General features: G+C 62.5%; 53 protein-coding genes (1 of these 53 running past the window's edge). 28 read left to right on the top strand and 25 right to left on the bottom strand.

Translation table 11 applies throughout. The annotated features are described in order from the left end of the window. On the top strand, positions 1 to 266 hold the end of the coding sequence (locus GGR30_RS12645) for an FCD domain-containing protein (RefSeq protein ID WP_183486813.1). 427 nt of this gene lie to the left of the window's left edge; the window shows 266 of its 693 coding nt (coding positions 428–693); its start codon lies off the left edge, out of view; its stop codon occupies positions 264 to 266. A gap of 6 nt (positions 267 to 272) precedes the next feature. Here GGR30_RS12645 and GGR30_RS12640 read toward each other — a convergent pair whose 3' ends face one another. The 9 genes from GGR30_RS12640 to GGR30_RS12600 form a co-directional block, all read right to left on the bottom strand. Continuing rightward, on the bottom strand, positions 273 to 1,235 hold the full coding sequence (locus GGR30_RS12640; protein ID WP_183486811.1) for an aldo/keto reductase: 963 nt from the start codon (positions 1,233 to 1,235) through the stop codon (positions 273 to 275). Between the two features lie 218 nt (positions 1,236 to 1,453). Then, on the bottom strand, positions 1,454 to 1,906 hold the full coding sequence (locus tag GGR30_RS12635; protein ID WP_183486809.1) for a type II 3-dehydroquinate dehydratase: 453 nt from the start codon (positions 1,904 to 1,906) through the stop codon (positions 1,454 to 1,456). A 6-nt stretch (positions 1,907 to 1,912) separates the two neighbouring features. After that, positions 1,913 to 3,205, bottom strand: a complete 1,293-nt coding sequence (locus GGR30_RS12630) for a TRAP transporter large permease (protein ID WP_183487103.1) — start codon at positions 3,203 to 3,205, stop codon at positions 1,913 to 1,915. Further along, positions 3,205 to 3,714 carry a TRAP transporter small permease gene (locus GGR30_RS12625; RefSeq protein ID WP_183486807.1) on the bottom strand — a complete coding sequence of 170 codons (510 nt, stop codon included), beginning with the start codon at positions 3,712 to 3,714 and terminating at the stop codon, positions 3,205 to 3,207. The genes GGR30_RS12630 and GGR30_RS12625 overlap by 1 nt, the downstream gene beginning before the upstream one ends. Before the next feature lie 66 nt (positions 3,715 to 3,780). Further along, positions 3,781 to 4,767: a TRAP transporter substrate-binding protein DctP gene (gene dctP / locus GGR30_RS12620; protein ID WP_183486806.1), complete on the bottom strand. Its 987-nt coding sequence runs from the start codon at positions 4,765 to 4,767 to the stop codon at positions 3,781 to 3,783. Between the two features lie 109 nt (positions 4,768 to 4,876). Next, positions 4,877 to 5,863, bottom strand: a complete 987-nt coding sequence (locus GGR30_RS12615; protein WP_183486804.1) for a sialic acid TRAP transporter substrate-binding protein SiaP — start codon at positions 5,861 to 5,863, stop codon at positions 4,877 to 4,879. Positions 5,864 to 5,885: 22 nt separating this feature from the next. Further along, positions 5,886 to 6,767: an SMP-30/gluconolactonase/LRE family protein gene (locus GGR30_RS12610; protein WP_183486802.1), complete on the bottom strand. Its 882-nt coding sequence runs from the start codon at positions 6,765 to 6,767 to the stop codon at positions 5,886 to 5,888. Positions 6,768 to 6,781: 14 nt separating this feature from the next. Next, positions 6,782 to 8,674, bottom strand: coding sequence for a bifunctional sugar phosphate isomerase/epimerase/4-hydroxyphenylpyruvate dioxygenase family protein (locus GGR30_RS12605; RefSeq protein ID WP_183486800.1), 1,893 nt, complete (start codon positions 8,672 to 8,674; stop codon positions 6,782 to 6,784). A 22-nt stretch (positions 8,675 to 8,696) separates the two neighbouring features. Next, positions 8,697 to 9,575, bottom strand: coding sequence for a shikimate dehydrogenase (locus GGR30_RS12600; RefSeq protein WP_183486798.1), 879 nt, complete (start codon positions 9,573 to 9,575; stop codon positions 8,697 to 8,699). Between the two features lie 161 nt (positions 9,576 to 9,736). Between GGR30_RS12600 and GGR30_RS23675 the strand changes: the two genes are divergently transcribed. Next, positions 9,737 to 11,401, top strand: coding sequence for an alpha/beta hydrolase fold domain-containing protein (locus tag GGR30_RS23675; RefSeq protein ID WP_343066500.1), 1,665 nt, complete (start codon positions 9,737 to 9,739; stop codon positions 11,399 to 11,401). Positions 11,402 to 11,464: 63 nt separating this feature from the next. Continuing rightward, entirely contained in the window at positions 11,465 to 12,967 is a 1,503-nt protein-coding gene (locus GGR30_RS12590) for an FGGY-family carbohydrate kinase (RefSeq protein ID WP_183486796.1), read from the top strand. 9 nt (positions 12,968 to 12,976) lie between these two features. Here GGR30_RS12590 and GGR30_RS12585 read toward each other — a convergent pair whose 3' ends face one another. The 8 genes from GGR30_RS12585 to GGR30_RS12550 all read right to left on the bottom strand — a co-directional run bounded on the left by GGR30_RS12585 (position 12,977) and on the right by GGR30_RS12550 (position 21,395). Next, positions 12,977 to 13,798, bottom strand: a complete 822-nt coding sequence (locus GGR30_RS12585) for a GntR family transcriptional regulator (RefSeq protein WP_183486794.1) — start codon at positions 13,796 to 13,798, stop codon at positions 12,977 to 12,979. Between the two features lie 63 nt (positions 13,799 to 13,861). Next, positions 13,862 to 14,626 (bottom strand): creatininase family protein, encoded by a 765-nt coding sequence (locus tag GGR30_RS12580; RefSeq protein ID WP_183486792.1) that lies wholly within the window; start codon positions 14,624 to 14,626, stop codon positions 13,862 to 13,864. An 8-nt stretch (positions 14,627 to 14,634) separates the two neighbouring features. Beyond that, positions 14,635 to 15,609 (bottom strand): phosphotriesterase family protein, encoded by a 975-nt coding sequence (locus GGR30_RS12575; protein ID WP_183486790.1) that lies wholly within the window; start codon positions 15,607 to 15,609, stop codon positions 14,635 to 14,637. Positions 15,610 to 15,611: 2 nt separating this feature from the next. Beyond that, positions 15,612 to 16,565 (bottom strand): ABC transporter permease, encoded by a 954-nt coding sequence (locus GGR30_RS12570; protein WP_183486788.1) that lies wholly within the window; start codon positions 16,563 to 16,565, stop codon positions 15,612 to 15,614. Position 16,566: 1 nt separating this feature from the next. Next, complete coding sequence (locus GGR30_RS12565) at positions 16,567 to 17,505, bottom strand: ABC transporter permease (RefSeq protein WP_183486786.1); 939 nt, start codon at positions 17,503 to 17,505, stop codon at positions 16,567 to 16,569. Then, positions 17,498 to 19,060 carry an ATP-binding cassette domain-containing protein gene (locus GGR30_RS12560; protein WP_183486784.1) on the bottom strand — a complete coding sequence of 521 codons (1,563 nt, stop codon included), beginning with the start codon at positions 19,058 to 19,060 and terminating at the stop codon, positions 17,498 to 17,500. Before GGR30_RS12560 ends, GGR30_RS12565 begins: the two co-directional genes overlap by 8 nt. Before the next feature lie 26 nt (positions 19,061 to 19,086). Then, on the bottom strand, positions 19,087 to 20,082 hold the full coding sequence (locus tag GGR30_RS12555; protein WP_183486781.1) for an ABC transporter substrate-binding protein: 996 nt from the start codon (positions 20,080 to 20,082) through the stop codon (positions 19,087 to 19,089). Positions 20,083 to 20,204: 122 nt separating this feature from the next. Continuing rightward, the gene (locus tag GGR30_RS12550; RefSeq protein WP_183486779.1) at positions 20,205 to 21,395 is read right to left on the bottom strand and encodes a hypothetical protein; all 1,191 of its coding nucleotides are present in this window, start codon (positions 21,393 to 21,395) and stop codon (positions 20,205 to 20,207) included. A gap of 312 nt (positions 21,396 to 21,707) precedes the next feature. On the opposite strand from GGR30_RS12550, the gene GGR30_RS12545 reads away from it, so the two are divergent. Genes GGR30_RS12545 through GGR30_RS12510 form a run of 8 tightly spaced genes read left to right on the top strand, consistent with a single transcriptional unit; the run spans position 21,708 to position 30,094 of the window. After that, positions 21,708 to 22,745: an ABC transporter substrate-binding protein gene (locus GGR30_RS12545; protein ID WP_183486777.1), complete on the top strand. Its 1,038-nt coding sequence runs from the start codon at positions 21,708 to 21,710 to the stop codon at positions 22,743 to 22,745. An 11-nt stretch (positions 22,746 to 22,756) separates the two neighbouring features. Beyond that, a complete protein-coding gene (locus GGR30_RS12540) occupies positions 22,757 to 23,617 on the top strand; it encodes an ABC transporter permease (RefSeq protein WP_183486775.1) in 861 nt (286 codons plus the stop codon). After that, positions 23,614 to 24,405 (top strand): ABC transporter permease, encoded by a 792-nt coding sequence (locus GGR30_RS12535; RefSeq protein ID WP_183486773.1) that lies wholly within the window; start codon positions 23,614 to 23,616, stop codon positions 24,403 to 24,405. The genes GGR30_RS12540 and GGR30_RS12535 overlap by 4 nt, the downstream gene beginning before the upstream one ends. An 8-nt stretch (positions 24,406 to 24,413) precedes the next feature. Beyond that, positions 24,414 to 25,490, top strand: a complete 1,077-nt coding sequence (locus GGR30_RS12530) for an ABC transporter ATP-binding protein (RefSeq protein ID WP_183486771.1) — start codon at positions 24,414 to 24,416, stop codon at positions 25,488 to 25,490. Beyond that, positions 25,487 to 26,419, top strand: a complete 933-nt coding sequence (locus GGR30_RS12525; RefSeq protein ID WP_183486769.1) for an N-carbamoyl-D-amino-acid hydrolase — start codon at positions 25,487 to 25,489, stop codon at positions 26,417 to 26,419. Before GGR30_RS12530 ends, GGR30_RS12525 begins: the two co-directional genes overlap by 4 nt. Before the next feature lie 36 nt (positions 26,420 to 26,455). Next, the gene (locus GGR30_RS12520) at positions 26,456 to 27,088 is read left to right on the top strand and encodes a helix-turn-helix domain-containing protein (protein WP_246413818.1); all 633 of its coding nucleotides are present in this window, start codon (positions 26,456 to 26,458) and stop codon (positions 27,086 to 27,088) included. Positions 27,089 to 27,090: 2 nt separating this feature from the next. Continuing rightward, a complete protein-coding gene (locus tag GGR30_RS12515) occupies positions 27,091 to 28,932 on the top strand; it encodes an adenine deaminase (protein ID WP_183486767.1) in 1,842 nt (613 codons plus the stop codon). Between the two features lie 4 nt (positions 28,933 to 28,936). Continuing rightward, positions 28,937 to 30,094, top strand: coding sequence for an alanine racemase (locus GGR30_RS12510; protein WP_183486765.1), 1,158 nt, complete (start codon positions 28,937 to 28,939; stop codon positions 30,092 to 30,094). A gap of 45 nt (positions 30,095 to 30,139) precedes the next feature. On the opposite strand, the gene GGR30_RS12505 is transcribed toward GGR30_RS12510, so the two are convergent. The 7 genes from GGR30_RS12505 to GGR30_RS12475 form a co-directional block, all read right to left on the bottom strand. Then, a complete protein-coding gene (locus tag GGR30_RS12505; RefSeq protein ID WP_183486763.1) occupies positions 30,140 to 31,912 on the bottom strand; it encodes a formylglycine-generating enzyme family protein in 1,773 nt (590 codons plus the stop codon). 59 nt (positions 31,913 to 31,971) lie between these two features. Then, positions 31,972 to 32,364 (bottom strand): VOC family protein, encoded by a 393-nt coding sequence (locus GGR30_RS12500; RefSeq protein WP_183486755.1) that lies wholly within the window; start codon positions 32,362 to 32,364, stop codon positions 31,972 to 31,974. Positions 32,365 to 32,385: 21 nt separating this feature from the next. Next, positions 32,386 to 33,747: an ABC transporter substrate-binding protein gene (locus GGR30_RS12495; RefSeq protein WP_183486753.1), complete on the bottom strand. Its 1,362-nt coding sequence runs from the start codon at positions 33,745 to 33,747 to the stop codon at positions 32,386 to 32,388. Beyond that, positions 33,744 to 34,577, bottom strand: coding sequence for an ABC transporter permease (locus GGR30_RS12490; RefSeq protein ID WP_183486751.1), 834 nt, complete (start codon positions 34,575 to 34,577; stop codon positions 33,744 to 33,746). The genes GGR30_RS12495 and GGR30_RS12490 overlap by 4 nt, the downstream gene beginning before the upstream one ends. A 10-nt stretch (positions 34,578 to 34,587) precedes the next feature. Continuing rightward, a complete protein-coding gene (locus GGR30_RS12485) occupies positions 34,588 to 35,598 on the bottom strand; it encodes an ABC transporter permease (RefSeq protein ID WP_183486749.1) in 1,011 nt (336 codons plus the stop codon). Between the two features lie 171 nt (positions 35,599 to 35,769). After that, positions 35,770 to 37,368 (bottom strand): ABC transporter substrate-binding protein, encoded by a 1,599-nt coding sequence (locus GGR30_RS12480; protein WP_183486747.1) that lies wholly within the window; start codon positions 37,366 to 37,368, stop codon positions 35,770 to 35,772. 183 nt (positions 37,369 to 37,551) lie between these two features. Beyond that, positions 37,552 to 38,415 (bottom strand): sulfurtransferase, encoded by an 864-nt coding sequence (locus tag GGR30_RS12475; protein WP_210288035.1) that lies wholly within the window; start codon positions 38,413 to 38,415, stop codon positions 37,552 to 37,554. Positions 38,416 to 38,545: 130 nt separating this feature from the next. Here GGR30_RS12475 and GGR30_RS12470 point away from each other — a divergent pair, with 130 nt between their 5' ends. The 17 genes from GGR30_RS12470 to GGR30_RS12390 all read left to right on the top strand — a co-directional run bounded on the left by GGR30_RS12470 (position 38,546) and on the right by GGR30_RS12390 (position 57,135). Further along, a complete protein-coding gene (locus GGR30_RS12470; protein WP_183486744.1) occupies positions 38,546 to 40,339 on the top strand; it encodes an ABC transporter ATP-binding protein in 1,794 nt (597 codons plus the stop codon). A 30-nt stretch (positions 40,340 to 40,369) separates the two neighbouring features. Further along, on the top strand, positions 40,370 to 41,035 hold the full coding sequence (locus GGR30_RS12465; RefSeq protein ID WP_183486742.1) for an aspartate/glutamate racemase family protein: 666 nt from the start codon (positions 40,370 to 40,372) through the stop codon (positions 41,033 to 41,035). A gap of 4 nt (positions 41,036 to 41,039) precedes the next feature. Then, positions 41,040 to 42,407: a dihydroorotase gene (locus GGR30_RS12460; RefSeq protein WP_183486740.1), complete on the top strand. Its 1,368-nt coding sequence runs from the start codon at positions 41,040 to 41,042 to the stop codon at positions 42,405 to 42,407. Between the two features lie 10 nt (positions 42,408 to 42,417). Further along, a complete protein-coding gene (locus GGR30_RS12455) occupies positions 42,418 to 43,344 on the top strand; it encodes a dihydrodipicolinate synthase family protein (RefSeq protein WP_183486738.1) in 927 nt (308 codons plus the stop codon). After that, positions 43,344 to 44,114 (top strand): SDR family oxidoreductase, encoded by a 771-nt coding sequence (locus GGR30_RS12450; RefSeq protein WP_183486736.1) that lies wholly within the window; start codon positions 43,344 to 43,346, stop codon positions 44,112 to 44,114. Before GGR30_RS12455 ends, GGR30_RS12450 begins: the two co-directional genes overlap by 1 nt. After that, the gene (locus tag GGR30_RS12445) at positions 44,114 to 45,259 is read left to right on the top strand and encodes a MalY/PatB family protein (RefSeq protein ID WP_183486734.1); all 1,146 of its coding nucleotides are present in this window, start codon (positions 44,114 to 44,116) and stop codon (positions 45,257 to 45,259) included. Before GGR30_RS12450 ends, GGR30_RS12445 begins: the two co-directional genes overlap by 1 nt. A gap of 17 nt (positions 45,260 to 45,276) precedes the next feature. Beyond that, positions 45,277 to 45,999: a GntR family transcriptional regulator gene (locus tag GGR30_RS12440; protein ID WP_183486732.1), complete on the top strand. Its 723-nt coding sequence runs from the start codon at positions 45,277 to 45,279 to the stop codon at positions 45,997 to 45,999. A gap of 518 nt (positions 46,000 to 46,517) precedes the next feature. Continuing rightward, entirely contained in the window at positions 46,518 to 48,080 is a 1,563-nt protein-coding gene (locus GGR30_RS12435; RefSeq protein WP_183486730.1) for a sugar ABC transporter ATP-binding protein, read from the top strand. Next, positions 48,077 to 49,075: an ABC transporter permease gene (locus GGR30_RS12430; protein WP_183486728.1), complete on the top strand. Its 999-nt coding sequence runs from the start codon at positions 48,077 to 48,079 to the stop codon at positions 49,073 to 49,075. The genes GGR30_RS12435 and GGR30_RS12430 overlap by 4 nt, the downstream gene beginning before the upstream one ends. Continuing rightward, positions 49,072 to 50,097: an ABC transporter permease gene (locus GGR30_RS12425; RefSeq protein ID WP_183486726.1), complete on the top strand. Its 1,026-nt coding sequence runs from the start codon at positions 49,072 to 49,074 to the stop codon at positions 50,095 to 50,097. Before GGR30_RS12430 ends, GGR30_RS12425 begins: the two co-directional genes overlap by 4 nt. A gap of 45 nt (positions 50,098 to 50,142) precedes the next feature. Next, entirely contained in the window at positions 50,143 to 51,357 is a 1,215-nt protein-coding gene (locus GGR30_RS12420; RefSeq protein ID WP_183486724.1) for a sugar ABC transporter substrate-binding protein, read from the top strand. 168 nt (positions 51,358 to 51,525) lie between these two features. Further along, complete coding sequence (locus GGR30_RS12415) at positions 51,526 to 52,590, top strand: LacI family DNA-binding transcriptional regulator (RefSeq protein WP_183486722.1); 1,065 nt, start codon at positions 51,526 to 51,528, stop codon at positions 52,588 to 52,590. Continuing rightward, positions 52,577 to 53,125 (top strand): hypothetical protein, encoded by a 549-nt coding sequence (locus GGR30_RS12410; protein WP_183486720.1) that lies wholly within the window; start codon positions 52,577 to 52,579, stop codon positions 53,123 to 53,125. Before GGR30_RS12415 ends, GGR30_RS12410 begins: the two co-directional genes overlap by 14 nt. A 34-nt stretch (positions 53,126 to 53,159) precedes the next feature. Then, positions 53,160 to 54,050 (top strand): N-acyl homoserine lactonase family protein, encoded by an 891-nt coding sequence (locus GGR30_RS12405; protein WP_183486718.1) that lies wholly within the window; start codon positions 53,160 to 53,162, stop codon positions 54,048 to 54,050. Further along, positions 54,050 to 54,991 (top strand): 3-hydroxyacyl-CoA dehydrogenase, encoded by a 942-nt coding sequence (locus GGR30_RS12400; RefSeq protein ID WP_183486716.1) that lies wholly within the window; start codon positions 54,050 to 54,052, stop codon positions 54,989 to 54,991. The genes GGR30_RS12405 and GGR30_RS12400 overlap by 1 nt, the downstream gene beginning before the upstream one ends. 57 nt (positions 54,992 to 55,048) lie before the next feature. Further along, positions 55,049 to 56,377 carry a histidinol dehydrogenase gene (gene hisD, locus GGR30_RS12395; RefSeq protein WP_183486713.1) on the top strand — a complete coding sequence of 443 codons (1,329 nt, stop codon included), beginning with the start codon at positions 55,049 to 55,051 and terminating at the stop codon, positions 56,375 to 56,377. Then, positions 56,374 to 57,135, top strand: coding sequence for an SDR family NAD(P)-dependent oxidoreductase (locus GGR30_RS12390; RefSeq protein ID WP_183486711.1), 762 nt, complete (start codon positions 56,374 to 56,376; stop codon positions 57,133 to 57,135). The genes hisD and GGR30_RS12390 overlap by 4 nt, the downstream gene beginning before the upstream one ends. Before the next feature lie 287 nt (positions 57,136 to 57,422). Here the strand turns inward: GGR30_RS12390 and GGR30_RS12385 are convergent. Continuing rightward, a partial coding sequence (locus tag GGR30_RS12385) for a hypothetical protein (RefSeq protein WP_210288034.1) occupies positions 57,423 to 57,671 on the bottom strand: 249 nt, incomplete at its 5' end.

Genomic DNA, 57,671 nt, shown 5'->3' with positions numbered 1-57,671 from the left:
AGATCGAGCACCTCGAGGCGGCGCTGCACGATTCAATCATCGGCGCCCTGGACAACCCGCTGATCAATTCCAGCTACAAGCGCATGCATCACTATCTGCGGCTTGTGCGGCTCGACCGGAAGATGACGCCGCCGCTCGCCCAGCGCTCGCTGAACGAGCATATGGCGATCCTCAAGGCCTGTCGGGCGCGCGACGTCCAGGCCGCCGAAGACGCCGTTCGGGCGCATTTCGATGCGGCTCTGCGCCGTCATATGGGACTCTATTGACGAGAATCAGCGGATGGTGAAAGGTTTGATTTCGTTTAGCAATTCCTGAGGAAGCGCCCGCCCGAACTGTTTCAGGTTGCGCATCAGACTGCTGCGTTTGCCCGTCCCGATCAGGATGTGCGAGACGCATGGATGATCCGCCGGAAAGTTGATCGCCGCTTCCGGAAGGGCCAGACCGTACCTGCCGGCAATTTCGGCGATCGCGGCGACCTTCTCCTTGATCTCAGGCGTTGCCGGCTCATAGTTGAAGTGCGCGTCCGGCCCCGGCCCGGTCGCCAGAATGCCAGAATTGAACACGCCGCCGATGACAAGCCGGGTTCCTGCAGTCTGCGCGCGCGGTAGAAGCGCCGCCTCGGCCGAGCGATCGAGCAGCGTATAGCGCCCCGCGAGCAGGATCTCGTCGAAATGCGCGTGCTTCATCAGTTCGAGGCAGACCTCCGTTTCGTTGACGCCAAGGCCGAAGCCGTCAATCGCACCCTCGCTCTTCAACCTTTCAAGCGCCTTCAGGCCCGAACCGGTCAGGTCCTTCATGTGACGCGCATTCGCCTCGGGTCCGTGGGCAAACTCACCGATGTCGTGAACGTAGAGAATATCGATCCGGTCGAGACCGAGTCGGGCAAGGCTCTTCTCGTGGGAACGCAGGATTCCGTCATGGCTGTAGTCGTAGCGCACGCCGTTTCGCAAATGCCCAAGCGGCGGGTCCGGCACATCGCCTTTCAGCGGCTCCAGCAGCCGGCCGACCTTGCTCGAAAGGGTGAAATCGGCGCGCGGCCTGCTGCGGAGGAAATCGCCGACGCGGCGCTCCGAAAGGCCAAGGCCATAAAAGGGCGCCGTGTCGAAACGGCGGATCCCGGCATCCCATGCTGCCGCCAGCACATCATGAGCTTCATCGGCGGAAACCGGCGCGTAAAGACCAGCCAACGCCGCGCAGCCAAAGGCGATTTGCGCTCTTTGCCCAACCTCCGTCAAAGGCACCTCCTTAGATATCAATTATCATGATTGATATATCTGATGCCAGAAGATGACAAGGCCCGTTTCCGACGATGCCGCTTTCCGGGCCGCAGCGACAGGCCATTTTGGCAAGCGCGGTTCGGGCTGGAGGCCAGTCAGAGGCCAGGAAGGATCGCGCTTTTTTCCCAAAAAAAGGCGGCAAACTCCCGATGGCAAGGGGCCGTCCCCTGTTGCCGCTATTGATCCGACGGGAACGTCTCAGCTACCATTTCCCGCAGGATGCGCACCGCATGAGGATAGCCGCGTGCGCCGCAGCCAGCCATCACCGCCGTCGCCACGGGGGAGACCAGGGAATTGTGATAGATCGGCTCGCGCTTGTGGACATTGGAGATGTGGAATTCGATCATCGGACCGGGATACATCTTCAACGCGTCCATGATCGCCATCGAATAGAAGGTAAAGGCGGCCGGATTGATCAGAAGCGCGCTCGAAGCATCGATCGCCTCGTGGATCCATGCAATCATCTCTTCTTCGGAATTGGTCTGGCGGAACACCAATCCCTCCTCGCCGGCGGCCTCCATGCACATCGCCTCGACCTCGGCCAGCGTCGTCGCGCCATAGATCTCCGGCTCGCGCAGGCCGAGCCGATTCAGATTGGGCCCGTTCAGGACATAGATCGGTTTGTTCATCGCAACTTATCCCTTGTAGCCGAACTGCCTTGGCAGCCAGAGCGAAATGTCCGGAAACAGCGTGATCAGGAGCAGCGCGGCAAGGAGCGCCACCAGGAAGGGCAGGATCTCGCGAATGATCGCGTGCAGGGATTTTCCCGATATGCTGGACATGACGAAGAGCAGCAGCCCATAGGGCGGCGTGATCAGGCCCAGCATGATATTGACCACGCAGACGACGCCGAAATGCACGAGATCGATCCCGAGCGCGTTGGCGGTCGGGATGAACACCGGCACGATCACCAGAAGAACCGTCGTGCCCTCCAGCAGGCAGCCGAGCGCAAGCAGGATGACGTTCACGATCAGCAGGAACATCACCGGCGTCAGATCGAAGCCTGCCAGCCACTGGCTGAGCGCCGTCGGCACATTCTCGATCGTCACCACATAATTGAAGACCAGCGCGCCGGCGATCAGCATGCCGATCGAAGCGGTGGTGCGCGCGCTCGACAGCAGCGAGTGGTAGACTGCGTTCACGCTAACGCTGTTGTACAGCAATGCGGAGATAACCAGAGCATAGAGCGCCGCGATCGCCGCCGCCTCTGTCGGCGTCGTGGCGCCGCCGTAAATGCCGCTCAAAAGCACGACCGGCATCATCAGCACAGGGAAGGCCTTGATGACGATCCTGGGCAGCCTGCGCATCGGCACCGGATCCTCCACCGGAAAAGCCCGGCGCTTGGCGGTCGTGACGATGATCACGATCTGCACCAGCCCCATCAGAAGGCCCGGCACGACGCCGGCAAGAAAGAGGTAGCCGATCGAGGCATCCGACACGAGCGCATAGATAACCATCGGGATCGACGGCGGAATGATCGGCCCGATGACGGCGGTGGAGGCGGTGAGCGCGGCGGCGAAGGCGGGCGGATATTTGCCGCCATCCGTCATCATCTTCTGCATCATCTTGCCGGTGCCCGCCGCATCGGCAAGAGCGGAACCCGACATGCCCGCGAAAATGATGCTCTGGGCGACGTTGACGAGTGCAAGACCGCCCGGGAAGCGCCCGACAAAGGCATTGCAGAAGGCAAGAAGGCGCAGCGTCATGCTGCCGGAATTCATCAGTTCAGCAGCCAGAATGAAGAGCGGCACCGCCAGCAGGATATAGCTTGAAAACAGCCCGTTCAGAATCTGCTCGGCCGCGGTCCCCATGTCGAGGCCGGCAAGCATCAGATAGAGGATCGACGAGGCGATCATGGCGTGGCCGACCGGCAGCCCGAGAAGCGCCAGAAGAATGATCGAGATGACGCTGAGCGCGAAGGGGTCCATCATTCGTCGGGCTCCCCGAACTCGGAATGTTCGACATAGCGGTTGGTCAGAGCGCTCCAGAACAGCCAAGCATAGCGCACCAGAACGGCCACGGCGAAGATGATGTAGATCGAATAGACATAATCATAGCGGATATCGAGATAGGACGTGTCCTGGACCTTCATGAAGGTCACGTAATCCCACACCGCCGGCAGGGAATAACCGTAGAGAAACAGAAGCGCGCCGGCCGCCAGAAGCGACATGACGCGGCGCACGCGCCGGCTGGCGAGCGTGAGCACGAAATCAAAGCGGATTTCGTCGGATTCGCGAAGGACGAAGGCCGCGCCCCAGAGCACGAGCCAAAGCCACATCAGGATGGTGAGTTCCGACGCTCCGCCGATCGGCAGGTTCAGAAGATAGCGGAAGGCCACCTGGACGATGAAGGCGCAGAACATGATCGCCAGCATCAAAGCGGCGATGTTTTCAGCCCTGCGGTGCAGCCACGCGCCTATTTGCTTCAGTCTTTGCAAGGTTGTTCTGCCTCAGGCGGGACCGTATCCGGAAAAGCCGGATACGGTCGTTGATGTTGGAGCCGCTCAGAGCGCGTTGATGCGGTCGAGCATGCCTTCCGGCCAGTCCTTCGACAGGTCGGAATTCAGATACATCTCCTGCGCATGCGCGCGGAAGGCGTCGACATCGGGCGTGTAGATATCCAGCCCCTGCTCCTCGAAGAAGGAGGCAAGCTCCCCTTCGCGCTTCAGATGCTGCTCGGTGCTCCAGGCGATCGCCTTGTCGGCGGCGGCCTCGAACTCGGCCCTCTGCTCATCGGTAAAAGAATCCCACGCATCCTGCGAGATAACCAGCAGATCATACCCCACCAGATGCGAGGTCAGCGCGATCTGATCCATCACCTCGTAGAACTTCATGTTCTCGACGTTCGGCAGCGGATTGTCCTGTCCGTCGATCGCGCCGGTCTGAAGACCGGTATAGACCTCGGCATAGGCCATGGGCGTGGGATTGGCGCCGAGCGCGCGGCCAAGGAATTGCCATGCGTCGCCGCCCGGCATTCTGAGCTTCACCCCCGCCATGTCCTCCGGCGTGTTGATCTTCTTGTCGATGCGCAACCCGACCTGGCGGGTGCCGAAATAGGTCGGTCCGAGAATATGGATGCCGAGCTGATCTTCGGCCAGGGCCTTCATCTCGGCGCCGGCATCGCTCTTGAAGAATTCATTCAGATGCTCGGCATCGCGGAAAAGATAGGCCGAGGTCAGAATGGAAAAGGCCGGAACCTGCGTGGCGATATCCTGCGGCGAAACATTGCCCATTTCGAGATTGCCGCGCTGGATGGCGATGATCTCGGTTGTCTGCTTGAACAGGTTGCCGCCGTAGTAGAGCTCGAGGTCTGCCATGGCCGACACGTCTTCCTCAAGCTGTTTCATCATGTCCGCGCGAATGTCCTGCTCGGAGAACACGGCCGAGAAGCGTAGCTTCTGCGGAGCGTCCTGCGCCAGCGACGGGGCCGCGCTTGCAAACGCCATGCCGATGACGGCGACGGCGCCCAACAGAGTTCTGCGATTGATCATTTCTCTCTCCTCCTGTTTTCATCCCGGCGATCTCCCATCGCGGAATGTCCTCATTGACGCGCGAGGCATCGCACGTTCACTTGAATTGCGGGGGCTGGCCTTTCCCTCCTCAAAGGCCGTTGATCCTGTCCAGCATGCCTTCGGGCCAGTGCTCGGACATGTCCGAATCGAGATATTGCTTCTGCGCGTAGGCACGGAACGCCTCGACATCGGGGGTGTAGACATCGAGACCCTGGTCCTTGAAGAAGGATACCAACTCGTCTTCCTGCTTCAGGTACTGCGCGTTCGACCAGGTAAACGCCTTCTCGGCCGCGTCGCGCAGGGTCTGCTGCTGGGCTTCGCTCAGGCTGTCGAAGCGGTCCGCGCTCATGATCAGCATGCCGAAACCGACATTGTGCCCGGTCAGCACGATCTGGTCCGTCACCTCGTAGAACTTCATCGCCTTGTCATTGGGAAGCGGGTTGTCCTGGCCATCGATGACGCCGGTCTGCAGGGCGGTGTAGACCTCTGGATAGGGAATCGGCACAGGATTGGCGCCGATGGCCTTGCCGAGGAACTGCCAGCTATCGCCGCCGGGCATGCGTAGCTTGATGCCTGCCATGTCTTCGGGCGTCATGATCCTCTCGTCGCCGACGACATTGACCTGGCGGCGGCCGTAATAGGCGGGCGCAAGGATCTCGACCCCCATCTTCTCGCGCGCCATCTCGCGGAAGGAATCGCCGACATCGCTGTTGAAGATCCGCATCAGATGGTCTGCATCCCGTACGACGTAGGCCGCGCCGAGAATATCGAATGCCGGCGCCTGTTCGGCAAAATCCGACGGCGGCAGAATGGCCAGATCCAGATTGCCGCGCTGGACGGCGACCAGTTCCGCGCCCTGCTTGACCAGCGTGCCGTTGAAATGCGCCTTCAGGTCGAAGTCGTCGCTGATCTCATCGGCGAAGATACCGGTCATCGCCTCGGACCGCGGCACATCCGCCGAAGTCACGTCGGAATAGAGAAGTTCGATCCTGTCCTGCGCCTGCGCGCCGGCCGCCGTCATTACCGCGACGGCCGTTATTATTGCCAGCCTCCTGATTTTGCTGTGAAATGTCATATTATCCTCCTCCTCAGCATCCCTAGAAATCGAAACGGTGCTCGGCCACCCCCTGGCCCGCTCCGGTTATAGCGAAAACGCTGCCGGCGAGCGGCTCGTCTGCGCGTTGTTCCTCGCTCAAGAATTTGTACGCTGTGGTGACGAACAGCGTCTTGTAATCCGGGCCGCCGAAACAAAGGCAGGTCGGATTGGTCACCGGCAAACCAATCTTTCGGTCGATCCGGCCATCGGGCGTATAGCGCACGATCGCGCCGCCCGCGAAAAAGGCCTGCCAGAGGCAGCCATCGGCATCCACGCAGGCGCCGTCGGGACGTTCACCGCCGGCGCTGTAATCGGCGAAGACCGTGCGCGAGACCGGCCGCTCTCCGGCCTCGTCCAGCGTTATCTTCCATGTCAGATGCCTGCGCGTATCGGTGAAATACATATGACGCCCGCCGGGGTCGAAGGCGATGCCGTTTGCCACAATCACATCGTCGTAAAAGGGCGTGAACGCGCCATCGGCATCGACGCGATAAAGCCGCCCCAGCCCCTGGTTCAGCCCATTGTCCATCGTCCCGATCCAAAGCCGCCCGTTCCTGTCGACGCGCCCGTCATTCAGCCTTGTCGCGGGCAAAGCCTCGTCGGGAACGCGCCCGAAGGGCTCCGACCGGCCCGTCTCCGGATCTTCCATCACCAGTTCCAGATCGCGTGCGATCAGATGAAGTCCCGAGCGAGTCAGGGCGTGGCAGCCGAGATAGGTCGAGGCCTGCGTGCTGACGCTTGCCTTGCCGGTTGCCGGATCAAGCCGGAACAGGCGCGGTTCCTCGATGTCGATCCACACCAGCCTTTGCGTGCGCTCGCACCACAGCGGCGTTTCCCCGAGTCGCGCCTCGACGGTCTGAACGCATTCCACCCTGGGTTCCATCAGCCGCCTCCCCGTCATCGCCGCGGCACCGATGCCGGCCGCATCAGCCTGCGCTGCGCGGCGGTGCGGAAGGGCGCGTTGACCGCGCCATAGCCCGAATAGGCACCGCGTCTCTCCACGATCTCGAAGAAGATGCCGTCGCCGAACGGCCGGCTGTAAAGCTGGAAATAGGCTCCGTTCTTGTCTTCGTCATAGAGAATGTTGTGGCCCCGTAGGCGCTCGACCATCTCCGGCGCGACCGCAAGTCGCGCAACAAGGTCGTCATAGTAGTTGTCCGGCATTGGCAAGACCGCAAAGCCGTTTGCCGCAAGCGCCTCGGCCGTGGCGAAGATATCACCGGTCTCAAAGGCGACATGCTGCACCGACGAGCCGAAACTGTCGGCAACGAAGCGACCAGCAAAGGTGCGGTGCGTTTCCGCGCCGTTGAGGGTGACGCGCAGCGCGCCGTCCGGCGACTGGATGGCCTGGCTGCGCACCAGTCCGCCGGGATCCACGACATCGACGGTCGGCGATTTCTCGGTTTCAAACAGCGACAGGTAGAACAGCGACCATGTCAGCATCTCTTCATAATTCATCGTCTGGGCGATGTGGTCGATGCGCTTGAGCCCCGCAGCGCGCGCCGGCGTCTCATCGTCCACCGGGCGGAATTCCGTATCCCAGACATCCGCGAGGCCGCTGCTGTCATCAATGAAATGCATCAGCCCGGCGCCAACGCCGCGAATGGCCGGAATATCGAGTTCGCCCGCGCCGACCGGCTGGCGGAAGGGCACGATGCCAAGCGCCTCGGCCCGCGTGACCGTATCCTTCGCGCTTTCCACCGTAAGCCCGATATCGCAGATATTGAGGCCGTGCACGATATGGGCGCTGTGGGCAAAGCCTTCGCGCTCGGTATTGATGACCACACGGATATCGCCCTGCCGCCAGACCTCGACCTGCTTGGCGATGTGCCGGCCCGCCCGCCTGAAGCCGAGCGTCGACAGAATGCCGGCCACGTCGGCCGCTTCCGTCTCATCAGCCGCGAATTCGACAAAGGACACGCCGCGCGTAGAAATGCGCGGCGGCATGTCCGAAAGGCCGAAGGCATTGGCCGGTTCCAGCCGGCGGACCTGATCCATGAGGTAGACGAGCGAGCGATGCCCGTCGCGCGCGATCGCGCCCGGGCTGCCGCCGCGGAACTGATCGTTGAACACTTCAAGGCTAAGCGGCCCGCTATAACCTGTCGCCGCGACCGCGCGCATGAAGGAAACGACGTCGAGGTCCCCCTCGCCCGGCATGTTGCGGAAATGCCGCGACCAGTAGAGCAGGTCCATCTCGATGATCGGTGCATCGGCAAGCTGGACGAAGAAGATACGGTCACCGGGGATACGGCGGATCGAATCGGGGTCGATTCCACGCCCAAGCGTATGGAAACTGTCGAGGATGAGCCCGATATTGGGATGATCCGCGCGGCGGACGACCTCCCAGGCATCGCGATGATCGAAAACATGCCGGCCCCATGCCAGCGCCTCGAAGCCGACGCGCAGCCCGCGTTTCGCCGCCCGCTCTCCAAGTGCGGCGAAGTCGCCGGCCATGCGGTCAATGCCGCCGAGCGCTTCGGGATGGGTTGACGAACAGACCAGCACCAGATCGGTGCCCAGTTCCTGCATCAGGTCGAACTTGCGCTCCATGCGGTCGAAGGCGCGTGTCCGCAGCGGCTCAGGCAACCCCTCGAAATCGCGGAACGGCTGGAACAACGTGATGTCCAGCCCGTGATCGCGAACCATCTGCCCCACATCGCGCGGCGAAGCGTCGAAGGCGATGAAATCCTGTTCGAAGATTTCGATGCCGTCAAAGCCGGCCGCGGCGATCGCCCCCAGTTTTTCCTGCAGGTCCCCGGCAATGCAAACGGTGGCGATTGAGGTCTTCATCCCGTCACTCTTCCCTTCCCGCTCACGATGCCGCCATGAGGGCCGGCATCATTTCGGAGATATCGGGCTCTTCCCCGGTGAACAGTTCGAATGCGCGAACGGCCTGCCAGAGCGCCATGCCCGTGCCCGGCAACACCGCGCATCCCTTCGCTTCGGCGGCGACGATCAACTCCGTTCTGGGCGGAAAATAGACGATGTCTGCGACCCAGTGGCCGGGCGAGATCAGCCGTTCGGGAAGCGGGCAGCCCGGCAGTTTCTCCATGCCAACCGGTGAGGCGTTGACGATCCCGTCGACACTGGCGGCAACCTCCACGCCTGATGCGGCCTCGACCCTTTCAGCGCTGAAATGATGCGCAAGGCTATCGACAAGCGCGCCGGCGCGCGCCTCGTCGGGATCGAGGATCAGCAGCCGGCCGATGCCTTCGTCGAGCAGTGCATGCGCCACGGCCCCGCCAGCTCCGCCGGCGCCCAAAAGCAGCACACGACCGCGCGCGACATTTTCCGCCAGACCCTCGCGAAAGCTCCGGGCAAAGCCCCAGCAATCGGTATTGTGTCCAATGCGGCGGTCGCCTTCAAAAACAATGGTATTAACCGCGCCGACCAATTGCGCCTCTTCGGAAAGCGCGTCGAGATGCGGAATAACGGCCTGCTTGAAGGGATAGGTGACGTTTAGGCCGCGATAACTCTCGGCTTCAAGCACATCGAGGATCGCGCCGGCATCCTCCGGCAGGTCGCGTTCGAGCGCGTCGATGAAATCATAGCGATAGTCAATTCCGAGCGCCCTGGCCGCGGCCATATGCATGCCCGGCGTGCGCGAGCCGCCAATGCCCTTGCCCAGAAGACCGGCTCTGAAGCTATGACCGGAACCGGCGCGTGGCGAGCGTGCCCGTGTGACATCCATGCAGAAGCGTCCTCCCAAACAATCTCCTGTTTTTGATTTTGTTCAACTCGGTTAATTATGTCAAGGCAATGTTCGGATCGGTTAGTTTTGTTTTTTGAGGGTCGCGCAATCGCCTGCTTTGCAGTAGACCCGCAAGGGAAGGATCGAGGGGAGGAGAGAAATTGGCAAAGGGCCAGATCAATGAACAACCGGACATGACGTCACGGCGAAGCTGGAAGCAGAATCCCGAAGCCGTGCGCGAGAACATCCTTCAGACAGCCCGCGCCGTCTTCGTCGCTCACGGCCTGTCCGGCGCCAAGATGGATGAGATCGCCGCCCGGACCCGAACCTCGAAACGGATGATCTATTATTATTTCGGCGACAAGGAAGGCCTCTACCGCGCGGTTCTGGAGGACGCCTATGCACGCATGCGACGCGCCGAGGACGCGCTCGACCTCGGCCGCCTTCATCCCGTCGAAGCCCTGCGGCAGTTGACGGAGTTCACTTTCGACCACCACAGCCGCGAGCGCGATTTCGTGCGGCTGGTAATGGTCGAGAACATTCACGAAGGCCGTCACATGTCGAAGTCGGAGATGATCTCGGGACAGAACAGCTCGGCGATCCGGCTTCTGGAGGAGATCTACAGGCGCGGCTGCGATGATGGCCTGTTCCGGCCCGGCCTGACGGCGCTCGAACTGCACTGGCACATTTCCGCGCTGGCCGTCTTCAACGTCTCCAACCGCGCGACCTTCTCCAACATTTTCGGCCCCGACCTGTTCGAGCCCAAGGGCCAGGAAATGCTGAGGCGGCATACCGGCGACATGGTGCTGCGCTTCGTGATGAAGCCGGGGCTTTCGCCGGAGGATGTCGAAAAGCCGCCGCAGACGAAGCCGCGCATGATCGATCCCGGCATCTACCGTTTCCTCGAAGTGCTCGAGGCGCAGAAAAACAGCCTGCCGGAGGCAACGACGCTCGAGGCAAGGCGCGTGCTCTACAATTCGATCGCCCGCAATCTCCGGCTGCCGACGCCGCCCAATATCGAAACGGACCGGGAAGACTGGATCGACAGCGATGGCGGCCCCGTCCGCGTCCGCATCTTCAGACACCAGGGCAGCGGTCCACAGCCGGCGCTCGTCTATCTCCATGGCGGCGGTTTCTGGCGCGGCAGCCCCGAAAGCCACTGGGACACGACCGCGCGCCTCGCCTCATGGACCAGACAGACGGTGATCTCGGTGGACTATGCGCTCGCGCCCGAAAACCCGTATCCGGTAGCGCTGAAGCAAGCGCTCGCCGTCATCGCCTGGGCGCGCGAACAGGCCGAGCGCCTTGGCATCGACGCGGCGCGCATCGCGGTCGGCGGCGACGGGACCGGCGGGAACCTCGCGGCTGCCGCCGCGACCGCCTGTCGGGATGCAAAATTGCCGCTGCGCGCCGCGCTGCTGATCTATCCGATCCTCGATTTCGATCTCACGCGGCCCTCCTGCCGGCAGAACGCCGACGGGCCGCTGCTGCGCCTTGAAGACGTGGAAACGGCAGCCCGGCATTATTGTCCCGATACGGCCCTGCTTTCATCCGATCCAATGGCCGCGCCGCTTCGGGCGGAGCGACACGAAGGCCTGCCGCCGACCTTCCTCGCGCTTGCCGCCAACGACCCGATGCGCGATAGCGCAGCGCAATACGCCGAAGCGCTGCAAAGGGGGGGCGTCAGCGTGACCGTCGACGAAGGCGAAGGCCTCGTCCATGATTATCTGCGCGCCCAGAGCCACTGCACCGCAGCCGAGGACAAGCTCAGGATCATGAGCGACTGGCTCTACGAGGTCTTCCTCACGCCCGGCGCCCCGGGCTGAAAGCCTGCCTCAAGAAACGAGTTTTGACTTGACTACATATATAGACAAGTCATATTGGCTCGCATGTATCTTGGAATTGACATCGGCACCTCGGTCATCAAGGCAGCGCTCCTTGACCGGGACGGACATCAGCAGGCCGAGGCAAGCGAACGCATGTCTCTGCTCGAGGCACCCATCGGTTGGTCGGAGCTTGACGGCGAGGCGACCTGGGAGACCGCGACGCGGGTGATCCGCGGCCTTCTTCGACAGACAGGCTTCGACCCTGCCGCGATCAGGGGCATCGGCATTACCGGCGTCATGGTCGGCGTCTGGGCGCTGGATGAAAACGACCGGCTTCTGCGTCCGCCGATCCTCTGGAACGACGCGCGCGCGCAGGATCTCGTCGACAGGCTTCAGGCCGAAAATCCGGACCTGATCTCCGCCGTCTTCGCCCATTCCGGCTCGGTGATGCAGCTCGGCTGCACGTTGCCGGTGATGGCCTGGCTCGCAGAAAACGAGCCGGACGTGCTGGCAAGGGCCCGCCATATCCTGACGGCCAAGGATTTCATCCGCTACCGGCTGACCGGCGCGGTCGCCACCGATGAATCGGAAGCCGCCATGGCCCCGGGCTCGGCGACGACGCGCGATTTTCATCCCGGACAGGCCGCCCTTCTCGGCATCGAGGATCATGTCCATCTGCTTTCGCCGGTCGCCCGTGGGGAAACGCTGGCTGGCGCGGTCACCGAGGCTGCGGCCAGGGCAACCGGCCTGAAGGCTGGCACGCCCGTTGCCATCGGCACAGGCGACACCAGCGCCTGCGTGCTCGGCGCCGGCGCCCACGAGCCGGGTCAGGCCGTCACCGTGCTCGGCACGACCTGCCTCAACGGCGTGATCTTCGACCGCGCCGTCTATGAACCGCGCGACCTCGGGCTGCTGTTCATCGTTCCGGGCGAACGGTGGATGAAGTCGATGGTCAATGTGGCCGGCACCACCGTGCTCGATTGGGCGCTTGAAACGCTCTGCCCCGATCTCGCCGCCGGCGACGCGCCCTATGAGGCGCTGGGCGCGCTTGCCGAACAGAGCCCGGCGGGCGCGAACGGCGTTTCCTTCGTTCCCTATCTCTCGGCCTCCGGCGTGATTGCGCCGCGCATCGAGCCGAAGGCCCGCGCCGGCTTCAACGGCCTTGCCCCGCACCATCGTCGGGCCGACATGGTGCGCGCCGTCTATGAGGGACTGGCCTATGCGATCCGCGACTGTTTCGAAGCGATCGGCGGCGTGAAATCCTCCATCCGGCTTGTTGGCGGCGGCGCGCGCAGCCCGTTCTGGTCGCAGATGATTGCCGATGTCACCGGTGCGCCCGTCGAAGTGCCGGAGGGCACGCAGTTCGGTGCCAAGGGGGCAGCGCTCTGCGCCGCCGTCGCCATCGGCGACTACGCCTCCCTTGATGAAGCCTGCGCGGCGACATTCGCGCTGAAGGCGCGTTTCGAACCGTCAGCGGAAAGCAGAAAGGCCTATGAAGCGGGATTTGCGCGTTTCAAGGCCGGCAGCGAGGCCGCGCTCGGCGTACTGAAAGCCGTCGCCGATTAGCCCGAAAGCCTATTTCTCGCCGTCCCGACGAAAATCGCCGAAGCCGACCGTATAGGTCCACTCCCTCGCAGCCGGACTGCGATTGTCCGGCTCGGCGGCGGGAAAGCCGACATTGCGGATGGAGATATCGAGCGGCACGGGCAGCATGACGATGCGCGAGACCTCGAGCGGCCCGCCGGTCTGGTCGCGCCCTTCCCTCACGGCGAGAAACACCGGCGCGCCTTCCGGGATTTGCAGAAGCGCGGCGATTTCGGCATCGGCTGCGACCGGCATGTATTTGTCATCGGCGACAACGACCGTGCGGCCGAACCTTTCACGCAGCACCTTGTAGAGCGAACCGGAAAGCGCGGAGAGCTCCAGCCCCTCCAGAACATCGAGGTTGAGACTGGTGGAAACGATCGCGAGCGGCTTGCCGCCGGCGACCGCCAGCCGCTTGTGGCGGTAGACCATGGCATTGTCGCCAAGCCTGAAAAAGCGCCGCTCCTGCTCGCCCGCCGCCACCTTGCCGCTTTCCAGAACCGAATAATCCGGTTTCAGCCCCTGCCCGACCAGGCTTTCGGTGATCGAGGCGATGGCGTGGTAGCGCTTCTCGACGCCCTTGCGGTTGATGAAGGTGCCCATGCCGTGCTGGCGCACGAGCAGACCCTCGCGCACCAGAATTTCCAGCGCCTGCTGGATCGTCCGGCGGCTGACCTGCCACTGCGCGGCCAGCTTCAGTTCGCCGTCGATCTTGTCCTCGTAATAGCCCGAAACGATCCGGGCTCTCAGCGTCTCGGCAATCTGGATGTAGACCGGGCGATGGTCTTTCGCCACGGGGGCATCTGCACGCAAGAGCGGCTCCTGAAAAAGCTCGTAATTTATGCTTTGACGCAATTCCGGAGAAATCCGGCGTTCTCAGGAATTGCCGTTGAACTGCCTAGCATAAAGGACGGCTATCTGCTTTGCCATATTGGCGAGCACAACCTTGAGGATTTTTTCGCCCTTTTCGGCCGTTGCCGCGCGTGCATCGCCGAGAACCGGGCTCTTGGAGAAATCGGTCCAGCGATAGGCGACTGTCGAAAAATCCTCCGGAAATTCCGGATAGTTTTCAATGGCCTTGTCCATATCGACGGCATCGGGCGCCAGATGCAGCACATAGGATGTCTCGATCTCGCAGGCATGCATGTAGGACGCATGCGCCTCCTTCTTCTCGCGCACGTCCTCAATCACGGGACCGGCGCCGGGATAGAAGAAATTAGCGAGCGTGATGCCGTCTTCACGCAGACGGCGCTGCGCATCGCGGATGGCGACGGCATTGCCGAGATGCGCATTGACCACCACGACCGTGCGGATGCCCTTCTGCGCGGCGCTTTGGGCAATCTCGACGATCGTGTTGCTGACGGTCTCGTTGGAAACCCCGAAGGAGCACGGCGCTTCTGCCAGCGACCAGACCTGGCCGAAGGGCAGCACCGGAAGCCTCAGCACCGGCGTTTCCCCGTCGATGGTCTTCACCAGTTCCTCGGCAAGACGGACTGCCAGAATGTTGTCGGTCCCCGCCGGCAGGTGGTCGCCATGGCTTTCCACAGCGCCGATGGGCAGAAGAAGCACCGGCGTCCTGGCCAGTGCCGCTTCCATGTCGCTGTCGTTCAGCCGCGAGATATCGGTCTTATCGTATGCCAAGGGGATGCTCACTGCTTGAAGACGAAGGCGCGCTGCGGGTTCTTGACGAAGAACTTCTCGAACAGCGCCTTGCCGTCGAAACCGGCATCGCCGGCCTGTTCCATGAAGCGGGGCGCCCAACTTTCGAGAATGTAGCCGAGACCCAGCCCGCCCTCGCCGTAATTGCGATACATCGTCCGCCGGGCGATATCGCCGCCGACGACGATCTGGTCCTCGTGGCCGTGACGGACGAGATTGAGGATGCAGTCGATCAGCACGCTCTCGGGGTGGTATTTGACGCGACTGATGCCGTCGAAGCACATGAAGAGGCCGGTTTCTGCCGCCTTCAGATGCAGCCAGTGGTCCGGGTTGCGGTCGACATGGGCCATGGTCAGACGGGTCGGGTCGACGCCTTCTTGCCTCAGGATGGCGAGCTGTTCGAGGATCAGCGTGCCGAGCTCGGTGTGGGAATGCAGCGGGCAGCCGGTTTCCTTGTGGGCGTCGAGAACGGCGCGGGTGACCTTGTCCTCGGCTTCGGAAATCGTGTTGTAGCCCGTGCCGAACTTGGCGACGCCGCCCTTGTAGCTGGTGCCGTCCATGCCGACGGTCAGTTCGCTGACGACATGATCGCGGATCTCGGCGCGCGTATGGCCATCGATCCACTGCTGGAAGGTGCCGCCCGTGCCGGCCATCTGGCCCGGCCACATCACGGCCTTGTTGAAGCCGGCGGTGGCGATGATCTTGATGCCGGTGCGGTCGGAGATTTCCTTCAGCTCGGCGGTCTTGCGGCCGTAATCGATGGCGGTCGCATCATAGACGGCCTGGCCGCCCTGGGCAGTGAACAGTTCCACATCCTTGATCGAGGCCTCGATGTCATCGATCATGAAGTCGTCGATCTTCTTTTCCTGCCAGAGCGGCGGGATACAATAGAGATGGTCATGCGAATAGGTGACGCCGAGTTCTTCCGGTGCGATATCGCCGTTGAGTGTCCGAATGAATTCCATGTTCAGCGATCCTTTTTGAAGTTTGAGAGCGCAAGCGCGAGAATGATGATCGAGCCCTGCAGGACGAAGCGCGCCGCGGGCGGCAGCGACAGGACGTAGAGCAGGCTCTGGAGAAAGAAGAGGATGAGGGCGCCGGCAGCAGCCCCCAGCGGCAGGAAGACGCCGCCGGTGAAAAGCGCCCCGCCGATGACGGCCGCGGCGATCGAATCGACCGTGTAGGTGTCGGCAATGCCGATCGAGGCCATGCCGGTGATCGACGACAGCATGATGCCGCCAAGCGTGGCCATGAAGCTTGCCAGCACGAATGAAAAGATCACCATGCGATCCGCGGCAATGCCGTTGCGCCGCGCCGAACGGGCGTTTGCGCCGGAGAGCAGCATCTTCCGCCCAGCGAGCGAGTAGTGGACGAAGGCCAGCAGGAGGAGACTCGCTATGATCCAGATGACCACCGACCACGGCAGAATGCCGAAGACCCAGCCTTCGGTGATCACCCGGAACCCGGCCGGGATCGAGCCGCGCGGGCTGCCGCCGGTATAGACGAGGATCGCACCCGCCAGCACCAGCGAGGTGGCGAGCGTCGCCAGGAACGCGGGGATGCGCAGCACCACGACCAGCACGCCGTTTGCGAGCCCGACGAGAAGACCGAAGAATACGGTGATCGCCAGAGCCGCGGCCATGTTGTCCATGTCGCCGGAGAAGCTTGCGGCCAGAACCACGTTTGCAAGCCCAGCCGTCGCCCCGACGGAAAGGTCGAGCCGGCCCATCATCAGGATCAGCGCCTGGCCGAGCGCGATCAGCCCGAGCGGCACGGCCTGGCGGGCATTGTCCATGACCTGAACCACGGATACGCGGCCGGAGAAGACGAAGAGGACAACCAGCAGGATGGCGAGCAGCCCGAGCGCGCGCCAGGTGGCGCCGGCTGGCTTTGCGTTCGAAAGGACGGCAGAGAATGTCATATCAGTTTTCCTCCGCCTTGCCGCGCATGAAGAAGACCAGCGCGACGATGAAGATCAGGCCCTTGGCGATGTTCTGCAGACTGGTGTCGATATCGAGCAGGTTGAACATGTTGTTGATGAGCACGAGCGAAAGCGCGGCGAAGAACACGCCGACGGCATTGCCGCGCCCGCCCTGCAGCGCAACGCCGCCGAGGATCGCCGCCGAGACGGCATCGAGCGTGTAGGATTCGCCGATCAGCGGATCGCCGGAGAGGATGCGGATCGACAGCACGATACCCGCGCCCGCAGCCAGCAGGCCGGAAAGGCCGAAGACCACGAGATCGACGCGCAAGGCCGAGATGCCGTTGGAAAAGGCCGCGCGCGGATCGGAGCCGAAGGCATAGATCGAGCGGCCAAGGCGCGACCAGTTCATCGCAATGGCGATGACGGCAAACACGACGAGCGTGATGATCAGCGGCGCGGAAAAGAGACGCTCGGCGCCGAACAGCGCTTCGTAGAAAGCATAGTCTACTTCTCCGCCCGGAGAGGGCAGGAGAAGCATGGTGATGCCCTTGACGATGGCAGCGGTCGCCAGCGTCATGACCAGCGGATTGATCTTCAGGAAATTGACGCCGCAGGCGGTGAAGACGCCACAGAAAAGGCCGGCGACGAGCGCCAGCGGAACCGAAAGCCAGCCGAGGCTCGCCGAGGTCAGCGCCATGATCGCCGTCGCAAGGCTCATGATCGCGCCGACGGAAAGGTCGATGCGGCCGGCAAACAGCACCATCGCCTGACCGAGCGCCACCAGACCGAGCGGCAGAAGGCGGGTGGCCAGGTTCGTCAGGTTGGAATCGCTGAAAAAGTTCGGCGACAGGAAGCCGGTGATTGCGACCAGCAGCGCCGCAAGCACGAAAGCAGGCAGGCTCAGGAGCAGGTTGGAACGAAGCGAGCCTTCAAACATGGAGCCTCTCCCCGTCTTCGGCCCTGGCTGCGTTCTGTCCGGCGGATGGCAGGCCGGCGGCATAGCGCATGATCTTTTCCTCGGAGAAATCGGCACGGGCGATCTCGCCCGTGATGCGACCTTCGTAGAGCGCCAGAATGCGGTCCGAGAGGCCGATCAGCTCCATCAGGTCGGACGAGATGAGAATGACGGAAACGCCCTTTTTCGAAAGCTCGTCCACCAGATGGTAGATCTCGCTCTTCGACTGGACATCGACGCCCTTGGTCGGCTCGTAGAGCACCAGAAGCTTCGGCTCATGCGCCAGCCAGCGGGCGAAGACGACCTTCTGCTGGTTGCCGCCAGAGAGTTCGCCGACCGGCTGTTCCATATCCGTCGAGCGGATCGAGAAACGCTTTCGGGCGCCTTCGACGAATTCACGCTCGTAGTCGAGCGGCAGGAAGCCTGCGCGCGACCGTTCCGAGATGGCAAACAGGCTCATATTGAGGCGGATCGGCAGCGACAGCGCCAGTCCCTCATGCTTGCGGTCATCGGGGATACTGGCAATGCCGGCGCCGATCGCGGCCGCCGGCGTCTTCAGCTTCACGGCCTTGCCGTCAAGCTCCACCGTGCCGGAGCGGAACGGCGCGATGCCGCACAGCGCATCGGCAAGCGGCTTCTGCCCCTGGCCTTCGAGGCCGGCAATGCCAAGCACTTCGCCGCGCCGGACGACAAAATCGATCTCCGGCAGGCGGGCATTGGCGCCGCCGCTGACGGCGAAGCGCACCGGCCTGCCTTCAAGCGCAGGGCGTGCGGGAAAGATGTTTTCAAGTTTGCGGCCGACCATGGCCTGGACGAGGTCGTCTTCATCGAATTCGCCGCGCGCGGCCGCAAGGGTCAGCGCGCCGTCCTTCAGGACGACAACGCGGTCGGCGGCCTCCATGATCTCGCCCATGCGATGCGAAATGAAGATGACCGACGTGCCCTCGTCCTTCAGCTGCCGCATCAGCTTCAGCACGGTCTGCGCGGCCTCCGATGAAAGCGAGGCCGTCGGCTCGTCGAGGATCAGCAGGCCGGGTTGCGCGGAAACGGCGCGGGAGATTTCAACGAGTTGCCGTTCAGCAGCACTCAGCCGCCGTCCGAGTTTCCTGCCGTCCAGGCTGAAGCCAAGGGAAGCCGCGAGCGTCTTGAAATCGGCATGAAGCGGCTTCTGCCGGATCATGCCGAGGCCGTTGCGCGGCTCGCGGCGGAAGAAGGCATTTTCGGCCACCGTCAGGTCCGGCATGATCGCCGTTTCCTGATGCGCGATCGCGACCCCGCTTGAGGCTGCGTCTGCCGGGCTGGCGGGACGATAGGCATCCCCCTTCAGCCGGATCTCGCCGCTGTCATAGTGAAGGTTGCCGGAGAGAATGTTCATCAAGGTCGACTTGCCGGCGCCATTTTCGCCGACAAGGGCCAGAACTTCTCCCCGGCCGAGCGAGAAAGAAACGTCCTTCAGGACGGTGTTGCGACCGAAGGACTTGGACAGACCCGAGACCGCGAGCAGAGGGGGGCGTTGTGCGGAGGTTTGGCTTGTCACTGTTTCTCTCTCACCTGATAGATCGGTCAGTCCTCAAAGGTTGCCCGGATCTGTTCGTCGCTGAGGCGCGTATTGGCCCAGAAGGAATCCGACAGGTCGTCGCGGGTGAATTCGGACAGGTTTTCCGAGGTGATCATCGGCACTTCGTAGACTTTGTCCTTCTCGACCTCTTCGCCTTCCAGAAGGTCGATCGCGACCAGAAGGGCTTCCGAGCCAAGCCAGGTCGGCTTGGACGGGGCGACGGATTCATAACCGTCGGATTCAAGCGCGGCCCAGCGCTTCAGATAGCCATTATTGTCTTCGCCGGTCATCGGCACCAGCGGGCGCTGCGCGGCGTCGAAGGCATCGATTGCGCCGAGCGTCATGCTGCCGCCCTGCGACCAGACGCCGTCAACTTCGGGATTGGCGGCCAGCAGGTTGGAGACGGCGACCTTGGCCTTGGCATAGTCCCAGCCGGCATCAACGACGCTGATGACCTCGATGCCCGGATATGCGTCGAAGACGGCCTCAGCGCCTTCCCACCGGTCATCGCTGGCGGAAATGCCGGAAATGCCGTTGAGCGCGATGATCCGGCCCTCGCCGCCGAGCTTTTCGGCCAGCCATTCAGCGCCGGCCTTGCCGAAATCGACGTCATCAACGGTAACAAGCGCGTCGTAGTCGTCGCTGCGGATGGTGGAAGCCAGGAGTACGATCTTGATGCCCTGCGCTTCGGCCTTCTTCAGCACCGGAATGACGGCGGTGGGCGAAATCGGGGTGAAGACGATGGCATCGACGCCGCGGGTGATCATGTCCTCGATGTTGGAGACCTGGCGGTCGGCCTTCATTTCGGATTCGGTGTAGATGACGTCGACCGTGTCAGCGTTACGCTCGGCCTCGGCCTCGAATTCCCTGGAAAGCTGAACCGACCAGGAATTGCCGTTGAAATAATTGTCGTAGCCGACGGTGTATTTTTCCTGCGCCATGGCAGGCGCCGCGATGCCCGCAAGCACGGAGGCGACGAGAAGCATTTTCTTCAGTTTCATGTTTTTCCCCTTTTTCGAGAAGCCGAGCGTGTTTATGCCTTATTGTTATCTTGTACACTCATGTAGTCAAGTTGGAATCTGCAAAATCTGCCGGATTTCACATCAGCGTGACGCCCTGCCTGTTATTTCGGCAGAGCGTCCACGGCTTGGCGCACCCAGTCCAGTCTCTTTTCAGGGATCAGGCCGTAATTGTAGAAGTTGATGCCGTCTGCGCCCGCCTCGACCGCAGCCCTTGCGCGGTCCGCAAGCGCTTCCGCCGAGGTCACTTCCGGATAGAAGACGCGGTAGCCGGCGCCGAGATATTTTTCCGGCCCCAATGCGGCGCGCCCTGACTGCATCAGTTCTGCAACCTTTTCAGGCTCCATGAAATAGCAGCAGAGGATCGCGCCGTCGCAGACCTTTCCGACGGCCGCGAGGTCAACGCCGCCTTTCCAGCCATCGGCAAGATCGATCAGAACAATCTTGCTCGCCGGGTCGGCGGCGGCGCGGATCTCTTTGATCAGGCTGGTGACCGGCTCCGTGCGCCATTCGAGAAAGGCTCTCAGCGCGGGATAGGCGTTGAAGGCGTCGTTCCCGGCGTCAGGAAAGTTCGGGAACTGCCTTTCGGGCACTTCGCGCGCGCACATCTCGGCGATGAAGCCGCGCACCGTTTCGCGCGCCTCGTCCATCGGCACGCCGGCCAGCTTGCCGCGCGCCATGCAGTGATCGCAAAAGCAGAGCGACAGCAGAAAATCATCCTCATCGTTCAGCCCGACGCCGTCCTTCTCATGATGGAATTCGTGGGCGAAACCCATGAAATTCGGGCTTTCGAGCTCCACCATGTCCGGGCGGTAGCGCGTCGTCATGTCGCGCACGAGGGTGACCACATAGTCGCGCGCCTGAGGGCTCGACGGGCAGAGATTGTAGTAATTGGGATTGCCGAAGGCGTTGCGCGTCACATGCTCGGGGTGCAGCGTACCGAGGCGCGTATTGTGCAGGCAGACCGTCCAGCAATTGACCTTCATGCCGTCGCCGGTATCACGCGCCGTCGTCAGCGCCTCGAGCATGTCGCCGCGCTCCGGCACATTGTCGGCCACAAGCGGGCGGATCGTCTTGCCCTCCCACAACGTCTCGTCAGGGCGGAAATAGACAGTGCCGTCCTGCGGGAAATAGGCCTTCTGCGCCGGACTGCGCGGCTGCAGGAAACGGCCGGCATGGTAAGAGGAAGCCAGCGAAATCGTGTTGAGCCCCGCCCGAGCGCCCAGATCCGAAAACGTTCGTTCAAGCCCCTGATCCTGAACGTCCCAGGGATAGGTCCACATGGAAAGATTCATCGCCGGCTCCTTTGTTGTTTACTTGACTGCACATGTAGTCATATAAATCACCCGCAAGTCAACTCCGCCAAGGTCGACATCTGATTTCCAGCTCTGGCTGCTTGCAGTCGGCAACTAAGAATGCGGCGCGGACATGCAGCGACGAAGGGGACCGGCTCGGAGACACACGTCAAGCCTTGCACCCTGTGTCGAGCACGACAGCAGGGCCTAAATATTATGCAGATTTTAGATTGCATAAAAATTGACAGATCGGCAAAAATTCTCTAGTTGGAAAAAAGTTTTCCTTTTCGAGATATTCAAGGATCCTCCCGCATGCTGCATTCCACTTCTCTTCTCCGGGCCAGTGCGGTTGCCGCCCTGCTCGTCGTTCCCGCCGTTTCAGCCCAGGCCCAGGAAACCTTCGTCGTTTCCAACTGGGGCTATTCCAACGATTTCTACGAGCCCTTCATTTTCGAGCCCTTTGAAAAAGAGCATAATGTAAAGGTCGTGACGGAGACGGGCGGCGCGCCGGAGCGCCTCAACAAGGCCCGTATCCGCGGTGGTGTCGACGTCATCCTGCTGACCGACAAGTTCTCCCAGATCGGCATCAACCAAGGCGCCTTTGAAACGATCGATGATTCCAAGCTGTCGAATTTCGACGAGCTCTACGATGCGGCGAAGAACCCGCAGGGTGATTACGGCCCGGCCTATACCTTCGGCCGCTATGGCATTGTCTATGACAAGACCCGCACCGACACGCCGATCACCTCCTGGTGCGACCTGTGGCGCGAGGATTTCGCTGATTCGATCGCCATGCCCGCCTTCAACACCACCGGCGGCCCGCTGACGGTGATGATGGCCGGCAAATGCGCCGGCTCGGATGCCTTCGAAGACCCCGACACCGCTTTCGCCAAGATGGCCGAGTTGAAGCCGAACATCGTCAAGACCTTTTCCTCCGGCTCGGAACTGACCAATCTTCTGTCGACCGGCGAAGCCTTTATCGGCCTTGCGCAGGACTACGCCTTTCCGGCAATCCAGGCGGCCAATCCGAATATCGGCTGGGCGGAGCTTTCCGAAGGCGATTTCCGGATGATGAACACCTACAACATCCCGAAAAACGCCAAGCACAAGGAACTGGCGCTTGCCTTCATCGACTTCTCGATCTCGATGCAGGCCCAGAAGGATGCCGCGATCGAACTGGTCAGCGGCTCCGGCCCGGTCAACAAGACTGTCGAGCTGACGCCGGAACAGGCATCCCAGCTCGTCTATGGCGAAAAGGCCGTGCTCAGCATGCAGCCGACCCCCTACGACAAGCTGCTTGAGGTCAATGATGACTGGGAAAGCCGCTGGAACGAAGTCTTCGGACGCTAACGGACGCGCAATTGAACGCCCGCCCTTCCCTCGTTGAGCGCATCAACGCTCTAGGCCCGTGGTTGCTGGTTCTTCCGGCAACCGCGGTGCTCGCCTTCATCCTGATCATTCCGGTGGCGGGAACCCTTGCCGAAAGCTTTTCCAACCCGGCAGGGTTTTTCGTCAACTACCGCGACTTCTTCGCCGACAGCTATAATCGCACGGTGATGATCCGCTCGTTCCGCATCGCATTCCTGTCGACGCTGACGGCGCTCATTCTGGGCTTCGGCGGCGCCTACATGATCGCCAATGCCTCGCAAGGCGTGAAGCGTGTCCTCCTGATCCTTTCGGTCTTCCCGCTTCTGACAAGCGTGGTCGTGCGCTCCTTCTCCTTCATGGCGATCCTTGGTCGCAACGGCGTGGTCAACACCGCGCTGATGAAGCTCGGCATCATCAGCGAACCCATGGAAATGCTGTTCACGCAGGGCGCCGTGATTGCGGGCCTTGCCTATCTGTTCACGCCGCTGATGATCCTGTCGCTAGTGGGCGTGCTCGAGAATATCGAGGATGATCTCTATCTTGCCGCAGGCTCGCTTGGCGCCTCTCCGGTTGCCGTCTTCTTCCAGGTCACGCTGCCGCTTGCAGTTCCCGGCATGATCGTCGGCTCGATCCTCGTCTTCACCGGCTCGCTCGCGACCTTCGTCACCCCGACATTGCTCGGCGGCGAACCGCAGATGACGCTTGCCACCCTGCTCTACCAAAAGGCGATGATCTCGTTCGACTGGGGTGCGGCCAACACGATTGCCGCGATCATGATGGGAACCGCGATCTTCTGCGTTGTCGTGCTCGGCACGATCGCCAGCCGCATCTCGGCACGGAGGGCCGTCCATTGACCGGTCGTCGCATTCATCCGCTTTCAAAACTGTTCGGTTGGCTGGTCATCCTTTTCCTGGCGGGACCGATCGTCATCGTCATCGGCACATCCGTGTCCGATACGCCCTTTCTCGCCTTTCCGCCGCAGGGCTTCACGCTCAAATGGTATGCCAATGTGTTCAATCACAGCGGCTTCCTCGACACTTTCATCATTTCCATGCAGGTTGCCGTCGGCGGCACGCTGATCGCGCTCATCACAGGGCTTGCGGCTGCATATGCGCTGACGCGCTACAAGATGCGGATCCCCGGCTGGTACGGCTCGGTCTTCTTCCTGCCGTTCTTCATTCCGGAAATCGTCTTCGGCTTTTCGCTCTTGAAGACGCTGATCGTCCAGTTCCAGCTGCCGATCCTGCCGTCACTCATCCTCGGCCACGCGATCTTGTGCCTGCCCTATATGGTGCGGGTGATTGGGGCGAGCCTTTCAGGTTTCGACTTTTCCATCCAGGAGGCCGCCATCAGTCTCGGCATGCATCCGGTGAAAGCGTTCTGGACCATTGTCCTGCCCAATATCCGCTCCGGCGTGGTCGCCGGCATGGTTCTCGCCTTCATCACGTCGCTGAACGACATGGCCGTGGCGCTGTTTCTGACCGGCCCCGGCATCTCGACGCTGCCGATCGAGGTCTTCACTTACGTGCAGCAGTTTTTCGACCCGACCGTCAGCGCCGTTTCCGTGCTGCTGATGGGCGTCACCATTCTCGTCATGATGCTGATCGAACGCAGCCTCGGTCTGTCCAAGACCGTTCAATAGGAGCTCCAATGGCTGAGAACGCCGTCATCCTGAACAATGTCACAGCCCATTACGGCACGACGCAGGTTCTGCACGGGCTGAACCTTTCCGTTGGCGAGGGCGAACTGGTCTCGCTTCTGGGGTCCAGCGGCTGCGGCAAGACAACTACGCTGCGCCTTCTGGCTGGCTTCCTGCAACCAACGGGCGGCAGCATCTCGGTTGCCGGCCGCGATGTCACCGGCCTGCCGCCGCACAAGCGCGATGCCGGCATCGTGTTCCAGAACTATGCCCTGTTCCCACATCTGACCGTTGCCGAGAACGTCGGTTTCGGACTGAAGCAGCGCAAGGTCTCCTCCGCTGAACAGAGAAAACGCGTTGCCGGGATGCTGGAGCGCGTCGGGCTCTCAGGCTTCGCCGACCGCCTGCCGGCCGCCCTTTCCGGCGGCCAGCGCCAGCGCGTTGCCGTGGCCCGGGCGCTTGCTATCGATCCACCGCTCCTGATGTTCGACGAGCCGCTTTCCAACCTCGACGCCAAGCTGCGCGTCGACATGCGGGTGGAAATCCGCGAACTGCAGAAGGCCAATAACCGCACGGCCATCTATGTGACCCACGATCAGGAAGAGGCGTTTTCCATTTCCGATCGCGTGGCGATCATGAATGCCGGCAACATCGTGCAGCTTGATACGCCGGAAGTGCTCTATACACGGCCCGTCAACGCCTTCGTCGCCCGCTTTGTCGGCTTTGACAACCTGATCGCGATGCGGGCAACCGCCCGGGATGGCACGAGGGTCACGGCCGAATTTGCCGGTGGCGGCAAGATCGATCTCGACGAGGGTCTGACCGGCCCCTTGCCCAATGAATTCGTGATCGGCGCCCGACCGGAGGGTCTCGTCCTTTGCGCTGCCGGAAGCGCCGACACGATTTCAGGCAAGGCGCATATGCGCTCCTATCTGGGCCGGGCCTACCAGTACAAGATCGAAACGGCCGCCGGCGTTTTGTCCGCCAATGGTCCGCTGTCGAACCCGATCGAGGCGGATGAAAATGTCGGCCTTTCCTTTGATTTCACCCATTGCTGCATTCTTCGGAATGAAGGGGAAACGCCATGAGCCGCTTGATCGTCGCCGCTGCCGCACAGATGGGTCCGATCGCGCGCTCGGACACGCGCAAGACCGTCGTCGAGCGCCTCGTCGGTCTTCTCGGCGAAGCCGCATCCAGAGGAGCGGAGCTCGTCGTCTTTCCCGAACTGACGCTGACGACCTTCTTTCCACGCTGGCACATGACCGACCCGGCGGAAATCGACGCCTTTTACGAAACGGAGATGCCGGGCGGCGAGACGCGCCCGCTGTTCGAGGCGGCCAAGAGGCTGAAGATCGGCTTCTATCTCGGCTATGCCGAGCTTGTCGTCGAAAACGGCGTACAGCGGCGCTTCAACACCTCGATCCTGATCGACCGGGATGGCGAGTTCGTCGGCAAATACCGCAAAATCCACCTTCCGGGCTGGGATACGCCGCAGCCGGACATGGCGTCCCAACATCTGGAGAAATACTATTTCGAACCCGGCAATCTCGGCTTCAACGTGTTCAAGACCATGGGAACGCGCATCGGCATGGCGATCTGCAATGATCGCCGCTGGCCGGAGACCTATCGCGTGATGGCATTGAAGGGATCGGAGATGATCCTCGTCGGCTACAACACGCCGGACGACCATACGGGCAATTTCGATTTCGACAGCCTGACACAGTTTCACAACCAGCTTTCGATCCAGGCCGGCGCCTACCAGAACTCCAACTGGGTGGTCGCGACCGCCAAGGCCGGCCGGGAAGAAGGCTCCAACCTGATAGGACAGTCGATGATCGTCGCGCCGTCAGGGCAGATCGTCGCCATGGCGACCTCCACGGACGATGAAGTGGTTGCGGCAAGATGCGATCTCGACATGGCCGCGCTTTACCGCAAGACCATTTTCGATTTTGCGCGCCACCGCGAGCCCGACCAGTACCGGCTGATCGTTGAAACCAAGGGTCCGGTAACAGACTGAGCGCATGACAGATCTATCGATTGGGGGAGAGAAAAATTGATTGAGCCAGACGTATTGGGAGAGAGTGAACAGAGCGCGACGAGTTCTGTGGCCCGCATCCTGTCGGAACTGCGCCGAGAAAACGGCTGGACGCTCGCCGAGGTCTCGAAGCGAACCGGCGTCTCGATCTCGGCACTCTCCAAGATCGAGAACGGCCAGAGCCAGCCGGCCTATTCCGTTCTGACCCGGCTCTCCAGTGGTCTCGGCCTCGACTTTGCCGATCTCCTGGAAGGAAAGGCCGGTCGGCCGAGCTTTGCGCGCGCAGCCCGCGCCATCACCCGGAAGGGCGAGGGAAAGCGGCTCAAGAACGACATGGGCATCTACCGGCTCCTCTCCACAGAACTTGCGGCGAAGGCCCTGACGCCGATGGTGATCGACATTCCTCCGCGCGCCGAAAATTCAGAGCCTGCCCGCAGCGCCCACAGCGGCGAGGAATTCGTTTTCGTCCTGTCCGGCGACGTGATTTTCGAGATGGAACCCTATACGCCGGTTGTCCTGGCGGAGGGCGATACCGTCTATTTCGACGCGGCCTCCAGCCACGGCTTCTATTCCGCCGGGCCCGGCGGCGCCCGCATTCTGTCCATCTGCTATTCCGGCTCCAATGAAGCGCCGGACTACCTGACGGTTTGATCATGATCGATGCAAGATCCGAAGTCCGGCTCCGCCAGCGGCTGACCCTTGTCGCACTTGGAAAGGCGCCGGCCGAGCGCATTCTCAGGGTGGGAAAGCTGCTCGACACGGCAACCCGTACCTGGAGCGACAATCAGGAAATCGTCATGTCCGAGGGCAGGATCGCCTATGTCGGAGCCGCCGGATCGTGGCCGGGAACATGCGACAATATCGATGAACGGCCCGATCTGATGGCGATCCCCGGACTTGGCGAAGTGCATAAGCATATCGAGAGTTCGCATCTGACGCCGGAATGGGAAGCGGCTCTGGTAATACCGCGCGGCAACACCTGGACCTGCGAGGCAAGCCACGAATTCTCCAATGTGCGCGGCTCGAAAACATTGGATTTCTGGATGACGGCGCGCAAACACGGCTCGCCGCTGAAGATCTTCCCGCTGCCGGGTTCCGCCGTGCCGCCGACGGCCTATGAACATGGCGGCGGCTGGCTCGGTCATGACGAACAGCGCGATTTTCTCGCAGGCAGCCTGATGGTTGCAGGCCTCGACGAGGTGATGGACTGGCCGGCCGTCTGGAACCCGGAAAACGCCTCTCACGAGCGGCTCTGGGGCATGATCGAGGCAACCTTTGCCGCGCGCGGCGTCGTCGAGGGCCATGCCGCAGGCCTGAAGGATCTGCCGACGATCAATGCCTTTGCCGCAGCCGGTCTTGCCTCCGATCACGAGGCATGGACGGCGGAAGAGTTCTGGGACAAGCTCACCCATGGCCTTTTTGCCGAGCTCAGGCCCCATTCCATGCCGGACGTCATCAAGGGCCTTCTCGAACGCGGCCTTGAGGACTGGTCGCAGATCGCCTTCGCCACCGACGACCGTTCGGCCTCCGAGACCCTTGCGAAGGGGGCGACGGACTACAATGTCCGCCTTGCGATCCAGTCGGGGCTCAAGGCCGAGATCGCGATCCAGTGCGTCACCATCAATCCCGCCCGGCATATGCGGCTGACACCCTGGGTCGGCGCGATCGCGCCGGGCCGCTTCGCCGATATCGTTCTTCTGTCCGACCTGGAGAGTCTCAAGATCGCCGAGGTCTGGGCCGACGGAGAGCAGGTTTCAAAGGGCGAGGAATACATCCTCCCCGTCCCTGAGATCGACTGGCCGGACTGGGCCCGCAACACGGTTCAGACCGGCGGCATTTTCAGCGCTGACGATTTTGCGATCCGCGCCGAACCAGGCCGTGACACGATGACGGCGGCGGTGCTGCGACCGTTCCACTGGGAAGACGATTTCCTGACCTATGAACTTCCGGTGGCAAACGGCCTCGTCCAGCGCGATGCGGCGCGGAACATCACAAAATTCGCCATTGTCGACCGGTTTTCCGGCAAAAAATCCGTCTCGAAAATGTTCTGGGCCGGCACCGGGCCAAAGACTTCCGATTGCGCGCTGGCAAGCTCACTCGCCCATGACAAGCACAATATCTGGTGCGTCGGATCATCGGACAAGGCCATGGCCATAGCCGTCAATGCGCTCGGCGAGATCGGCGGCGGCTGGGCGATGGTGCGTGGCAATGAGGTCGTTGCCACCGTGCGCTACGAGATTGCCGGACTGATGTCGCAGCGCTCCGCCGAAGACCTCGATGCAGACATGCAGATGCTCTATGCCGAGGGCGAAAAGATCGAATGGATGTACGAGCCATCGTCATCGCCGCGCTGGTGGGCCGGCTTTCCCGAACGCCTTGCCTTCGCGACGCTGACCTGCGCGCCCTGGCGATGGGTTCTGGTCGCGCCGTCGGACTATGCGCCGGAGGGTCTCGTTAATGTCGCAACCGGTGAAACCCACAAAGTGGTCTGGTAAGGTGATGACCGACACAAACCGGACGCCTGCGCGGCCCGCATTCGAGGGCGCGGATCAGCTTGAAACCCCTTGCGTGGTCGTCGACGCGGCCCGCCTTCAGACCAATATCGAGGAAATGCAGGCGGTTGCTTCGGCGGGCAAGGTCGCGCTGCATCCTCATATCAAGACGCACAAATCGCTCGCCATTGCCGACAGGCAGCGCCGGGCCGGAGCGAGGGGCATCACCGCCTCGCATCCGGGCGAAGCGGCCGTCTTCGTCCGCGCAGGATTTTCACCGGTCACGCTCGCCTATCCGCTGGTCCGGCCGGAGCCGGTGACGGCACTGCTGGCGCTTGGCCGGGAACATGATGTGAAGCTCCGCTTCATTGTCGACAGTCTGGCAGGCGTTGAGGCCCTGGAAGCGGGGGCGAAGAAGACAGGCGAAACGCCCGATGTGTTCATCAAGGTCGATGTCGGCCTTCACCGCTGCGGCGTCGATCCGGCGACAGACGAGGGCATCGCCCTCGCTGGCCGGCTGATGTCCTCGTCGCTCTGCTTTGCTGGCCTTCTCTCCCATGCGGGCCAGGCCTATGGCGCCGGAACGCCGGACGGCGTGCGCAAGGTGGCAGCCGGGGAGCGTCATCTTCTTTTGAACCTCAGGCAACGGCTCGAAGCACGCGGGTATCCGGTACCGCTGATTTCCGTCGGCAGCACGCCCTCCCTGATTGCCAATGACGGTTTTGACGGGATCGACGAGGTAAGGCCCGGAAATTACGCCTTCTACGACATGACCGCCGTGCGTCTCGGCATTGTCGGGCGCGAGCGCATCTCGCTTGCCGTAGCCGCGACGATCATCTCGAGGAACCGTGATTTCTATATCATCGACGCCGGCTCGAAAACGCTGAGTTCAGACCTCGGACCGCACAGCACGGGTCCCGTCTCCGGCTTCGGCGAGGCCTGGAACAAGCGACTGGAGCAGCCGCTTGCGATCGCGAAACTCTCCGAAGAGCATGGCATGGTGGCGCGACAGGGCAGCGACCTTGAGATCGGCGAACGCCTGCTGATCTATCCGAACCACGCCTGCGTCGTCGTCAACCTCGCCGCCAGCCTGACCCTCATCGATGCGGGCAAGACCTCCCGCCTTTCCATAGACGCTACCCGCAGGCCGCCCGTTTCCGCCTGAACGCGGCGGCACGCCGCCCGGAAAACAACACACGAGCGGGCGTCGCTATCGTGAAACGACAATGCGGAAACCGTTTCCGCGCCACGAGCCCGCCGGCTCGAGCGAGCCTCGGTAGACGCCGTTCGCCTTCCAGTCGGGGCTCGAAAAGCAGCCCCCGCGCAAGACCCTGCGGATGTTGGCCGGCGCATCCAGCGCCTCTCGGCCGTCATCGGCCCAGGGAAAGGCATAGTCCGGCCGGCTCATATCCGGTCCCCAGAGCGTCGTGCACCATTCCCAGGCCTGACCGGCCATGTCCTCGCATCCGAAATCGGACCGGCCTTCCGGGAATAGCCCGACAGCGCAGATGTCATTGAAGCCGGTTTCCTCGCCATTGGCATGTTCCGGCGCCCAGTCATTGCCCCATGGATAGAGCTTGCCGTGCGGCCCGCGCGCCGCAGCCTCCCATTCACGCTCATCGGGCAGGCGCACGACCTCGTCGGAGGCAATCCGGTCCTGCCTGCGCCAAAGCGCGGTCAACCAGGTGCAATAGGCGCGCGCGTCATGCCAGGAAAGGTCGGTTGCCGGATGCGAGGCGCGTTCGGCAAGGCGGCCGGTGGCGCTCGTCCAGACCCGTCCGGTTTCCTCGACGAACAGCCGGTAGGCCGCGTTTACGACCGGATAGCGGCCTATCTTCACCGACCCGACCGCCGCCCGATGGGGCGGCTCTGAGTTCGGATGGATCGTGCCGCCCATGTCATACTCGCCCGCGGGAATGGCGACGAGTTCCTCCAGATCGCGCGGATCGCCGAGACGCGCGAGCGTTTCGCCCGCCCGCCGGCGAAGTCCCGCCGGAGCGCCGCCTGCATTCACAGCCGCAACCAGCCTTGCGGTGACATGATCGGCCTCGGCCGAATTCGGGGCGCACAAGGCGCCGGCGCAAAGCAGAACGTCAACGCCGCTGTCAACGCCCGCCAGCCCCTTTGCCAGGGCGGCCGCCCGCGACGTACCGGGCTCTGCCCAATTACAGTAGAGGCGAAGCGGGCCGGACCATTGGCGAGGGTCCGAAACCACCGCTGCAACCAGCGTTTCGGTCGACATTTCCGCCAAGTCGGCGGCGAGCCGATAGTCATCGGCCCAGGCGGCGGAAGCCGGGGCGATGCGTCCGGCCTGCTCTTCGGAAACGCATCGATCCGTCTCAAGCGACAGACGCCAGAGGCCGGGCAGCACGTAGTCCCGGCCCGCGCAAGGATCGTCCAGGCCGTAAGGTTCGAGCATAGCCGCCCGCTCGGCGCGCGAAAGGCCGAGGAGGCGGTATTCCGGAAGGCTCGCCGGGCGGCGCATTCCCTCAAGCGCGATGGTTTCGCACAGAACGAGAAGCCGGAAAGTCTGCGCTGAGGCTGCCGCATCCAGAAGCCGGGTCAACAGGGCCTCGGGATCGGCGCGCGTCTCAAGCGCATCGACAATGAAAAGCAAAGGCGCGCGCTCTTCTTCCAGCGCGCGTGCCAGCATGCCATCGGCATCATCCCCTTCGCCGCAGAAAACGACGGACGGAAGCGTTTCGGGAATGTCCTGCGCAAGGCGGTCGCCCTCGGCATTTCGGAAGGCCGCGCGAGCGAGATCCGGGCATCGGGCGCGGTCGCCGCCGCAAGCGGCGAGAAGTTCCGCAAAACCGGTCTTACCGCCGCCATGCGGCGCATGCAGCAGGAGATTGGGAAACATGAAGACCATCTCCGCTGCTGTGAAATGGACGGGCCGGGCGCGACCGGCATCCTCGACGCTGAAGGCACGAAGACCCTTGGCCTCCCGATCCTCATGCGTGAAGCTCGCAAGAAGCGGCAAAAACGCCTCCTGCCCATAGCTCCGCCGTCCGCCGGCACCATTTCTCTCCTGTGATCCCATCATTTGAACAGCTTGGCCACGTCAGGATTGTGAAAACGCTGGATTTCGATGGCATAGCCCGCGGGATCTTCAAAAAAGAAGTGCTCGCAGTAGTTCCCGCGCAATATCTCCGAAAGGCCGATCACGTCCGTCTCCTTGAGCTTTTCGTGCCAGGCCGCCACTTCTTCGGTGACGATCGTCAGCAATGCCGCGCTTTTGGGCTGGTGCCTGATATGCCCCTTATTGCCGTCGACGATGCCGAAATAGGCATTTCCCGAAATCCGGTATATCCGCGCCATGCCCTGATCCAGGACGAGCTCGAAATCGAGCACGTTCTCGTAAAACGGCGCGACTGCATGGATGTCTTCGTAATAGAAAAAGGTGATCGCGCATTCTTTCGGCAGATCGGTCATCTTCTCGTTCCTTCTTGTTCTTCAGGCGACGCGCAAAATGCCCTTGGGGTCGAGGCTGAAGCCTTCGAGGCCAGGCTTGCGCGCCATGCAATCGATCGGGTGATACAGATAGAGCCAGTGCGGGTTTGCGCCGAGATGGGCGAGGATCCCGCCGTAAAGACCGGTTCGGGTCTGCGGGTCGACGCTGCGCCGCGCCTCCTCGAACAGCGCATCGACAAGCGGATCCTCAACGCCTTGCCACCAGACGGCGCGCGAGCGGCTGGAAATCTTGTCATCGAGAACACGGAACGTGCTGTGCGGTGAGGAATCGAAAATCGCCAGGTCGCCGGTCCTCTTCTCGCCAAGCTCGCGCGCATAGCCGGGCCGGTCTTCGGCGATGTCGATGGAAACCGAAAACCCGACGGCCTGGAGACAGTCCCTGATGAAGGCGGCGGTTTCCGGCGCCCGTTCCGGCATGTAAAGCGGCGTGCGCAGAACGATCTCGCGTTTTTCACTGCTTTCGCCAACCAGCCGCGCCGCGCCTTCCGGATCAAAGGGGATGGCCGCGAGTTCCGGCGACATGCCATTGTGGAACGGGCTGACAATGGTTCTGGCTGGCACGCCCAATCCGCCCATGACCTCATCGATCAGGCGCGCGCGGTCTATCGCTAGGTTGGCCGCAAGCCGCAGCGCGGGATCAGAGAACGCCCCTTCGCTTCCGTTCATATAGGCAATAACCGACATCGTCGTCGCCTGCTCGTGCCATGCATACCCTTCAAGCGACCTGGCCGGCGTCTCCAGCCTTTCGAGATGCGTGGCAAGCTGGACGTCACCCGCGCGCAGGGCTGAAAGCCGTTCGCCTGCCCCGGCGATTGCCAGAAACCGCAGGCTGCGGCCAGCGGCATCGCCGAGCGTGACGGATCTGCCCCTGTCAAAGTCCTTCACCTGCCACGGACCGGTTCCAAGCGTCGGTTGCCCGGCGCCGTCAAGTTTCGGAAGGTAGAACTCCGAAAGGATGTCGGGCAGGTCTGGAAACGGCTTCGGCGTCATGATCTCGAGCGTCGCACCGCTTGCCTCGAAGGACGCGCCCTCAAGATATCGGGCATAGGACCAGGGCATTCCGAACATGTCGCGCGCGTCGCAGATCGCCTCGATGAAGCACTTCGCATCCTCAGCGGCAACGGCCGATCCGTCATGATAGGCGGCGCCTTCGCGAAGGGTCAGCGTCCACCGGCAGCCATCCTCCGACAGCGACCAGCGATCGAAAAGGCCGGGGCGCGGCGCGCCGTTTTCCCAGCGCAGCATCGGCTCCATGACAAGGTTTTTCAGCGTCAGAATGCTGGCGTCGTCCGTCACCCGGTCGGCGGGCAGGAAATCGACTTTCTCAAGCGCGATCGTGATCATGCGGCGCTCCTGCGGCGGGGATTGAACCAGTCCGCAAGCGAATCTCCGATCAGGTTGAAGGACAGGACCGTGATCAGGATCGCAAAGCCGGGACCAAGCGCGGTCCAGGGGCTGGAACGCACGAAGCTCAGATTGGCGGAGACATCAGCACCCCATTCCGGCATGGGCGGCTGGGCGCCGAGCCCGAGAAAGCCGAGTGCCGAGGTCTGCAGGATCGCGCTGCCGAAGGCGAGAGAGGCCTGGACCAGAAGCGGGCCTATGGAATTAACCAGGATGTAGCGGTTCAGGATACGCGCGCGCGGCAGGCCGAGGGCGTTGGCGGCCTCGACGTAGAGCCGCGACGAAACGCCAAGCGCCTGAGCGCGCGCAACGCGCGCGAACTGGGGCGCGAGCGTGATCGCGACAGCCAGCATGGCATTTTCCAGGCTGGGACCGAAAGCGGCCGCTAGCGCGATCGCCAGCACGAGCGCGGGAAAGGAAAGGATCGCATCGACGACGCGCATGATGATGGTATCGATCACGCCGCCGGCAAAGCCCGCAATCAGGCCGAAGAACACGCCGACGACAAAGGCGATGGCGACGACGAATACGCCGATCGCCAGCGTGTAGCGCCCGCCATTGAGAACGCGCGAGAGCATGTCGCGGCCGAAATTATCCGTGCCGAGCAGGTGGGAGAAGGATGGCGGCTGCAGTTTGTCGGCCATGTCGATCGCCAACGGCGACGGCAGAAAGAACGGACCGAACAGCACCGCAAGCATGAGCAGGCCGAGAATCACGGTACCGACAAGGGCCAGCGTATTGTTTTTCAGGAAGGTGATCAGGTCGTGCATCAATCTCTCCTCAGCTCATCTTCCGCCGCACGCGAGGATCAAGCATGGCGTAGAGGATATCGACCAGAAGCGAGGTCAGCATGAACATCAGGGCGAAGACCAGGGTCGCACCCTGAATGACGGGATAGTCGCGATTGCGGATCGCCTCATACATGAAGCGACCGATGCCCGGCCAGGAGAAGATCGTCTCCGTCAGAATGGCGCCGCCCAGCATTTCCGCGAATTTCAGGCCAACGACCGTGATCGCCGGCAGCAGCGAATTGCGCAGGGCGTGGGTATAGACGACCTCGCGCTGGCTCAGCCCCTTGGCGCGGGCCGTGCGGACGAAATCCTCGTCCATCACCTCCAGCATGGTCGATCGCACGAACCGTCCGAGTGTTGCCGCCAGGAAGATCGCGAGCACCGTCGTCGGCAGGATCATATGGGCTACAGCGCTTGCCACCGCGCCGGGTTCTCCCGAAAGCGCCGCATCGATGATCGAGAAGCCGGTGACGCGGTCAACGAAAATATAGGACGACATGCGGCCGGAAACCGGCAGCCAGCCAAGCCATGTGGCAAAGATGAGCTGAAGCAGAAGGGCCAGCAGAAAGGCGGGCATCGACACGCCGGTCAGCGAGATGACGCGTACGGCGTGATCGAAACCTGAATTGGCGCGCGTGGCGGAAACGACCCCGATCGGGATGCCGACGATCACCGCGATGATGACGGCCGTGACGGAGATCTCAAGCGTTGCCGGAAGACGCAGCATGATCTCGTCGAGAACCGGCCTTCCGCTCTTCAACGAATTGCCCATATCGCCGTGTAGCAGGCCGACAAGATAGTTCCAGAACTGCAGGAGCGCGGGCTGGTCAAGGTCGAGCTGGGCCCGCAAGGCGGCAATCTGGCTGTCGGTAGCGCCAGGCCCGAGCAAGGTAACGGCCGGATCGCCCGGGATCATGCGAACCAGGGAGAACACGATCACCAGAACCAGAAGCAGGACGGGGATCAAAGACAATAATCGCCGCACGAGAAATGCAAACATTAAGACACCTTGCTCGCAAGCCGGTCCGGCCTGACAGACCGGACCGGCGGGAACCTCGCTCGTCTGGCGTGAGGAGGAAGTTCCGTTTTTCTTGAAACGGGCCGGCGCCGGCCCACCTGATCTTGGTGGGAGTGGGCCGGCGCCTGATCGGGGCGTGGTCCGGGGACAGACCTAGTTCTTGGAAACGCCCCAATATTCGTTGAGCGGCGGAGCCGAGTTGATGACCAGTCCGTCGACATTCGAGCGGGCGAAGACGATCAGCTTCGGGCTGAACAGGTAGGCGCCCGGCACGTGATCGACGAGCTGTACCTGGATCTCGGCATAGAGCGCCTTCCTGGCCTCCATGTCGGGCTCCTGCTGGGCCTTGAGGATCAGCGCGTCCAGCTCGGCGTTTTCCGGCATGCGGAAGGTCATGGCCGAGTTCTTCAGGCTGGACAGGTAGCCGAGGGTGATGTGCGCATCCGGGTCGTTGTACCAGGGCTGGCGACCATCAAGCGCAATGTCCCATTCCCCTGCGACATGAAGCGCGCGGTAGGACGGGAACTCGGTCTGGGCGATCTCGGTAGTGATGCCGACATCGGCGAGATTGGCCTGGACGAAGGTCGCGACATCGCCCCAGAGCGAACCCTGGAAGGAATAGAGCGTGAGATCAAGATCGCCCGGGCCGTAGCCGGCTTCGGCAAGCAGTTCCCTGGAAAGCTCGGGATCGTATTTGGGCGACATGTCCGTGACCTTGGGATCATAGGCCCAGCTGTTCGACGTCAGCGGTCCGTAAACCCGGTCGGCCGTGCCGTCAAAGACGCCGGCAAGAAGGCCGTCATAATCGATGGCGTGCACGATCGCTTCACGCACCTTCTTGTCGGCAACCGGCGAGCCCGTGGCCGAGTTGTTGAACTCGAGCTGGCGGATGATCTGCGAGGGTTTTTCGATGATCGTGATTTCGGGATCGTCCGCGAAAGCCTTCATTTCCTCCGAAGGAACGGCCGAAAGCTGGCTCTGCTGCTGGATGATGTCGACACCGCCATTCTCAAGTTCGAGACGACGGGTCGAGGCCTCCGGAATGATGCGGTAGATGATCCGCTTCAGCGCGGGCGCGCCGCGATAATAGTCCGGGTTCGCATCCAGCACCACGCGCGTATCGGGCTCGTAGGCACGGAAGGAGAACGGCCCGGTTCCGACCGGATGATTGGCGAAATCATCGCCGTATTTCTCGACAGCGGCCGGAGAGACAATCGCTGCCTGCGGCTGCGCCAGGATGGACATGAAGGCCGGATAGGCTTCGCTCAGATGAATGACGACCTCGTCATCGCTCGGCGTTTCGATGCTGTCGATCATGCCGAGCGAGGCTTCGACATAAGGGTTCATCTCCTTGGTGCGCTCGAGCGAGAACTTCACGGCCTCGGCATTGAACGGCGTGCCGTCCTGGAAGGAAACGCCGTCGCGCAAATCAAAGGTGAAGGTCTGGCCATCCTCGGAAATCGACCAGTCCTCGGCCAGGCGGCCCTCGAGTTCGGAGAAATCCGGCGCCTGCCAGGCGACCAGCGTATCGAAGACGTTGAGAATGATTTCGCTGCCGACCGGCTCGGCCTTGTTGGCGCCAGGCTCCAGGCCGGCGGGATCGGACGGAACGGCGACAACGAGCGTTTCGCTCTCCTGGGCCGTGGCGGTCGTGGCGAAACTGGCGACAATACCGGCCGAAGCGAGGGCGACAAACCCTGCGGCCAATGCTGCGCCCGACTTCGCGCCGAAAGTTCTGCGGGTCAGGCTCATGCTGATCTCCTCTTATGTTTTTCTCTCCGGTCACCCGGAACAGGCATATTTGAATACTCGTGATATATCTTTTGCAATATCTAACACGAGATTTTTATCTGATTCGACGGTATTTTTTCGCGGATCAAAGTAGATTGAACAGCGTTTATGCATTTGCACCGAGAAATGCCCACTCCGGAGGCATCATGGTCGCGAGCCGCGCCTCACCGGCCGGGACGGATCATAAATCCACTGTGACCAGGACCCCGGATACATCGCCGCCTCAACCCCGATCGCAGCAAGCGCAAGCACTTCATGCGCGGCGGACATGCCCGCGCCGCAGTAGACGCCGACCTGCCTTTGGCCATCGACACCAAGTCCTGAGAACAGCTCTCGCAAGGTTGCGCTGTCGGCAAAATGTCCCGGGTCCGTCAGCGTATCCAGCGTCGGCGCGCTAAGCGCGCCCGGAATATGTCCACGCTCAGGATCCCCTCCCGTTTCCGGGCCGCCGATATAATTCGGCCTGATGCGTGCATCGAGCAGAACGCCGTCGCGGGCAATCTTCAGGGCTTCTTCCGCACCGAACTCCGGCATATGGCCGGGCGACAGGACAATATTCGTTTCGCCCTTGACCGCAGGAGCTTCCGCCAGGGGCTTGCCGGCGGAAACCCACGCGGGAAGGCCGCCGTCCAGCACCCGGACGTCCGCAAGCCCTGCCCATCTGAGCACCCACCAGGCGCGCGCGGCGGTCATCGACCGGTCGCCGTCATAGACCACGACAGGCCGATCCGCGCTCAAACCCCAGCGCCGCGCAGCCTCTTGCAGATCGGTGATGTCGGGCAAGGGGCGATTGCCGAGATCCGCACGCGCCGGCGCCTGAAAATCGGTATAGGCCTCCGCCTCGACCGCCCCCGGAATAACGGGATCGCCATGGGAATCGGCCCCCGTATACGGATTGACCGACTGCACGGCGATAATATGCGGTGGCGCCTCGCCGGACATCATTGCTTCGAGCTGTTCTGGCGTGACCAGCACCTTGCGTCTGGTCTCATCATCGATCTTCATCATTTCAATACTAAAATCCATACCTGAGATATATCACGAGAAACTTTATGTTTGACATAAGCAATGCAATACGATGTAAATCGAGGCAAGAAAAAAGAATCCATCAAACGCGCTCTTGCGGGAACCAAAACCTATGTCCGTACTTTCAATCCGGGATCTGACCACGGCATTTTCGACATCCTCGGGGTGGAAGAACGTGGTCGAAGGCATCGGTTTCGATGTCGACGCGGGCGAAACCGTTGCGATCGTCGGCGAGTCCGGATCGGGCAAGAGCGTCACCGCCCTTTCGGTCATGGGCCTCCTGCCCAGAGGCAAGACGCGCGTTTCGGGCGAGGTCCTGTTTCGCGGCAAGAACCTGCTCGCGCTGAGCGATGCGGAGATGCAGGACGTCCGGGGCAATGAGGCGGCGATGATCTTTCAGGAGCCGATGACCTCGCTCAACCCGGTCATGACCGTCGGCCGCCAGATCGCGGAACCAATCACGCGTCATCGCGGCGTGCCCCGCCGCCAGGCGATGAAGGAGGCCATTCGCCTGATGGACCGGGTGCGCATTCCAGCCGCGGCCAAGCGGGCGCATGAGTATCCGCACGAAATGTCGGGCGGCATGCTCCAGCGGGTAATGATCGCGACCGCGCTTGCCTGCTCACCCAAACTCCTGATCGCCGACGAACCCACCACCGCGCTCGATGTCACGATCCAGGCGCAGATACTGGAACTGATCAAGGAATTGCAGGCCGAAGACCACATGGCGGTGATGTTCATCACCCATGACATGGGCGTTGTCGCCGAAATCGCCGATCGAACCGTCGTGATGTTCCGCTCGAAGATGATGGAGGCCGGGCCAACCGAGACGATTTTTGCCAACCCGGCCACCGATTACACGCGCGAACTCCTGGCGGCGGCCCCGCGCCTTGGCGATCTGGGGGAAAGCCCGCTCCCCCGGCCTTACCCGGACCGAGACGGCATTGTCGCTCCGGCCGAAGACACGGTCGACAAGGATGGTCCCGCCCTTCTGGACGTTGAGAACCTGACGACGCGATTTGATCTCAAGAAGGGCGTGCTCGGGCGCGTCCATGCCCGCGTTCACGCGGTGGAAAACGTCTCCTTCCGCCTGCGCAGGGGCGAAACCCTTGCGCTGGTGGGAGAATCGGGTTGTGGCAAATCGACCACCGGCCGCTCGATCCTGCGCCTGAGCGAACCGGCAAGGGGCAAGGTGACACTGGCGGGTCAGGATGTCGGTCAACTGTCTCGTCGCGAGTTGATGAAACTGCGCCAGTCGATGCAGATGATCTTTCAGGATCCCTTCTCCAGCCTCAACCCGCGCATGCGGATCGGCGAGGCCATCGCGGAGCCGATGGTTGCCCATTCGATCGCGACGCCGGCCGAGGCCCGCGAACGTGTTGCCTCCCTTCTGCAGCAGGTCGGCCTTTCGCCCGACATGGGCAACCGCTGGCCACACGAATTCTCCGGCGGCCAGCGTCAGCGGATCGCCATCGCCCGCGCGCTCGGCCTCAATCCCAAGGTCATCATCGCCGATGAATCGGTCTCTGCCCTGGACGTGACGATCAAGGCCCAGGTCGTTAACCTGATGATGAAGCTGCAGCAGGAACTGGGCCTTGCCTACCTGTTCATCAGCCACGACATGGCCGTTGTCGAGCGGATCAGCCATCGGGTCGCCGTCATGTTGCTCGGCGAGATCGTCGAGATCGGGCCGCGCGCCCGGATCTTCGCGAACCCCTCGCACCCCTACACGCGCCGTCTGTTGTCAGCCGTGCCGGAACCCGATCCGGCCCGCAGGAACATGCGCCGGAACATTCCGCTCCAGGAGCTGAAGAGCCCGATCTTTCCCGCCGATTTCGTACCGCCGGAACGTGTCTACGACCCTGTCGGCCCCGATCATTTCGTGATGCGCGACGCGGCCGCCTGAGCCTGTTCGCGCAACCAGCAAAGACACTCCATGCCCAGCATTCTCGTATTGAACCCCAACAGCTCGAAAAAAGTGACGGCCTCCATCGAGGCCTGCCTCGGCGACCTCAAGGCCTCGACGCGGCACAGGATTGACTGCGACCTCATTCCGGCGGCCCCAACCGGCATTGAAAGCGACGACGATGTCGCGCGGGTCGCCCCCATGGTGATGGACCATGCCCGCTCGACCGACGCGGACGCACTCGTCGTCTCCTGTTTCTCCGATCCGGGCGTCGAGGCTGTCAGGAAGGCGGTCCGGCATATTCCCGTCATCGGCATTGCCGAGGCCGGCTACTATGCCGCGCTTCAGCTCGGTCGCCGCTTCGGCGTCGTCTCGCTCGGCCCGGCCTCGATCGCGCGGCATGCGAGGCGCATCGATGAACTCGGCCTCGGAGCGCGCCTGGCCGGCGATCGCTCCGCCTCCCTCAGCGTCGAGGAATCTGGCGACGAGGGGCTTGCGCGCGCGAAGGTGATCGAAACCGGGCGAGCCCTGGCAGAAAAAGACGGGGCCGATGTCATCATTCTGGGATGCGCCGGCATGGGGCGGCAAAGGCCGTTTCTGCAGCGCGAGATCGGACTTCCGGTCGTGGACCCCGTGCAGGCCGGCGTCGCCGCCGCAATCTCTGTACTCAATTTGAAATATATTACAAAGGCTTAAAGAAATGGACCTCGTATTGCGCGGAACCATCGTCACACCGCTTGCCGCCATTGAGAGCGGCTGGGTGGCAGTCAAGGATGGCAGGATCGCCGCTCTCGGCGATGCGGCAACGCCGCCGCCTTCCGCCGCCGAGACCATCGATCACGGTGATCGGATGATCCTGCCGGGCGTCATTGACGGCCAGACCCATGCGACCAGCGCCAAGGGTCTCCCCGGCATAGCCGACACGACGCGCGCAGCGATCGCCGGCGGCGTGACGACGCTGGTCGACATGCCCTTCGACAATCCCGCGCCGCTGGACCGGCCCGAGCGGCTCGCTGCCAAGGTGGCGGCAATCGCCGAACACAGCTTCGCCGACATGGCGCTCTATGCGACGGTGACTGCAGAGACGGGCACAAGCCATATCGCCGCGCTGAGCGAGGGCGGCGTTGCCGCCTTCAAGATCTCCTCTTTCGAAAGCTCGCCCACGCGTTTCCCGCGGATCAGCGCGGATCTGATGCTGGACATCATGGAAAAGCTCGCGCCGGGCGATCTGCCGCTTGGCCTTCACAATGAAGATCAGGAAATCGTTCTGGCGCGCATGGCCCGTGCCCGGGCGGCTGGCCAGAACGGCATCACCGCCCATTCGCGCTCCCGCCCGGCGGCGGCCGAACTGGCCGCGACGGCCCAGTTCCTCGCGCTTGCGCAGGCAAGCGGCGCCCATGCCCATCCCGTTCACCTGACCAGCGGCGAGGGTTTTGCGATCGTAGACGCCTTTGCCGAGATGGGCGTGCGGGCCACCGGCGAGACCTGTGTCCATTACCTCTGGTTCGACGCAGGCCGCGACGGCCTCAGGCTCGGACCGCGCATGAAGGTCAACCCGCCGATCCGGCCCGGTGAGGTCGACAATCTCTGGGACGCCATCATCGAAGGCAAGGTCGCCTTCACTTCGTCTGACCACTCAAGCTGGCCGATCGACGGAAAGCTGACGGAGTCGATCTTCGATGCCGGGGCCGGCGTGCCGGGTCTCGAAACGCTTCTGCCCGCCTTTTACACCGCCGCGGCCTCCCGCGGGCTCGATGCGGCCCTGCTTGCCGCCAGCCAGCTTTCTGAGCGGCCCGCCATTTTCTTCGGCATCTCCGACCGCAAGGGCGCGATAAAGGTCGGCCTGGACGCCGACTTCGCGGTGCTCGAGGCCGGTTCATTCATCTTCGATGAGGCAAGCGCCCATGACGGGCTGAACTGGTCGCCTTTCCACGGAGAGGTCTTTTCGGTTCGCACCGCCGCAACCTATCTGCGCGGCAGCCTTGCCTTTGACGGAAAGGACATTACCGGCGCGGCCGGCGCGGGGCGTTATGTCGCGCGTGGCGGCGATCACTGGTTTGGAAACTGAGGACAGACAGATGAGCAGACTGACAGCCGAAGCCAATGGCGTGTTCGTTATTTCGGTTACGCCGTTTCACGAGAACGGCGCGATCGATTTCGACAGCCTTGACCGCGTGACCGACTTCTACCTCGAAAAGGGCGCGACCGGCATCACCGTTCTCGGCATGATGGGTGAAGCCCCGAAACTGACTCAGGCGGAAGCCCGCGAGATCGTTGCCCGCGTGATCAAGCGCGCCGGCGGCAAGCCGGTTGTCGCCGGCGTGTCCGCACCCGGCCTCGCCGCGATTTCCGAACTGTCTTCGGCGGTGATGGATATGGGCGCTGCCGGCGTGATGATCGCGCCACCTTCAAGCCTCAGGACCGACGACCAGATCGCCGGCTATTATGCGCAGGCCTGCCAGGCCGCCGGAGACGGCGTGCCGGTGGTTCTGCAGGACTTTCCGCTTTCCACCGGTGTTCAGATCTCGAACGCGACGCTCGGCAGGATCATCGAGGACAATGATCAGATCGTCATGCTCAAGCATGAGGACTGGCCAGGACTCGCCAAGATTTCGGCCCTGCGCAAGGCGGAGAGCGAGGGCCGGCGGCGGATCTCCATCCTGTGCGGCAATGGCGCGCTGTTCCTGCCGGAAGAAATGGGTCGCGGCGCCGATGGCGCGATGACCGGCTTTGGCTATCCCGAAATGATGGCCGAGGTCGTCGCCCTTGCCGGAAATGGCGAGATGGACCGGGCCCAGGACCTCTTCGATGCCTATCTGCCCCTGGTGCGCTACGAGCAGCAGCCGGGCCTGGGTCTTGCCGTGCGCAAACATGTCCTTGCCAGGCGCGGCGCCATCGCGTCCGCTGCCCTTCGCAAGCCGGGCGCCGGACTGCAGCCGGCGGCCATTGCCGAAGTCGAGCGGCTGATCGAACGCCAGACGAAAAAACTGAAGGAACTGAAATAATGGATTTCAAGCTCAACGGGAAACGCGCCCTGGTTCTGGGCGCAAGCCGCGGCCTCGGCGCGGCATCGGCCATTCTTCTGGCCGAGGAAGGCGCAAGCGTCGTCGCCGCGTCCCGCTCCGGCGCGCTGCCGCAAGGCCTGCCCGAGGCGCTGGGCAAACGCGTCACGGCGGTCCGGCTCGATCTGGAAGATCCGGCCTCCGTCGAGACCGTCAAGCAGACGCTTCGCGACAACCCCGTCGACATCCTGGTCAATAATTGCGGCGGCCCGAAAGCCGGCCCCGCCTGGGGCCAGTCGACCGCCACCTGGCAGGCGGCCTTCATGGCGATGGCCGCTCCGGTCTTCGACATCACTGACGCCGCCCTTGCCGGCATGACCGAAAATGGCTGGGGCCGGATCATCACGATCGGCTCGTCCGGCATCGAGGCGCCGATCCCCAATCTCGCGCTGTCCAACGGCGTGCGCGGCGCCATGGCGGGCTGGTCGAAAACGCTCGCCGGCGAAGTCGCTTCCAGGGGCGTCACCGTCAACATGGTCCTGCCCGGCAGGATCGCGACCGATCGGGTTGCCGAACTTGACGCCGGCAAGGCCGAAAAGACCGGACAGTCGGTCGAAGCCGTGCGCGAGGCCTCGCGCGCGACCATTCCCGCTGGCCGCTATGGAAAGCCGGAAGAATTCGCCGCCGTGGTGGCCTTTCTCGCCTCCGAGCAGGCAAGCTTCGTCAATGGCTCGATGATCCGCGCCGATGGCGGCATGATCCGGAGCATCTGATGACGGAAATCATCCCTGTCGACCGGCGCGACAGCGACTGCAACAAATGGCGAAGCTTTGATCCGGACGTGATCCCGCTGCCCGTCGCCGATATGGATTTCGCCGCCGATCCGGCAATCATCGCCGCGATCGAGCAGCGCATGAGCCATCCGGTTCTCGGCTACGGCTCGGCAACCGCCGAACTGCGCCAGACGCTCGTCGACGCCATAGGTGCGGAATATGGATGGATCATCCAGCCTGAATGGCTGGTGTTCCTGCCTGGCGTCGAACCCGGCTTCAACATGGCGCTGAATGCCTTCGCAGCGCCGGACCGGACGATCATGCAGGAATATCCGGTCTACAAGCCTTTGCGCATCGCGCCCGGGACATGGGGGCTGGAAACGGCGGCAGTCTGGCAAAAGCCCGACGGCAACGGCCACTGGCGATCCGACAGAGACGAGCTTGAGGAAGCCGCCGCCCGATCGTCCATGATGTTGTTGTGCAACCCGCAAAATCCGACGGGACGGGTCTATACGCGTGACGAGCTCGCTTTCAGGGCCGAACTCTGCCTGAAGCATGACATGCTCCTCGTCTCCGACGAGATCCACGGCGGCCTGACCCTTGATGGAAGACGGCACATACCCGTGGCCTCGCTTTCCGGAGAAATCGAAGCCAGAACCATCACATTGATGGCGGCGAGCAAGACCTGGAACATCGCCGGTCTGAAGGCCGCCTTCGCCATCATTGCCGATGAAGCGATCCGGGAGAGGTTTGTCGGGGCGAAAAAGGGCCTTGTCGACAGCGTCAATATTCTGGGCCTTGCCGCAATGCAGGCCGCCTATGGCAACTGCCAGGGCTGGCGAAGCGCCGTGCGCGAGACCCTGATGAGAAACCGCGACATGCTGCACCGCTTTCTGGCCGAGAACCTGCCCGAGGCGCGGTCGATACCGGCCGAAGCCAGCTTTCTCTCGTGGATCGATCTTTCCGCCTACCGGCTCGAAAAGCCGGCGGCGGGATGGCTGCTGGAAAATGCGCGCGTCGGCGTCAGCGGCGGGGCGGATTTCGGTTCAGGTCTCGACGGCTGGATCCGGCTTAATTTCGCCTGTTCGCCGGAAACCCTTGCCGAAGCGCTCTCGCGTATGGCAAGGGCGTTGGCAAAACCTTAAAGCGAAGAGGGAAACTGATGTCTCGTGGCAATAGCGGGGCCAGAACGGCAGCGCGCAAATCCGACAATCATTCGGAGAAATCGAAATCGCTGACCGACCGGGCCTATGATCAACTGCGTCAGGAGATCATTACCTGCAAACTGCCGCCGGGCACGGATCTCGGCGAGCAGGAGCTTGCCGAAAAACTCGACATGAGCAAGACCCCGGTGCGCGAGGCGCTGGCGCGCCTCACGCTCGAGGGTCTCGTCGAGGCCTTTCCGCGACGCGGATATCGCATCACCGCCGTAACCGTAAAAAGCGTCAACGACGTCTTCACGGTGCGCAAGGCGATCGAGGGCGTGGCGGGAGAGCTGGCGGCCGAACGGCTGAGCGCGGAGGAGCTCGACCATGTGGAGGCGCTCTCCAACGCGCGCTATGTGCCGGGCGAACAGCCCACGATCGAAGCCTTCATCAAGCAGAACAACGATTTCCACGTCGCCATCGCCGAGGGCGCCCAGGTGCCGCGACTGACGATGCTCATCCGCTCTTATCTCGAGGAGTCGACCCGGCTGTTTCACATGGGCGCCGCCGTCCGCGACGTGAACCCGGAAACCACCACCGACCACGCCCGCATCGTCGCCGCCCTGCGCCGGCGTGATGGCGACGCCGCGCGCGAGGCCATCATTCAGCACACAGAGAATACCCGCCTCGGCCTGCTCAAATCGCTGATTTCGGACAGGAACTCGCTTCTGGTCCTTTAACCGGCCGCCCTTGCCGGTTTTTTTTTGCGACCGAAGGCCTTCAGGCACGATGACGATGCAAGCCGCCGGCACCCGGCGCACGCGGTTTCGATGCCGGGAAGGTCGAAAACACGCCCCTGCGATCGCCGCGCCGGCAGCGTCCTCCGGCGCGGCCTGCCCGGCGTCGCGTCCGCAATGCGAAGTAGGGCGGTTACCGTCCAGTCAGGCCCTTCCCGCGCGATTTCGGCATTGCAGGCGACATAGTCGATGGCGGCCGCCGCGATGAAACTGCCCGCAGTTCTCTGTCGCGGCTCTCGGCACCCATTGTCGTCGGGCCTCAGGCACATCGCGCCATAGAACTTATCATACTCATCCACACCTATGTAGTTGATTAAATTATCACAATTACTCCTTCCCGGAGTCGCCCTCTGGTTGATTTCGTAAATTTCCTTGACACTTGCAAAATCATTTGCTGAAAATTGGGAACGTTTGCAGAGAACGTTCTCTGTAAACGAGGAGGAATTTTCGGGAGGAATTCGATGACTGGAGCGGTCACCGCCGCCGGGCAAGACAGTCCGGACGCGGCGCTGGAATTGCGCGCCGAAGGGGTGCGCAAGGCCTACGGCGCCACCGTGGCGCTGGAACACGCCGACATCGCGCTCAAGGCCGGTCAGGTGCACGCCCTTCTTGGCGAGAACGGGGCCGGCAAGTCGACCCTGGTGCGTATCCTCACGGGGGCCGTGACGCCGGACGCGGGGCGGATGCTGCTTCACGGCGCGCCCTACACACCCCACTCCATCACCGATGCCCGCCGTGATGCGGTCGCGACCGCCTTTCAGGAACTGAGCCTCGTTCCCAATCTTTCGGTCGCGCAAAACCTCCTTCTGCCGAGGCTCGCCCCGTCCGGCCTTGGACTGATCTCCCGAAAAGAAGTCATCGCGAAGGGGCGCGAAATACTCGCCCGCCACGGGCTGGACCGGATCGACCCTTCCGCCGAAATGGCGCGCCTTCCGCTGTCGGATCGTCAGAGAATCGAAATTGCCCGCGCCATCGAGAACGCCGGCCGCGTGCTCATCCTGGATGAGCCGAGCGCTTCGCTTGCGGAGACCGACTGGCTGTTTGCACAGATCGAGAAGGCAAAGGCGCGCGGCGTCGCGATCCTCTACATCTCCCACCGCCTTGCCGAAGTGCGTGCCATCTGCACGGTCGCAACGGTTCTGCGCAACGGCCGCTCAATCGCCACCGTCGACCTCGACAATGCGAGCAACGACGACATTTTCGAAATGATGGTCGGCCACCGGGTGGAGGCCGACAGACCCTCGGCGCGCAGGGCGACCCTGCCGGGAACGCCCCGCATCGCGATGAAGGATGTTGCCGGCAGCGAGCTGAAGGGAGTGTCCTTCGAACTGAATGCCGGCGAGGTTCTTGGCGTTGCCGCTCTTGAAGGTCAGGGACAACGCGAACTGTTCAGATGCCTTGCGGGCCTTGAGCGACCGGAACGCGGTGAAATCCGGATTGACGACATGCCGGCGTCCTATCACTCGCCGAAGCAGGCGCTCAAGTTTGGGAGCGGCGTCAGCTACCTGCCGGAAGAACGCAAGACCGAGGGCATCCTTGCAGGGCTTTCGGCGGCGACCAATGTCGTGCTGCCCTTCCTGCCGCGCATCGCTAGGGCCGGACTGGTCAGTCAGAAACGCGAGGTTGCCTCGGCACAGGTCGCGGCAGGGGCTGTGGAAATGAACCCGCGCTACCTCACTTTTCCCATCGGAGATCTGTCAGGCGGCAACCAGCAAAAGGCACTGATGGCGCGCACCCTGGCGTCGGGCGCCAAGACGCTCCTGCTGTTCGACCCGACGCGCGGCGTCGATGTCGGTACCAAGGAATCCATCTATGCCGCAATCAGCGCATTCGCCGAGGAAGGCGGATCGGTCCTGTTCTACTCGTCGGAACTGCCCGAGATCGTTCAACTGGCCGACCGCTGCCTGGTTCTCTACGGCGGACGGGTCTTCGACAGCTTTTCCGGCGGACAGATCAACGAACAGCATCTCGTCGCAGCCATGATCGGTCACCACGACACAGCGGAGCAGGAGGCCGCCATATGAGCCACGCCACCTCCACGGAGACCTCCGCGCGCCACACGCCGTTCGCCATCGGCCTGCTCAGGCAACTGAGCCAGGGCGCCGGACTCATCGTGATCATCTATTTCTCGCTCTATGCCTTTTACGGCTACCTGCAGCCGCGCGCGCTGGAGCCCTACGGGATCGCCGCGCTCATGAACAACACGGCGCCGCTCGCGCTTGCGGCTGCTGGACAAACCTTCGTGGTCTTGAGCCGCGGGTTCGATCTCTCCCTGGCCGGGGTGATTTCGATCTGCAATGTGACGCTCGCCGTCGCCCCCATCGAGGGCCCGGGCGGCGCGGCGCTTTCGGTGCTGATCTGCCTTGCGATCGGGGCCACGGTCGGCGCCGTCAACGGTTTTCTCGTCGCCTATCTGAAGCTGCAGTCGATCGCCGCGACACTTGCCACGATGATCATGTGCCAGGGCATCGCGCTTGTCATCTTGAACGCGCCGGGCGGATATGTCGCCGAGTGGATCGTCTACGAGATGACGGACCGCCTTTGGGGGATCGTGCCGGTATCGGGGCTTGTCGTTCTGGCGGTGGTCGCGGCCTGGCTGGCGCTCAGGCGCACGGATTTCGGTGTCGCCATCTATGCGATCGGCGCGGATGAACAGGCTGCCTCGCTGTCCGGCATCAATGTACCGCGCGTCCGCTTCGGCGCCTTCGTGTGCGCCGGACTGCTCTACGGGCTGGCGGGCTTCATGCTGAGCGCCCAGACGGCCACGGGCAATCCCAATGCCGGAACGCCATTGCTGCTCTTGACCTTTGCCGCCGTCGCCCTTGGCGGAACGTCTCTGTCTGGCGGACGAGGCGGGCTCTTTGCCTCCGTTATCGGCGCCGCGACCCTGACCCTATTGCAGAAAGTCCTGTTCTCCACCGGCGTTTCCTCTTTCTACACCGGCGTTTTCCAAGGCGCTGTTCTGATCATCGCCGTTGTCTTCAGCACCACAATCGCCCGGATCGGAGAGAGAAAATGACCGGATCCGACAATACACCTCTTGCCGAAACGTCATTTACCCGGTCCGGCGATACCCGCCGCAGCGCGAAGGTCAGCCGGGAAACCGTCAGCGCGATCGCCGTGGCCGCGCTCTGCATCGTCCTGCTGCTGAGCGCCCGCTTCGTCAGCCCGTCGCTGGGGTCTTGGTCGCAGGTCGAAACGGTTCTGATCCTCGGCTCCTTCCTGATCGTCCTGTCCTTCGGTCAGGGCCTCGTGATTCTGGCCGGCGGTCTCGACCTGTCCCTGCCTGCCCTGATCACGCTTGGCGGCATTCTCGCGACCAACTGGGTCGGCGCGAGCGATCCCGGCGCCTGGTACCTGCTGCCAGCAGTGTTGCTGGCATGCGCCGCAGTCGGTTTTCTGACCGCCTTGGGGGTCGTGGTGCTCCGCGTGCCCTCCTTCATCATGACACTCGCGATGTCGATCGTCGTGTCGTCCGCGCTGCTTGGCTATACCAAGGGCACGCCCCGCGGCGCGGCGCCCGAAATCGCGATCGCGCTGATGAAGGGATCCGTTGCAGGCGTCCCGATGCCGATCGTTTTCGTGGTCGGCTTCGTGATCCTCGGCTGGCTGATCCAGAGCCGATCCGTTTTCGGCCGCTATCTCTACGCCATCGGAACCAATGTCGAGGCCGCGCGCATCGCCGGCGTGCCGGTGTTTGCCGCCCAGGTGCTGCCATATGTATTGAGCGCGACCTGCGCCGGTTTCGTCGGCATCATGCTGGTCGGATATTCGAACGGCGCGACGCTGCGCATGGGCGACGACTATCTGCTGCCGTCCATCGCCGCCGTGGTGATCGGCGGCTCCTCGATCCTGGGAGGACGAGGCACCTTTCTCGGAACGGCTGGCGGCGCGCTCATGCTGACCACGCTCGGAACCATCATTTCCGCGATCGGACTTGAATTCGGCCTTCGCACGATCATCGAAGGGGCCATCGTGCTGGTCGCGCTATTGCTTCTGCGGGAGGAGCTTTTTCAAAAACTCGGTTCGCTTTGGCGCTGACCGAACAGATCAGGATTACCCGGTCCACTAGAGGAGGAATGAACCATGAAACGCAGCAATTTGAAGATAGCCGCCCTGGCTGCCGCCGTCGGAGCATCCGCCATGCTCGCCCACCCGGCTGTCGCCCAGGACAAGGAGAAGTTCAAGATCTATCTGAGCCTGAGCTATTCGGGCAATGCCTGGCAGTCGGAAGCGGCCAACATCGTGAAGGCGCTCGCCGCAACGCCGCCCTATGACCAAACGGTCGAACTGATCGAGGTCATCTCCGGCACCGATCCGCAGGCGCAGATCTCCGCCTATGAGAGCATGATCGATGACGGCGCCGACGGCATTGTCAGCTTCCCGATCTCGTCCACGGCCTTGAACCGCACGATCCGCAGGGGATGCGAGGAGGGCGTGCTGTTCTTCATGTACGACGCCACGGTCACCGAGAATTGCGCCTACAATGTCAGCTATCTCACCGCCGGTTTCGGCGAGAATACCGCCCAGGCGCTGGTGAACGAACTTGGCGGCGAGGGCAAGATTTTCCTTTCGCGCGGCGTGCCGGGCAATTCGGTCGACAAACGCCACACGGATGGCGCCATGCACATCTTCAACCAGTATCCCGGCATCGATGTCGTCGCCGAATACTACTCCTACTGGGACGACCGCACGACGCAGCAGGAAACGGCGAAAGCGCTGGCGGCCCATCCGGATGTCGACGGCATCTGGGCACAGGCCGGCGAATACGGCGCGGTGCAGGCGCTTCTCGATGCGGGCGACCGGCTGGTGCCGATGACGGGCGAAAACTCAGCCGGTTTCCGGCTTGCGCTCGCCGATCCGGCCATGCAGGAAAAGGGCCTTTCGGGCGTTTCCGCGGGTTCGCCGCCGGCCCAGTCGGGTTATGCGTTCAAGCTGATGATGGAGATCCTCACCGGCAAGCGCGAGCTTGCCCCGATGAACATCGAGTATCCGTTGCCCTGGGTGCCCGCCGATGCCGTTCAGGTTTGTGAGGGCGATGTCTATGAGGACGGCTGCAATGTCTTTCCGGCCGACAGGGTTCCGTCATCTTTCGTCAGTGAGGTGCTGAACCCCGTGCTTCTGCCCGAAGTGAACGTCGAATCCGCTCTTGACGGAACGCCGGTTGCCGGCGCGACCATCCAGCCCTTGCCGTCCGAGGTGGTGGAAGCGGCCAACGAGCCCGGCATCAACTGCTCGCGCTGCGAAGCACCCGAGACGCTTTACGAGCTGACCAAGATCGAGCCGACGGTCAGCCCCTGACGACCTTTAAACCGACCGGCGGGCTGTCCCGCCGGTTCCTCTCCAGTTTGCTGGGTGGATCCGTAAACGAACGATCATATCGATTTAGCGAGTGTCATATCATGCTAGATATATCTGAATAATTCGGTTTCGGATCACAGACAGAGAACTCTGAAGGGACAGTTTCGGATGGCGACAAAACAGAAGGACACAAGAACGGCGCGCGTGACCGTGAAGGATCTGGCAAGGGATCTCGGAATGTCGGTCTCGACGGTTTCGCGCGCCTTTTATCCCGACGCCATTGTCGCCGAGAAAACGCGTGACGCGGTCCTGAAACGGGCGGCGGAACTCGGTTACCGGCCGAATCCGTTCGCCCAAAGCCTCATCACGAAGAAAACCCAGATCGTCGGCATGGTGGTCTCGGACCTGACCAACCCGTTCTATCCCGAGGTCATGACCCATCTGACCGCCAAGCTGCAGGAAGCCGGAATGAACGTCATGCTGGCTGCCGCCAACGAACCTGAAAAGACCGACGAAGCCGTGGACCTGCTCCTGTCCTATCAGCCCGATCTGGTTATTGTCCTCGCGGTGACGCTTTCCTCACACGCGCAGGAAAAATGCGAGAATGCCGGCGCGCCCTGCATCTTCTTCAACCGTCTTTCCGCGAACGGCCTCGGTTTTGGTGTCAGTTGCGACAATGAGGAGGGCGGACGGAGGGTTGCCGACTTCCTGATCGACAGTGGCCACAAAAACCTTGTCTATGTATCCGCCTTTCCCGGCGCCTCCACCAATGTGGAACGGCAGAACGGGTTTTGCCGGCGCGCCGTGGAGCGCGGGCTGGAGGCGCCGCAGATCATTGAGGCCGGGTATTTCACCTACGAGGCCGGGTATTCCGCCGGCCTGAAAATGGCCGATATCCCCGGTCCGATAGACGGTGTGTTCTGCGCCAACGACATTGTCGCGATCGGCTTTATCGAGGGCGTCCAGGAAGGCCTCGGCCTCAGCGTGCCCGAGGACCTTTCGGTGGTCGGCTTTGACAACATCACGATGGCGGGCTGGCCGTCGCACAGGCTCACGACGATCGCCCAGCCCCTGGAAGAAATGATGCAGGCGACTGTCGAACTGTCGCGGGAACTCGCCCGCGAGCGCAGCCTGGCGCCGCGCATCAACAGGCTTGCGCCAGGCGAACTGGTGCAACGGAAAACGACGATGCCACGTTCACCCGCCAAGGAGACACCGCATGCAGAATGTTGACCTCTTCACCCGGCTCGCCACCGTGCACCGGCCGGACTGCGCGCTCTTCGAGGAAGGACCACTGCCCAGGGCCGCGCCCGATCCCGAGGCGATCGCTCAGGCGCTCGGCTCATCGGAGGCCGCCGCCTATGCCCAGGCATGCCGGCCGGTCTTCGAGGACCTGCGCCGCGTGATCGGTCAACTTGCCGGTCTCATGATCCTTGCCCAGATGACACGGTCAACCGAGGTCGCGGATCTCTCCGAGCTCTCTGCCTGCCGGACACGCTGGCAGAATTGCGGCGAGCGTCTCGCAGCACTTTCCGCGCCGGCATCGCTGACCGCTCACCTGGGGCAACTCACTGCGGCGCACTTTTTTTCAGGTCGCGCGCTGAGAACGTTTTCACTTATTCGGTCGGGCCGGGACAACGACGACCTGTTTGATGACATCGCCCGACTTGTTCGCCGCGCCTATGCCCATCTGCGCGCCGTGACATCCGAAAAGGCCGGACTGGAAATGGTGGATCTCACACATGCCTGCTGCTCCTGCGGACGCTGAGCAGGCGCTTATTTCATACGGAGGAGACTGAACGATGGCTGACTATTCGATCTGGGTCTGTGAATATTCATATGTCCCGAACTACCACAAGAGCGGCGTGCTCTACGGCGCGCACAATCAGGGCTATGTGAAGCTTCCCTATTGCTACGTCGTGATCAAGGGCAAGGGACATGTGGCCATGGTCGACGTCGGCTACAACGACAAGGAGTATGGCAAGACGCTGGGCGATCGTTTCGGCGTTGAAAACTGGCGCGACCCCAGGACGGTGATGGCCGAAATCGGTCTTTCTCCGGAAGATGTCGACACATGCTTCATCACCCATGCCCATTTCGACCATTTCGGCAATGTCGAGGATTTTCCGAACGCCAAGTTCTTTATCCAGGAGCGCGAGATCTCCAAATGGGTCTGGGCGATGTCGCTTCCCGACCGCATGCGCTGGATGATGGTGGCGGTTGATCCCGGTGACATCGTTCGCGGCGTCGATCTGGCGCGCGAGCGCAGGCTGGAGACGGTCAACGGCGCGCTCACCGACGTCCTACCCGGCATCGATCTTCACCCGGCGGAAGACAGCCATACCTGGGGCTCCATGTGGGTGACCGTTCGAAATGACGGCCAGGTCAAGTCGGAGGACACCTGGATCCTTGCCGGTGACCTGATCTATGTCTTTGACAACATCAAGGGACCGGGCGCCGCGGTGGATGCGGAGGAAATCTACACCCCCGTCGGCCTTGCGACCGGCAGCCAGGCCAACCTCGTTCTGGCAACCGAGGAAATGATGAAGCAGGTCGGTTACGATGCCCATCGCATCATTCCCATTCACGAGGAACGGCTGCGCGACACTTTCCCTTCACGGATCACGAAAGAGGGACTTCGGATCACTGAAATCTGCCTTGCCGACGGAGAAACGTCGAAGGTGTCGGCCTGATGACGGAGAAAGCAGTCATTGCCATCGTCGGGGCCGGACTGGTCGGCTCCGGCTGGGCGCTGGTTTTTGCAAGGGCCGGCTATGAGGTCAGAATTTTCGATCCCGATGCCGCGGTAAGGGAACGGGTGCTGCCCTGGGCGACAGCTTCCGCGAAGGAACTGGCCGAAGCGGGGCTTCTTGCCGATGATGAAACGGTCATGCAACGCCTTTCCGTCTGCGCGACCCTTGCTGAGGCGGTTGAAGACGCCGGATACATTCAGGAATCCGTTTTCGAGACGGTCGAGGTGAAGTCGAACGCCTGCCGCGCCATCGACGCGGCCATGCGAAGCGACGCCATCGTCGGCTCCTCGTCGTCCGGCATTCCGGCTTCAAGGTTTACCGAAGCGTGCCGCAACAGGGGCCGTTTCCTGATCGCCCACCCGGTCAATCCGCCTCACCTGGTGCCTGTGGTCGAACTCGTTCCCGCCCCTTGGACCGATGAAGACGCCATGGCCGAAACGCAGCGGCTCATGACCGAGGTCGGCCAGGTGCCCGTCAGCCTGACGCGCGAGATCGACGGTTTCATTCTCAACCGCCTCCAGGGCGCTCTCCTGAACGAAGCCTGGGCGCTTTATGACGAGGGCTATGCAAGCCTTGAGGATATAGACGCGACCGTCGCCCACGGCCTGGGGCTGCGCTGGTCGTTCATGGGGCCTTTCGAAACCATCGATCTCAATGCGCCTGGCGGGATCACCGACTACGCGGCGCGCCTTGGCGGAATGTACCACGACATGGCCGCCAAAAGGGTCCCCGGGCCATGGCCGCAGGAAACGATCCGGAAGGCCGGAGAGGAACGCCGGCAGGTCCTGCCACAGAGCGATCTGGCGACACGCCGCGCATGGCGCGACGCCGCCCTCACCCGCCTCGCGGCCTTCAAGAAATCAAGCGGCCTGGGTCCGTGAGAACGCAGACTCCCATCAGACCCCGACCCGAAAAAACCCAAACCGAGGAATGAACTCATGTCTGTTACCTATCTCAAGCGTGGCAAGCCGGAAGCCGAACGTTCGGACGAGGACGCCAAGGTCCGTTCGGTCGTGGAGGCAACGCTCAAGGAAATCGAGACGCGCGGCGATGCGGCCGTGCAAGACCTGTCCGAAAAATTCGACAGATATTCTCCGGCCTCTTTCAGGCTGTCCGAATCCGAGATCGAGGCCCTGATGCAGAAGGTCTCTGCGCGCGACATGGAGGATATCCGCTTCGCGCAGGCGCAGGTTCGCCGGTTTGCCGAAGCCCAGCGCGCATCGATGACGGATATCGAGATCGAAACGCTGCCGGGCGTTATCCTCGGTCACAAGAACATCCCGGTGCAGTCGGTCGGCTGCTACGTGCCGGGCGGCAAGTTCCCGATGGTGGCCTCCGCCCACATGTCCGTATTGACGGCGAATGTAGCCGGCGTTCCGCGCATCGCCGCGGCCACGCCGCCCTTCAAGGGAGAACCGAACCCGGCCGTGATCGCTGCCATGCATCTGGGCGGCGCGCACGAAATCTATGTTCTCGGCGGTATTCAGGCCATCGGCGCCCTTGCCATCGGCACGGAAACCATCGACCCGGTCCACATGCTGGTCGGTCCCGGCAATGCCTTCGTAGCAGAGGCCAAGCGACAGCTCTTCGGTCGGGTCGGCATCGACCTCTTCGCCGGGCCGACCGAGACCATGGTGATCGCCGATGACACCGTCGACGCCGAGATGTGCGCGACAGACCTGCTCGGCCAGGCGGAGCATGGCTATAATTCGCCCGCCGTTCTGGTGACCAATTCGAGGAAGCTTGCCGAAGGCACGCTTTCCGAAATCGATCGTCTTCTTGCAATCCTGCCGACCGCCGGCACGGCCAGTGTAAGCTGGGCGGATTACGGCGAGATCGTCCTTTGCGACACCTACGAGGAGATGCTGGATGTCGCCAATGACATTGCTTCCGAGCACGTTCAGGTCATGACCGACCGGGACGACTGGTTCCTTGAAAACATGCACTCCTACGGCGCGTTGTTTCTGGGTCCGCGCACCAATGTCGCCAATGGCGACAAGGTGATCGGCACCAATCACACGCTCCCGACGAAGAAGGCGGGCCGCTACACCGGCGGCCTTTGGGTCGGCAAATTCCTCAAGACCCACAGCTATCAGCGGATCACGACGGACGAGGCAGCCACGACGATCGGCGAATACGGATCGCGCCTCTGCATGCTCGAAGGTTTCGTCGGTCACGCGGAACAATGCAATATCCGCGTGCGTCGCTATGGCGGGATCAATGTGCCCTATGGCGAGGAAGCGCCTTACAGAAAGGCCTCGAAATGACGGCTTCGGCACCTTCATTCCGTCTAGACGGGCGTCGCGCGCTCGTCGTCGGGGCAAGCAGGGGCATCGGCAGGGCCGTCGCCGAGGCGATGGCCGCTTCGGGCGCCGACGTCACGCTCTGTGCCCGAACGGCGGATGAGATCGAGGCGATTGCCGATGCATTGCGTCACCAGGGCTTCCGTGCGGAAGCCCTGGTGACGGATGTGACGGACACGCAGCACTTCGCCGAGACCGTCGCCGCCCTTCCCGCCTTCGATATTCTGGTCAACAATGCCGGGACGAACCGGCCCCTTCCTCTCGCGCAGACCTGCGAAGAGGACTACGACGCCGTCATGGCCCTCAACCTGAGGGCCGCCGTCTTTGCCACGAAAGCGGTAACCGCGCGGATGCTCGCGGAGAGCCGTCCCGGTACGGTGATCAACATGTCCTCGCAGATGGGCCATGTGGGCGCCGCGAACCGGACAATCTACTGCGCTTCGAAATGGGCGCTCGAGGGCTTCACCAAGGCGCTGGCGGTTGAACTCGCGCCTGCAGGCATCCGGGTCAACACCATATGCCCGACCTTTGTCGAAACCCCGATGACGAAGCCATTTCTCGAAAATCCGGATTTTCGCGACGAGGTTCTTGCGAAGATACCGCTCGGACGGCTGGGAAAGGTCGACGAGATCGCGGCCGCGGCGGTCTACCTGGCCTCCGACGCCGCCGGACTGATGACGGGAAGCGCCTTGAAGCTGGATGGCGGCTGGACGGCGCTATAGAGCGTTTCCGGGAAGAGTGGACGCCGGTTTTACGCCCGGAAACGCACAAAAACAAAGAGATAGAGCGATTTCGCGATTCGAAGAAAGGCGGAAACGCTCTAGACCAGCTCGGCATTTTCCCTGAAAGCCTGGGCCGCTGTAGCGCGGTTCCGTTTCCCCGCGCCCGGCAAGGGGGCCGCGAACAAAAGAACCTGTTTCTGGAAACCCCGGAAACGCCGAGACCGCGAGGGACCGGGACCGGAGGAGGCAGGCCAAGGGGGTCCCTTCCAGCGGTTGGCGGCGGGCCGTCAGCCGTCGGTTTCCGACAGGCAGAACCCGTGTTTCACGACATGACGACCTGCGGGAAGCTCCAGCCGCAGGCCGGGAATGCGCGTTCGCGGCGAGAGCATGTTGCTGTTGGTCCGGCTGCTGTCGATTTTCGCGCGTGGCAGGTCATCGAGCGCTGAAATCGCCGAGACTGCGTTTTCGCCCTTCAACACCAGCGCCATTTCGGTGTCTCGGTCCAGCCTTTCGGCCTCCTGATACCACTGGTTTAC

Source organism: Martelella radicis, assembly GCF_014196625.1.
In the GTDB taxonomy this organism is placed as follows: Bacteria; Pseudomonadota; Alphaproteobacteria; order Rhizobiales; family Rhizobiaceae; genus Martelella; species Martelella radicis.
This window is presented reverse-complemented; position numbering and strand designations above follow the sequence as displayed.

Excerpts from the sequence above, each read along its gene's own strand:
- GGR30_RS12635 (WP_183486809.1), bottom strand. The coding sequence starts at position 1,906 with ATGAACAAACCGATCTATGTCCTGAACGGGCCCAATCTGAATCGGCTC.
- GGR30_RS12630 (WP_183487103.1), bottom strand. The coding sequence starts at position 3,205 with ATGGACCCCTTCGCGCTCAGCGTCATCTCGATCATTCTTCTGGCGCTT.
- dctP (WP_183486806.1), bottom strand. The coding sequence starts at position 4,767 with ATGATCAATCGCAGAACTCTGTTGGGCGCCGTCGCCGTCATCGGCATG.
- GGR30_RS12615 (WP_183486804.1), bottom strand. The coding sequence starts at position 5,863 with ATGACATTTCACAGCAAAATCAGGAGGCTGGCAATAATAACGGCCGTC.
- GGR30_RS12610 (WP_183486802.1), bottom strand. The coding sequence starts at position 6,767 with ATGGAACCCAGGGTGGAATGCGTTCAGACCGTCGAGGCGCGACTCGGG.
- GGR30_RS12605 (WP_183486800.1), bottom strand. The coding sequence starts at position 8,674 with ATGAAGACCTCAATCGCCACCGTTTGCATTGCCGGGGACCTGCAGGAA.
- GGR30_RS12600 (WP_183486798.1), bottom strand. The coding sequence starts at position 9,575 with ATGGATGTCACACGGGCACGCTCGCCACGCGCCGGTTCCGGTCATAGC.
- GGR30_RS12590 (WP_183486796.1), top strand. The coding sequence starts at position 11,465 with ATGTATCTTGGAATTGACATCGGCACCTCGGTCATCAAGGCAGCGCTC.
- GGR30_RS12575 (WP_183486790.1), bottom strand. The coding sequence starts at position 15,609 with ATGGAATTCATTCGGACACTCAACGGCGATATCGCACCGGAAGAACTC.
- GGR30_RS12570 (WP_183486788.1), bottom strand. The coding sequence starts at position 16,565 with ATGACATTCTCTGCCGTCCTTTCGAACGCAAAGCCAGCCGGCGCCACC.
- GGR30_RS12565 (WP_183486786.1), bottom strand. The coding sequence starts at position 17,505 with ATGTTTGAAGGCTCGCTTCGTTCCAACCTGCTCCTGAGCCTGCCTGCT.
- GGR30_RS12555 (WP_183486781.1), bottom strand. The coding sequence starts at position 20,082 with ATGAAACTGAAGAAAATGCTTCTCGTCGCCTCCGTGCTTGCGGGCATC.
- GGR30_RS12550 (WP_183486779.1), bottom strand. The coding sequence starts at position 21,395 with ATGAATCTTTCCATGTGGACCTATCCCTGGGACGTTCAGGATCAGGGG.
- GGR30_RS12545 (WP_183486777.1), top strand. The coding sequence starts at position 21,708 with ATGCTGCATTCCACTTCTCTTCTCCGGGCCAGTGCGGTTGCCGCCCTG.
- GGR30_RS12530 (WP_183486771.1), top strand. The coding sequence starts at position 24,414 with ATGGCTGAGAACGCCGTCATCCTGAACAATGTCACAGCCCATTACGGC.
- GGR30_RS12525 (WP_183486769.1), top strand. The coding sequence starts at position 25,487 with ATGAGCCGCTTGATCGTCGCCGCTGCCGCACAGATGGGTCCGATCGCG.
- GGR30_RS12515 (WP_183486767.1), top strand. The coding sequence starts at position 27,091 with ATGATCGATGCAAGATCCGAAGTCCGGCTCCGCCAGCGGCTGACCCTT.
- GGR30_RS12510 (WP_183486765.1), top strand. The coding sequence starts at position 28,937 with ATGACCGACACAAACCGGACGCCTGCGCGGCCCGCATTCGAGGGCGCG.
- GGR30_RS12500 (WP_183486755.1), bottom strand. The coding sequence starts at position 32,364 with ATGACCGATCTGCCGAAAGAATGCGCGATCACCTTTTTCTATTACGAA.
- GGR30_RS12495 (WP_183486753.1), bottom strand. The coding sequence starts at position 33,747 with ATGATCACGATCGCGCTTGAGAAAGTCGATTTCCTGCCCGCCGACCGG.
- GGR30_RS12490 (WP_183486751.1), bottom strand. The coding sequence starts at position 34,577 with ATGCACGACCTGATCACCTTCCTGAAAAACAATACGCTGGCCCTTGTC.
- GGR30_RS12485 (WP_183486749.1), bottom strand. The coding sequence starts at position 35,598 with ATGTTTGCATTTCTCGTGCGGCGATTATTGTCTTTGATCCCCGTCCTG.
- GGR30_RS12480 (WP_183486747.1), bottom strand. The coding sequence starts at position 37,368 with ATGAGCCTGACCCGCAGAACTTTCGGCGCGAAGTCGGGCGCAGCATTG.
- GGR30_RS12475 (WP_210288035.1), bottom strand. The coding sequence starts at position 38,415 with ATGATGAAGATCGATGATGAGACCAGACGCAAGGTGCTGGTCACGCCA.
- GGR30_RS12470 (WP_183486744.1), top strand. The coding sequence starts at position 38,546 with ATGTCCGTACTTTCAATCCGGGATCTGACCACGGCATTTTCGACATCC.
- GGR30_RS12465 (WP_183486742.1), top strand. The coding sequence starts at position 40,370 with ATGCCCAGCATTCTCGTATTGAACCCCAACAGCTCGAAAAAAGTGACG.
- GGR30_RS12460 (WP_183486740.1), top strand. The coding sequence starts at position 41,040 with ATGGACCTCGTATTGCGCGGAACCATCGTCACACCGCTTGCCGCCATT.
- GGR30_RS12455 (WP_183486738.1), top strand. The coding sequence starts at position 42,418 with ATGAGCAGACTGACAGCCGAAGCCAATGGCGTGTTCGTTATTTCGGTT.
- GGR30_RS12450 (WP_183486736.1), top strand. The coding sequence starts at position 43,344 with ATGGATTTCAAGCTCAACGGGAAACGCGCCCTGGTTCTGGGCGCAAGC.
- GGR30_RS12445 (WP_183486734.1), top strand. The coding sequence starts at position 44,114 with ATGACGGAAATCATCCCTGTCGACCGGCGCGACAGCGACTGCAACAAA.
- GGR30_RS12440 (WP_183486732.1), top strand. The coding sequence starts at position 45,277 with ATGTCTCGTGGCAATAGCGGGGCCAGAACGGCAGCGCGCAAATCCGAC.
- GGR30_RS12435 (WP_183486730.1), top strand. The coding sequence starts at position 46,518 with ATGACTGGAGCGGTCACCGCCGCCGGGCAAGACAGTCCGGACGCGGCG.
- GGR30_RS12430 (WP_183486728.1), top strand. The coding sequence starts at position 48,077 with ATGAGCCACGCCACCTCCACGGAGACCTCCGCGCGCCACACGCCGTTC.
- GGR30_RS12425 (WP_183486726.1), top strand. The coding sequence starts at position 49,072 with ATGACCGGATCCGACAATACACCTCTTGCCGAAACGTCATTTACCCGG.
- GGR30_RS12420 (WP_183486724.1), top strand. The coding sequence starts at position 50,143 with ATGAAACGCAGCAATTTGAAGATAGCCGCCCTGGCTGCCGCCGTCGGA.
- GGR30_RS12415 (WP_183486722.1), top strand. The coding sequence starts at position 51,526 with ATGGCGACAAAACAGAAGGACACAAGAACGGCGCGCGTGACCGTGAAG.
- GGR30_RS12410 (WP_183486720.1), top strand. The coding sequence starts at position 52,577 with ATGCAGAATGTTGACCTCTTCACCCGGCTCGCCACCGTGCACCGGCCG.
- GGR30_RS12405 (WP_183486718.1), top strand. The coding sequence starts at position 53,160 with ATGGCTGACTATTCGATCTGGGTCTGTGAATATTCATATGTCCCGAAC.
- GGR30_RS12400 (WP_183486716.1), top strand. The coding sequence starts at position 54,050 with ATGACGGAGAAAGCAGTCATTGCCATCGTCGGGGCCGGACTGGTCGGC.
- hisD (WP_183486713.1), top strand. The coding sequence starts at position 55,049 with ATGTCTGTTACCTATCTCAAGCGTGGCAAGCCGGAAGCCGAACGTTCG.
- GGR30_RS12390 (WP_183486711.1), top strand. The coding sequence starts at position 56,374 with ATGACGGCTTCGGCACCTTCATTCCGTCTAGACGGGCGTCGCGCGCTC.